Below are 57,671 nucleotides of genomic sequence, written 5' to 3' on the forward strand. Positions count from 1 at the left end.
CTCCCTGGTGAAATTAGCGCTGTGGAACCACCCGATCCCATCCCGAACTCGGAAGTGAAACGCAGCTGCGCCGATGGTAGTGTGGCTCAAGCCATGCGAGAGTAGGTCATCGCCAGGGGCTTTACCCCCAAACCCCCGCTGCTCACGCAGCGGGGGTTTGCTTTTGTGCGCCATCTAAAATCCTTCGGCCCGGCCCGGCCCGGCCACGCCGGAATCCGTGAAACCCACCTTCGGAAAACCACCCGGTAACGCATGGGCCCGCGGCGGAAGGGGAAACAACGGCGCCTAGGGCCGCCGGTGTCGTAAAGCGTGACGCCGCCTGACGGCGCCGTTGGCGTTTTCCACCCCTCAAGTCAGCGTTGCTGCGGGCGTTGCCCGGCGGTAAACCGCCCTGCGCGTGGGCAAGGTTGGGTGCGGTGATGCGTACCGCCTCGTCGTGACCGCACGCTCCAGCAGCTGCATGCCTCCCTCGCGCTGACGCGCTACGTGTCGAGCCCTCGAATCTGCAGGAGGGCACTGCGACGGCCGCCCTGCAGGCGCGGGACAGACAGAAAGGCCAGCAGCCACGCGGGCCTGGCTGCTGCACCGGAACCGATCCGCCCAGGCGAGGGCGTGGAGCAGGTGCAGCCTCAAGCTGATCGTCGCCCACCGACATACGACAACGGCGCCAAAAGGCGCCGTTGCTTCCATCACTACCGCCAGAACGCGAAGATCACACCCGGCCGAATACCAGCGTCGCGTTCGTGCCCCCAAAACCAAAACGGTTCGACATCACCCTCTGCAACCGCGCTTCCTGCGTCGAACGCAGGATCGGAAAACCCTCCGCGCGCGGGTCCAGCGTGGTGATGTTCGCTGAGCCGGCCATGAAACCGTTGCGCATCACCGGCCGTGCAGGTGCACGACCGATGCGGATCAGTCGTTGGCCGTGCGCCGGCCTTGCATCATGCGATCGCGGTCGGCCTTGAACGGGTTGCCTTCGTACCAGTTGGGCCAACTGTCGCCACCCGCCAGTTCGCGGCCGACGCCGTACAGGAGTTCGAGGTCCTGCAGGGCGCCGTCGAGCCTCCAGCTGGCAGCGTCGTACTCGTCGCGCGGACTGTGGTAACGCTCGCGGGCATAGGCTTCGGCGGCTTTCCTGCCGGCCTCGACCCCGCCATCCAGAAGGTCCACCCCGCCGCCAGCGTAGAGCGCCGGAACGCCGGCCTTGGCGAAGTTGAAATGATCCGAGCGGAAATAGAAGCCGCTCTGCACCGCCGACTCCGCGTGCAGGGTCCGCTTCTGCGCCGCCGCCAGGGGCTTGAGGATGTCCTCGAGCTCCGAGCTGCCATAGCCGGTGACGGTCATGTCGCGGGCGCGGCCATTGACCGACATCGCGTCGATGTTGATCACGCCGGCGATCTTGTCCAGCGGGAAGGTGGGATGGCTGACGTAATACTGCGAGCCGAGCAGGCCGGACTCCTCCAGCGTCACCGCAAGGAACACCACCGAGCGCTCCGGCGCCGGCTGCTGGTGGACCATCGCGTCGGCGATCTCGAGGATGCCGGCTACGCCGGTGGCGTTGTCCACGGCACCGTTGTAGATGTCGTCGCCGGCCTGCGCGTCGTGTGCCTGGTCCGCCTGCCTGCCCAGGTGGTCCCAATGCGCCATGTAAAGCACGGCCTCGTCGGCGCGCCTGCTGCCGGGCAGGACGCCCACGACATTGCGCGACTTCTTCTCCGCGATGCTGCTCTTCAGGTCCAGCGACAGCGTGGTACGCAGCGGTACCGGCTTGAAGCCGCGCCTGCCGGCATCGCGATAGGCCTTGTCCAGGTCGAGCCCGGCATCGGCGAACAGCTGCCGTGCCGCTTCCGCACTCAGCCAGCCCTGCGCCTGCAGGCGTGGCTCCTTGTCTTCGGCAGCCGGCAGGTCGTACTGCGCGCCCCCCCAGGAGCTGCGCACCACGTCCCAGCCGTATGCCGCGCCCGCGGTGTCATGCACGATCAGCGCCGCGGTGGCGCCCTTGCGCGCGGCTTCCTCGAACTTGTAGGTCCAGCGCCCGTAATAGGTCATGCGCTTGCCCTCGAACAGGCGCGCATTGCCCGCGTGGAAGCCGGGGTCATTGACCAACATCACCACGGTCTTGCCCTTCCAGTCCTGGCCGGCATAGTCGTTCCAGTCCTGCTCCGGCGCATCCACCCCGTAGCCGACGAACACCATGTCGCTGGCGTCGATCCGCACTTCCGGCTGGCCGCTGCGGGTGCCGACCACCATGTCGCTGCCGAAGGCGAGCGTGCGCCGGGCGTCGCCATGCACGAGTGTGAGCACGGTTGCGGGATCGGCGATGGTCTCGGTCATCGGCACTTCCTGGAACCAGCTGTCGCCGTTGCCCGGTTGCAGGCCGATGCGCTGCATCTGGTCGCGGATGTAGTCGACGGTCAGCTGTTCGCCGCGGCTGCCTGGCGCGCGTCCTTCGAACGCATCCGATGCCAGCGTCTTCACCAGTTCGGCGAAGTCCGCGGCGTTGATGCCGGTGGAGAATGCATGTCCCGGCGCGGGAGCGGGCACCGGCGCCTGCGGCGGCGTGGCCTCTTGCCGGCACGCGGCCAGCGCCGCGCCCGCGGCGAGGCACAACAGGAATCTGCGGGGCATGGAACCGGGCTCCGGATGAAAGGGGAAGCCCGATTCTAGGCAAGCCTGCCGCGAAGCGCTCAATCCTTCGGCGCGGCCTCGCTGTCGAAGCGCCGCACGGTGGCGCCGCTGACCGGGCCGATGGAGGCGCTGTCGTGCACGTACAGCGTCACTTCGCGCTCGAAGTTGAGCGGGCCGTCGACCTTCGCGTTGGGGCCGATGATCACCCGCGGCTTGCGTGGGGGCGTCAGTGATAGGCTGAACGACGGCTTGGTCACGCGGATGCCGCCCTTCACATGCGAGCCGATGCCGACGGTGATGTCGCCGTTCACCGTTTCGATGTTGCGCCCGACCTCGGTCCCGACCAGGCCGATGCCACCGTTGACGGTTTCCACGCCGCCGCCGATGCGTCCGCCCTGGTCGATGAAGATGCCACCGTTGACGGTTTCCACGTCGCCGGAGAGGACCAGCCCGCGTCCGGCACGCACCGCGCCGTTCACCGTCTCCAGACTGCGCGCCTGCACGTTGTCGTCGGCATTGATGCTGCCGTTGACGGTTTCCACGCTGCGTGCCTGCACGCCCTTGGCGAGGTGGATGCTGCCATTGACGGTGTCCAGGTCGCGGTAGGCGGTGCCGGAGTCGGTACGGATGCTTCCGTTCACCTTGCTGATGTCGTCGGACGCCATCGCCAGTGGGCTGGCCAGGCCCAGGGCCAGCAGAAGAAGGAATCGGTTCATCGCGGGTCTCCGTCGGGATTTCCTGTGGGCGAGCCGGGATGGCACCATGGCTGGATACAATCCGCATCTGCCTGAAGTCACTGGAATGCCCTTGCGACCCTCCCGCCGCCCGCCCGCCCGCTTCCCGGCACCGCCGGCCTGGGCCGCCGGCTGCCTGCTGGGGCTGTCGCTGCTGGTGCCGTCCGCGCCGGCGCAGAACACCCCGCGCGATGCGGAAAAGAAGCTGCAGCAGGTACGCGGCGAACTCAAGAACGTGGCCCAGGAGCGGCAGCGCCTGCAGGCCGAGCGGGAAGCGGCGTCGCGGCGGCTGCGCGAGGCCGACCAGAAGGTGGCCCGCAGCGGCCGGGCGGTGGCCGACACCGAGGCGGCGATGCGCCGCGAACAGCAGGCACTGGCCGGGCTGCAGCAACGCCGCGCCACGCTTGAAGCCAACCTGTCGCGGCAGCGCGAGCAGCTTGCCGCGCTGCTGCGCGGCGCCTACCGGCTGGGCAACCATGCCCCGCTGAAGTTGCTGCTGTCGCAGGACCGCGTGGCTGACGCCAATCGCGAACTGGCCTACCACCGTTACCTGCAGCGCGAGCGGGCGCGGACCATCGCCTCGCTGGCCGGCGATCTCCAGGCGCTTTCAGCGAACGAACAGGAGATCCTGGCGCGCAGCCGCGAGCTGGAGCAGGCACGCGCGCAGCAGCGCGAGCAGGCTGCCGCGCTGGCCGAGGACCGGCGCAGGCGCGCGCAGCTGGCGGCCGAGCTGGACCAGCGCTACCAGGACCGCAGCGAGCGGGAGAAGGTGCTGGGCAAGGACGCGCGGGCACTCGAGCAGCTGCTCTCCAGCCTGCGCGCGGCGGCCGCACGCGCCGAGGCCGAGCGCAAGGCGGCCGCGCGCCGTGCCGCCGCCGAGCAGTCGCGCCAGGCGGCCACCGGGACGGCGCGGCCCACCCCCGGCAAGGTGCCGCCGCGGGTCACCGCGAATGCGCCGGCACCGAAGGTCGGCGGGCTGGGCTGGCCGTTGTCCGGCAACCTGCTGGCCCGCTACGGCGGGCGCCTGCCGGATGGCCGCACCAGCAGCGGGGTGTTGATCGGTGCCCCGCCCGGCACCACGGTGACCGCGGTCGCCGACGGCACGGTGGTCTTCTCCGACTGGATGACCGGCTACGGCATGATCCTGATCGTCGACCACGGCAATGGCTACATGAGCCTGTATGCCCATAACGACACCCTGCTGCGCGATTCGGGCGCGCGGGTGCGCCGCGGCGAGGCGGTGGCACGGGTCGGCAACTCCGGTGGCCAGGGCGTGACGGCGCTTTACTTCGAGCTGCGCCGCAACGGCCAGCCGGTGGACCCGGGTACCTGGCTGCAGCGCCAGTGAGCGGCGGCTGAGCGGGCGCCCCCGGCGGCGGCCGCGTTCAACGTGAATTCCACCGGCGTTCGCGCATAATCGGTCCGACGCGCATGGTGCGCATCCGTTTTCATGGAGTGGTTCATGCGTGTAGCCGGCCTTGCTGCTGCCCTGCTGTTCGCACTGTCGCCGGCCGTCGGCCTGGCGCAGGGCGCCCCGGACAAGACGCCCAAGGCGGACGACCCCGATGCCCAGGAGTCGGTCACCTCGCGGGTGCCGCTGGACGAGATCCGCCGCTTCGTCGCGGTATACAACGCGGTGCGCGCCGCCTACGTGGACCCCGTGGACGACAAGAAGCTGATGCAGTCGGCGGTGCGCGGCCTGCTGCTGGACCTGGATCCGCACAGCACCTATTTCGACAAGGAAGACGCGCAGGCCTTCGATGAGCAGGCCACGGGCGCCTACGAGGGCATCGGCGTCGAGCTGTTGCAGCAGGACGGTGCGCTCAAGGTGGTGTCGCCGATCGACGAAACGCCCGCCGCGCGGGCCGGGTTGCGCGCCGGCGACCTGATCGTGGCCATCGACGGCAAGCCGATCAGTGCGTTCGAGGCGATGGAACCGCTGCGCGGTCCCGCCGGCAGCAAGGTCGTGCTGACCATCGAGCGCGGCGAGGAAAAGCCGTTCGACGTGACCGTCACCCGCGAGACCATCCGCGTCACCAGCGTGCGCAGCCGGATGCTCGAGCCGGGCTATGGCTATGTGCGCATCAGCACCTTCCAGGCCGATACCGGCGCCGACTTCCAGAAGCACCTCGCGCAACTGCAGTCGCAGGCCGGCGGCAAGCTGAAGGGCCTGGTGCTGGACCTGCGCAGCAATCCGGGCGGCCTGCTCACCGCGGCGGTGCAGGTTGCCGACGACCTGCTGGAGAAGGGAGGGATCGTCAGCACGCGCGGCCGCATCTCGGTCAGCGATGCCCGGTTCGAGGCCACGCCCGGCGACCTGATGAAGGGCGCGCCGGTGGTAGTGCTGGTGGATGCCGGTTCGGCGAGTGCTTCGGAAGTGCTGGCCGGTGCGCTGCACGACAACCAGCGTGCGCGCATCGTCGGCAGCCGCACGTTCGGCAAGGGCTCGGTGCAGACCGTGCTGCCGCTGGACAACGGCGACTCGGTAAAGCTCACCACCGCGCGTTACTACACGCCCAGTGGACGTTCGATCCAGGCCACCGGCATCGTACCGGACGTGGAACTGACCCCGGATCCGGGCACCACGGACAAGGACGTGCCGGCTGCCATCGCCGACTTCAGCGAGGCCAAGCTGCCGGGTCACCTGCGTGGCGACGACGAGACCAGCGGCGTCGCCACCGGCGTCGTGTTGCCGGGCGAAGGGCCGGTGCGCTCGGCCCTGCGTGAGCTCAAGCGACCGGGCTCGCTCGCTGCCCGGCCCGCGGCCGCGGCACGGCCGGATGTCCCGGCGAAGCCGCAGGCAGCGCCTGCGCCGGCGGGCGTCAACGTGCCTGCCAGGCCGGAGGCGGCCGACGGCGGCAAATAGCGCGCGCTTCCCGCGCGCCGGGGGGCCTGCGTGTCAATCGCCGGTGCGCGCCGCGGCAAGCCCGACAATGGGAAGGTAGCAGCGGCGCGCGGCCGGGCGTGCTGCACGCGTGCAGCCAATTCCGCGGCGATGATCCCGCAGCCGGTGCTCAGCGCGGCTTGGCGGGCATCGGGAACGGGGTGACCACCTTCTCGCCGGTGGCCGCATCGCGGATGGCCGACTGGCCCTTCTTTTCCACTTCCTCGATGCGCACGATGCTCTGCATCGGCAGGTGCAGCACCTTGGTGTCGGCGAACTCCTCACGCAGGCGCTCTTCGGTGGGATCGACCACCAGCCCGTCGTGCAGGTCGAACACCAGCTCGGCGATTTCGTTGAATCCCCACAGGTGGCTGCTGCCCACGCGCCGGGCATACAGCTCGTAGACCTTGCCGTGATTGAGGAACGTGATCTTGTACAGGGGCTTGCTGCTCATGGCGCGATTATAGGGAGCGCGCGGAGCCGGCGGCTGCTAGAACCCGTGGCGCTTGCGCAGCCGCCGGGCGATGGCCGCGCGCACGTACAGCCCGTAGACAATGCCGAACAGGAAGCCGGACAGATGCGCGGACCAGGCCACCATGCCGAAGCTGGGGCCGATGTAGGCGAAGACGATCTGCAATGCCGCCCACACGCCGATCAACAGATACGCCGGTGCGCGGACGAACTCCAGGAACAGCCCCAGCGGCAGCACCACGCCCAGCCGCGCGCCGGGGAACAGCGCCAGGTAGGCCCCCAGCAGTGCCGATACCGCGCCGCTGGCGCCGATGATGATCTGGTCGGGCGATCCCATGGCGTACAGCGCCGCCAGGTTGGCCGCGGCACCGCCCAGCAGGAACAGCAACAACAGCCGCCACGGCCCCAGCACCCGCTCGGCCGGCAGCCCGAAGATCAGCAGGAACACCAGGTTGCCCAGCAGGTGCGACCAGTCCGCGTGCAGGAACAGCGCGGTGAACAGGCGCAGCACGCTGCCGTCGCGCAGTGCGGCCCACCAGTCCTGGGGATTGCCCAGGCCGGTGGACAGCGCGCCCCAGTCCATCCACAGCGAACGCCGGGCCTCGTCCGGCCGCGAGATCGACCAGAGAAAGGCCAGCCAGATCGCCGCGAACAGCAGCGGCACCGCCCAGCGGAGTCCGGGTTTGTCGCGGGAGGGAATGGAAACGAACATGGACGCGGAAGCCTACCCCGTGCGGGGCCGGACAGGGTGATGGAGCCGAAGGAAATGAATGCGGGGGCGTTATTGTTTAGTTAACAAGCTTGATGGATACTGCATACGGCGTCGTATGTCGGGAGGGGAATCCGGCGCACCGCAGGGCCGTTCGACGGCACCGGGTGCAGGCGCACAACGAATCACCTTTGGCCTACGGAGAGAGCTTCCAACATGCATACCGCTTCCACCCTCGCACGCGTCACCGCCCTGGCCGTCGGCATTGCCGGTGCCCTGGCTTTCAGCCACGCCGACGCCGCCGCGTTCCAGCTCAAGGAGAACAGCGCCAAGGGCCTGGGCCGCGCCTTCGCCGGTTCCAGCTCCGCCTGGGGCGATGCTTCGGTGATCGCCACCAACCCGGCTTCGATGCGCCTGCTCGACGGCCGCCAGTTCCAGGCCGATCTGAGCGCGATCAGCTTCTCGGCCAAGATGGAAGACGTCTACAGCGCCCGCAACGCCGGCCCGACCGGCGCTGGCAAGGGCACCCCGATCTCCGGCGGCAACGGCGGTGACGCCGGCATGATCGCCCCGGTTCCGGCCGCGTACTTCCACGTGCCGTTCGGCGAGAACGACAACATGCACTTCGGTCTGTCGCTGACCGCGCCGTTCGGTTTCAAGACCGAATACGACCGCGACTGGGTGGGCCGCTACCACGGCACCAAGACCGACCTGAAGGCGGTCGACCTGGGCGCGGCGTTCTCCTATGACGTCAACCCGTACGTGTCCTTCGGCGCCAGCGTGTTCGTCGAGCACCTGACCATCGAGCTGGCCAATGCCGTGGACTTCGGCGCCGTGGCCTACAGCTCCAGCAAGGGCGCCAGCGCCGCGCTGGGCCTGGTGCCGGGCAGCGCCGATGGCTACGCCACCGTCGAAGGCAACAACAATGCCGTCGGCTACGTGATCGGCGGTACCTTCAGCCCGACCGAGAACACCAACATCGCGCTGAGCTATCGCTCCAAGGTCGAGCACAAGATCACCGGCGGCAAGGCCCGCTTCGATGTCCCGGGCAAGGTCGACGCGGTGCTGGGCCTGGCGGCCAAGGGCCTGTTCGTCGACACCAGCGGCAAGGCCACGGTGACCCTGCCGGCCTCGGCCACCCTGAGCGTGACCCACAAGGTCAACGACCGCTGGACGGTGATGGGCGACGTGTCGCGCACCGCCTGGGCCACCGCGTTCGACAAGGTGACCGTGGACTTCGCGTCGAACCAGCCGGACAACGTGCTGGTGTTCGGCTACAAGGACACCACCTTCGGTTCGATCGGTACCGAGTACAAGCTGTCCGACACCATCACCCTGCGTGGCGGCGTGGCCTATGACGAGACCCCGACCACCTACGGCCACCGCGACGTGCGCGTGCCGGACGTGACCCGCAAGTGGCTGTCGTTCGGCCTGGGCTGGACCCCGAAGGAGAACACCGAGTTCAACTTCGGCTACACCCACCTGTTCACCAACGACCCGGCGATCAACGCCACCAGCAGCACCGGCAACGTGCTGCAGGGCAAGTACAAGGTCGGTGGCGACATCCTGGCCGCGTCGATGAACTACAAGTTCTGATCCGGGCACGCCTGGTACGACTGACCGGAGGGCCCCGCGCAAGCGGGGCCCTTCGCTTTCGTGGGCGGCGCATTGCCGCGCGTACCGTCGCCCCGCGGCGCACGACGGGCGACAATGCGGCATGAACCTGTCCGACCCCGCCTTCCAGCTGGAGCTGGCCGCCAACATCGCCGTCGCCGGTTCGATCCTGCTGGCCGGCCGCAACAACGTACACACATGGTGGCTGGGCATTGTCGGTTGCGCGCTGTTCGCGCTGGTGTTCCAGCGGTCGCACCTGTACGCGGACATGGTGCTGCAGTTCTTCTTCGTCGCGATCAGCGTGCTGGGCTGGTGGCAGTGGCTGCGCGGCGACCACGGCGCGCCGCTGCCGATCACCTCGTTGCGACCGCGCGCGTGGGCCTGGCTGGTACCGCTGGCGCTGCTGGCCACGTTCGGCTACGGCTGGATGCTGACCCGTCTGACCAACGCCTATGCACCGTATGTCGACTCTGCCGTGCTGGTGCTGAGCGTGATCGCGCAGCTGCTGATGATGCGGCGCAAGCTGGAGTCGTGGTGGCTGTGGCTGCTGGTGAACAGCATCGCGGTACCGCTGTATTACAGCCGCGGCCTGCACCTGACCTCGATCCTGTATGTCGGCTTCTGGATCAACGCGCTGGTGGCGCTGCGCCATTGGCGGCATCTGATGCGCGATGAGGCAAAGGCGGCCCATGCCGCTGCCTGAGCGGGCCGAGCGTGGCCTGGTGGTGGGCAAGTTCTGCCCGCTGCACCTCGGCCATGAACGACTGATCAACTTTGCCTCCACGCGCTGCCAGCAGTTGCTGGTGATCGGCTGGTCGCAGCCGGGCTTTGCCGGCTACAGCGCTGCGCGTCGCGAGCGCTGGCTGCGTGCGCGCTTCCCCCTGGCGACGGTGGTGGTACTGGATGATGCGCGGCTGGCAGCCTTGTGTGCCGAACACGGGCTGCCGCCGCGCGTGTTGCCGCAGGACAGCGACAGCGAGCAGGTGCAGCGCATGTTTACCGCCTGGCTGTGCCAGCACCTGTTTGATGGTCCGGTGCAGGCGGTATTCACCGGCGAGGACTACGGCGATGGCTTTGCCGACACGCTGGCGGCCTGCTTCAACGCGCCGGTGCGTCATGAACGGCTGGAGCGTACGCGTGATGTCGGACAGGCCAGCGGCACGCAGCTGCGTGCCGATCCACATGCACATCGGCACAGCCTTTCCGCCGAGGTATATGCGGCCTACGTGCAGCGCGTGGCGTTCATTGGTGGCGAGTCCACCGGGAAGACCACGCTGGCGCGCATGATGGCCGAGCATATGCAGACCGCCTGGGTGCCGGAATATGGCCGCACGTTATGGGAGCGGCAGGGAGGAGAACTGAAGCCGGAGGATCTGCTTCGCATCGCAATGACACAGCCACAACACGAAGACGAGGCCGCGCGGCGCGCGTATCGCTGGTTGTTCTGCGATACCACGCCGTGGGTGACGCTGGGCTACAGCGGTTGGATGTTTGGTGCGGCACCGGAGGCACTGCAGCAGGCTGCACTGCGGCCATATGACCTGCTGTTCCTGTGCGCGCCGGATATTCCGTTCGACCAGGACGGCACGCGGTTGGGGGAGGCATTCCGCGCGCAGCAGCATGCGTGGTACGTGCACGAGCTGCAGGCGCGGGGTGCCCAGTACGTGCTGCTGCAGGGCGACCTGGAAGCGCGCATCGCGACGGTGCGGCACGCGCTGGCCAAGCGTGCGGACAGCCGGTTCAGCGTGGCGGCATGATCGTCGCCAGGCATGGCCCGGCGCGACCGGTAGAGCACGAAAAACCCCGCCTGCGCGGGGTTTTTCGTTCACGGGGACATGCCGGCAATCAGTCGCCCAGGGTCAGCAGCGAGGCGTTGCCGCCGGCGGCAGTGGTGTTGACCGTCACCGTCTTCTCGGTGGCGAAGCGCAGCAGGTAGTGCGGGCCGCCGGCCTTCGGGCCGGTGCCGGACAGGCCCTGGCCGCCGAACGGCTGCACCCCGACCACCGCGCCGATCTGGTTGCGGTTGACGTAGACGTTGCCGACGTTGACGCGCGAGGCGATGCGCTCGACGGTCTCGTCGATGCGCGAGTGCACGCCCAGGGTCAGGCCGTAGCCGGTGGCGTTGATCTGGTCGATCACCGCGTCGAGCTGGTCGGCCTTCCAGCGGATCACGTGCAGTACCGGCCCGAAGATCTCCCGGTGCAGCTGGCCCAGGTCCTTCAGCTCGTAGGCGCGCGGGGCGAAGAAGGTGCCGTGCGCAGTGGCGTCGGACAGCGGCGCGGTGGCGATCAGGCGGGCTTCGGCATCCATGCGCACGGCGTGTTGCTCGAGGATCCGCAGCGCGTCGGCGTCGATCACCGGGCCGACGTCGGTGGACAGTTCGCCCGGGTCGCCGACCTTCAGTTCGGCCATGGCACCGGCCAGCATGCCCATCACCTTGTCGGCGATGTCGTCCTGCACGAACAGCACGCGCGCCGCCGAGCAGCGCTGGCCGGCCGAGGTGAAGGCCGAGCCGATCGCGTCCTTGACCAGTTGCTCCGGCAGCGCCGAGGAGTCGGCGATGAAGGCGTTCTGGCCGCCGGTCTCGGCGATCAGCACGCCGATGGCGGCGTCGCGCGCGGCCATCGCGCGGTTGATGGCGCGGGCGGTTTCGGTCGAGCCGGTGAACGCCACGCCGGCCACGCGCGGGTCGGCGGTGAGCGCGGCGCCGACGGTGGCGCCGTCGCCCGGCAGGAACTGCAGCACCTCGGCCGGCACGCCGGCGTCGTGCAGCAGCTTGACCGCGTAGTAACCGACCAGGTTGGTCTGCTCGGCCGGCTTGGCGATGACGCTGTTGCCGGCGGCCAGCGCGGCGCTGACCTGGCCCAGGAAGATCGCCAGCGGGAAGTTCCACGGGCTGATGCAGACGAACACGCCGCGGCCGTGCAGCTGCAGCTCGTTGCTCTCGCCGGTGGGGCTCGGCAGCGTTTCGGCGTGACCGAACTGCTCGCGCGCCTGCTTGGCGTAGTAACGCAGGAAATCCACCGCCTCGCGCACTTCGGCGACGCTGTCCGGCAGGCTCTTGCCGGCTTCCTTCACGCACAACGCCATGAACTCGGCGATGCGCGCTTCCAGCTGGTCGGCGGCATGCTCGAGGATCGCGGCACGGCTGGCGGCCGGCGTGCGGTTCCAGGCCGGCTGCGCGGCGACGGCGTTGGCCAGCGCCTGCTGCACGGTGGCGCTGTCGGCGGCCTGCCAGTGGCCGACCACGTCGCGGTGGTCGGCCGGGTTGGTCACCGCGACGCTGGCGCCGGCGGGCGTGGCGCCGGGCACCAGCGGGGCGGCCTGCCACGGCTTGACGGCGGCGTTGAGCTGCCCGGCGAGGGCACGCAGTGCGTTGTCGTTGGCGAGGTTGATGCCCATGGAGTTGTTCCTGTCGTGGTTCTGGCTGCGCAGCAGGTCGACCGGCAGCGGGATCTTGGGGTGCGGGATGGAGGCGAACGAGGACACGGCCTCGACCGGATCGCGGATCAGCTCGTCGATGGACACGTCCTCGTCGGTGATGCGGTTGACGAAGCTGGAGTTGGCGCCGTTCTCGAGCAGGCGGCGCACCAGGTAGGGCAGCAGGTCCTCGTGCGAACCGACCGGCGCGTAGACGCGGCAGGGCACGCCCAGGCGGTTGGCCGGGATCACTTCGGCGTACAGGTCGTCGCCCATGCCGTGCAGCTTCTGGTGCTCGTAGGTGCGGCCCTGCGCGATCTGCTTCACCGCGGCGATGGTGGCCGCGTTGTGGGTGGCGAACATCGGGTACAGCACGTCGCTGTGGCCGAACAGCCGCCTGGCGCAGGCCAGGTAGGACACGTCGGTGTTCTGCTTGCGGGTGAACACCGGGTAGCCGGGCAGGCCATCGATCTGCGCGCGCTTGATCTCCGCGTCCCAGTAGGCGCCCTTGACCAGCCGCACCTGCAGGCGGTGGCCAATGCGGCGGGCCAGGTCGGCCAGGTAGTCGATCGTGTACGGGGTGCGCTTCTGGTAGGCCTGCACCACGATGCCGAAGCCTTCCCAGCCCTTGAGCGAAGGATTGGTAACCACCCGTTCGATGATGTCCAGCGAAAGCTCCAGGCGATCGGCCTCCTCGGCGTCGACGGTGCAGCCGATGCCGTAGGACTTGGCCAGCTGCGCCAGCTCCAGCACGCCCGGCACCAGGTCCGCCAGCACCCGCTCGCGCTTGGCGTGCTCGTAACGCGGGTACAGCGCCGAGAGCTTGATCGAGATGCCGTGCGAACGGGTCACGTCGCCATCGGCGCTGCCGCCGCGCGCCAGGTTGTCCGTGCCGATGGCATGGATCGCGCGCCGGTAGTCTTCCAGGTAGCGCAGCGCGTCCTTCATGGTCAGCGCGCCTTCGCCGAGCATGTCGAAGGAATAGCGGTAGTTGCCGTTGTCGCCCTTGTGCGAGCGCGCCAGCGCCTCGTCGATGGTGCGGCCCATGACGAACTGGTGGCCCATGATCTTCATCGCCTGGCGCACGGCCAGGCGGATCACCGGTTCGCCGACGCGGCCGATCAGGCGCTTGAAGGCGCCGTGCACGTCGCGCTTGGTGTCGTCGGCCAGGTCGACCAGGTGGCCGGTCAGCATCAGGCCCCAGGTCGAGGCATTGACCAGCACCGAATCGGACTGGCCCATGTGCCGCTTCCAGTCGGCCTCGCCGAGCTTGTCGCGGATCAGCTTGTCGGCGGTTTCCTGGTCGGGGATGCGCAGCAGCGCCTCGGCCACGCACATCAGCAGCACGCCCTCCTCGCTGCCCAGGTCGTACTGGCGCATGAACGCCTCGATCGCGCCCTGGTTGCGGGCGCGGGCACGCACCCGGCGCACCAGGTCGGCGGCGGTGGCCTGGACCCGTGCCTGTTCGTCGGCCGGCAGGCGGGCCTGTTCCAGCAGCTCGCGCACATGGGTGGTTTCGTCTTTCAGCCAGGCATCGGTGATGGCCTGGCGCAGTGCGGCCGGTGGCGGCGGCAGTTCGGGCGAGAGCAGCGGCCGCGCCGTGGCGGCCTGGGCGGAGGGTGTTGCATTCATGGGCATGACCACGTCGGGACACGTTGGGATTCGGCCATTTTAATCCCTTGCGTCAAATTTCCCAGCCCTCGCCGGTGCCCCGTTGGGGTGGCAAAACCATTGGTGGGTGGGCGATTCGGGGAAACAGGCGGCACGGAGTCTGTTTGTGCTGAATCCGGCAAATTTTCTGCCGATGTCGCTTCAGCCGGCGGCCGATCCAGTGTGCAGTGCAGCAATCACAACAATGATGAATGAGAGCTTGCCGGGGTGATTGGGCGGGGCTACCATCGAAGCCGTTTTCCGCGGTACGGACGCGGTTGCGACATGATCGAGATGCTTCGGCAGGTTGAAGGCGACTCACGTGCGCAGCTGGTGCTGCATCCCCCACGGGCGCTCAGCGCCCGGCAGTTCGTCCTGTTGTTCGTCGCGCTGGCAGGGTTGATGGCGTTCTCCGCAGGCCTGGGTTGGCTGTCTGGAAACGTTTTCGCCCCGGTCTTCGCGCTATTGCATTGCTTCCTGGTGGGAGCTGCCCTGCGCGCGTCCTGGCGCAGCGGCGAACGCCGGGAAGAGATCCGGGTAGGACCGGACTGCGTGGAGGTGATTCCCGCAGCCGGATGTCCGCCGGTCTTCCGCGCCCACCCGTACTGGGTGCGCCTGGTGATCGAGGACGAACGGGTCGTGCTGGTCTCCAGCGGAAAGCGGGTCGAAGTGGGGAGTCTCCTCGCGCCCGCCGAACGCAGGGAACTGGCGGCGACGCTGGATGGCTTGCTCGCGGCCAGTGACGGCCGCAACCGATGACGTCAAGGGTCTAGGCAATGAAGCAAAGCAACAGGTGGGGAGTGTGGTGCAGGCAGGGTCTGGGGGTGGCGGCAATGGCGCTGGCCGCACCCATGGCATGGGCCCAGGCGGGTGATCCCAAGCCCTGGCAGCTCAACATGGGCAAGGGCGTCACCCACACCGCGCGCATGGCGTGGGACGCGCACATGGTGGCGCTGTGGGTATGCACGGTCATCGGCCTGATCGTGTTCGCCGCGATGGGCTATGCGATCGTCAAGTTCCGCAAGTCCAAGGGCGCGGTGGCGGCGCAGTTCTCGCACAACACCAAGGCCGAGATCATCTGGACCGTCATCCCGATCATCATCCTGGTGGTGATGGCATGGCCGGCCACGGCCAAGCTGATCGCCATGTACGACACCCGCGATTCCGAGATGACGGTGAAGATCACCGGCTATCAGTGGATGTGGAAGTACGAATACCTGGGCGAGGACGTGGCGTTCACCAGTCGCCTTGACCGCAAGTCCGACGAGGTGCGCCAGAGCGGCGCGGTGCCGACCCTGGCGTCCGACCCGCACTACCTGCTGGACGTGGACAACCCGCTGGTGCTGCCGGTCGATACCAAGGTTCGTTTCGTCATCACCTCCGACGACGTGGTCCACGCCTGGTGGGTGCCGGCGCTGGGCTGGAAGCAGGACGCCGTGCCGGGCTTCATCAACGAGCGCTGGACCAACATCGAGCAGGAAGGCGTGTACCGCGGCCAGTGCGCCGAACTGTGCGGCAAGGACCACGGGTTCATGCCGATCGTGGTCAAGGCTGTGTCCAAGGACGAGTTCAAGGCGTGGCTGGCCTCGCGCAAGCCCGCGCCTGCGCCGGCCGCCGAACCCGCCCCGGCCGCCGAGCCGGCGCCCGCCACCGACGCCCCGCAGCTGGAGGCCGCGCCTGCCGCGGAGCCGGCGCCCGCGGCGCCCGGCGCCTGATACCGCCGCGCGCCGGCCGCTGCCGGCGCGATGCCTGGAAACTGGATAACGAGGTATAGCTGCAATGGCGAACTCCGCAGTGGGCCACTCCGACCATCACGGCCACCAGCAAGGCTTCTTCGAGCGTTGGTTCTTTTCGACCAACCACAAGGACATCGGTACGCTGTACCTGCTTTTCAGCTTCCTGATGTTCATCATCGGCGCCTTCATGTCGGTGCTGATCCGCTGGGAGCTGATGGAGCCCGGGCTTCAGCACATGAAGCCGGAATTCTTCAACCAGATGACCACCGTGCACGCGCTGGTGATGATCTTCGGCGGGGTGATGCCGGCCTTCGTGGGCCTGGCCAACTGGATGATCCCGCTGCAGATCGGCGCGCCGGACATGGCCCTGCCGCGCATGAACAACTGGTCGTTCTGGCTGCTGCCGGTGGCGTTCACGCTGCTGCTGCTGACCCTGTTCCTGCCCGGCGGCGCGCCCGCCGGCGGCTGGACCATGTACCCGCCGCTGTCGCTGCAGGGCGGCTACAACGTCGCCTTCAGCGTGTTCGCCATCCACGTGGCCGGCATCAGTTCGATCATGGGCGCGATCAACATCATCGCTACCGTGCTCAACATGCGCGCCCCGGGCATCGACCTGCTGAAGATGCCGATCTTCTGCTGGACCTGGCTGATCACCGCGTTCCTGCTGATCGCGGTGATGCCGGTGCTGGCCGGCGCGGTGACCATGCTGCTGACCGACAAGTTCTTCGGCACCAGCTTCTTCAATGCCGCCGGCGGCGGCGACCCGGTGATGTACCAGCACATCTTCTGGTTCTTCGGGCATCCCGAGGTCTACATCATGATCCTGCCGGCGTTCGGCGTGATCAGCGAGATCATCCCCACCTTCAGCCGCAAGCCGCTGTTCGGCTACCAGGCGATGGTGTACGCCACCGCGGCCATCGCATTCCTGTCGTTCATCGTGTGGGCGCACCACATGTTCACGGTGGGCATGCCGCTGGGCGGCGAGATCTACTTCATGTTCGCCACCATGCTGATCTCGATCCCGACCGGCGTGAAGGTGTTCAACTGGGTCAGCACGATGTGGAAGGGCGCGCTGACGTTCGAGACCCCGATGCTGTTCTCCATCGCCTTCGTGGTGCTGTTCAGCATCGGCGGCTTCTCCGGCCTGATGCTGGCCATCGTGCCGGCCGACTTCCAGTACCACGACACCTATTTCGTGGTGGCGCACTTCCACTACGTGCTGGTCACCGGCGCGGTGCTGGCGCTGATCGCGGCGGTCTACTACTGGTGGCCGAAGTGGACCGGGCGCATGTACAACGAGTTCTGGGGCAAGGTGCATTTCTGGTGGACGATGGTGTTCGTCAATCTGCTGTTCTTCCCGCAGCACTTCCTCGGCCTGGCCGGTATGCCGCGCCGCATCCCCGACTACAACCCGGTGTTCGCCGACTGGAACCTGGTCAGCTCGATCGGCGCGTTCGGCATGTTCGTCACCCCGTTCCTGATGGCCGCCATCCTGCTGTCGTCGCTGCGCAGCGGCCAGCGCGCCGAAGCGCGCGCCTGGGAAAGCGCCAAGGGCCTGGAGTGGACCGTGCCGTCGCCGGCGCCGGCGCATACCTTCACCGTGCCGCCGGTGATCCGGCCGGGTGACCTGGCCCACGACGACGTGACCCATTGAGGCGCGCGACGATGAGCCGTCCCGACTGGCAACCCGATGAGCTGGCCCTGCGCCGCCGCCGTTCGCGGCGCACGGCGCTGGTGGTGGGCGTGATCGCGGTACTGATCTACGCCGGCTTCATCCTGTCCGGGGTACTCGCGCATTGACCACGCCCGCGCCCCGGCCCGAACGCAATGCCGGCATCGTCCGGCTGCTCGGCGTGGCGCTGGGCGTGTTCGTGCTGACCTTCTCGCTGGTGCCGCTGTACCGCATCGCCTGCGAGAAGGTGTTCGGCGTGCGCCTTGAGCGTGGCGCCAGCCAGGCCGCCGCGTCCGCATCCGCCACCGGCAGGCGCCTGGTGCGGGTGGAGTTCGACGGCGGGGTCAATTCCAAGCTGCCGTGGGCTTTCCATCCGGAAAAGCTGACCATGGACGTGGTGCCGGGCGAGCTGAACGAGGCGCTGTACTTCGCCCGCAACGACAGCGACCACGCGCTGGTCGGCAGCGCCGTGCCCTCGGTGGCACCGGCCCGCGCGTCGGGCTATTTCAACAAGACCGAGTGCTTCTGTTTCACCGCGCAGACCCTGCAGGCCGGCGAGCAGCGCGAGATGCCGGTACGTTTCATCGTCGATCCGGACCTGCCCGCAGACGTCCGCACGATCACCCTGTCCTACACCTTCTTCAAGAATGACGCGCTGACGGCGCAGCTGGCGCCGGCTTCGGCCGGCGGCTCGTCGCACGCGGCCCCCTGACCACGGATCCGGAAGCAAGCCATGGCCCATAACACGCCTGATGCCAACGTCTACTTCGTGCCGAGCCAGAGTCGCTGGCCCTTCGTCGGCTCGATTTCCATGCTGGTGCTGATGGTCGGAGTGGCCAGCTGGCTCAACGACGCCAGCTGGGGCCGCTGGACCTTCTTCGTGGGCCTGGCGATGCTGGTGTTCACCTTGTTCCTGTGGTTCGGCGACGTCATCCGCGAGTCGGTCGGCGGCAACTACAACCGCCAGGTCGATGGCTCGTTCCGCATGGGAATGGTCTGGTTCATCTTCTCGGAAGTGATGTTCTTCGGCGCCTTCTTCGGCGCGCTGTTCTATACCCGCGTCTATGGCCTGCCCTGGCTGGGCGGCGAGGGCCACGGCGTGGCGACCAACGAAATCCTCTGGGACGGCTATTCGGCGGCTTGGCCGACCAACGGCCCCGGCGGCATCGGCGGTATGTTCCAGACCATCCCGGCGTGGGGCCTGCCGCTGGTCAATACGCTGATCCTGCTGAGCTCCGGCGCGACCCTGACCATCGCCCACCACGCGCTCAAGGCCGGCAACCGCCGGCAGCTGCTGATCTGGCTGGGCGCCACCGTGCTGCTGGGCTGCGTGTTCCTGTTCTTCCAGGCCGAGGAATACATGCATGCCTACGGCGAGCTCAACCTGACCCTGGGCTCGGGCATCTATGGCTCGACCTTCTTCATGCTCACCGGGTTCCATGGTGCGCACGTGGCGCTGGGCACGATCATGCTGATCGTGATGTGGCTGCGCTCGGCCAAGGGCCACTTCACCCGCGACAACCATTTCGGCTTCGAGGCCGCGGCGTGGTACTGGCACTTCGTCGACGTGGTGTGGCTGATGCTGTTCCTGTTCGTCTACGTGCTGTAAGCGGCAGGAAAGACAGGGAGCGGGGCATCGGACGGGATCCCGGCGCACCGCTCTCTGGTTCACTTCATGGACGCGCCCGGTGTCAGCCGCCGACGCCGTGCGGCCTGATCCAGCCGCTGTAGATGCCCAGGATCACCAGCAGGATCAGCACCACCGACAGCACGATGCGCCGGGTCAGGGCATTGACCGTGCGTTTGGTCTGGCCGCGGTCGATCATCAGGTAGTACAGCCCGGCGCCAAGATTCCAGACGATGACGATCAGGAACGCGATCACCAGCAGTGTCTTCAGCGAATCATTCATGCACGGCTCTAGGAGTGGGAAGGCGTTGCTATCTCACCCGCTCGCGGCGCCGTTGTCATGACGCGACAGCACACGGGGCTGCTGGGCTGGCTGCTGGCGTTGGCGGTGGCCGCGCTGTTCAGCGCGCTCGGCGCGTGGCAGTTGCAGCGCATGCACGACAAGCAGGCGCTGCTGGCGCAGGTGCCGCCGGAGCGCAGCCACGGGCTGGCGCTGGCGCAGGCGATGCGCGCGCCGGCCACGCTGCACTGGGTGCACGACACGCTCGAGTTCCTGCCCGCCACGGTGCTGCTGGACAACCAGCTGCGCGATGGTCGCCCCGGGCTGAAGGTGTACCAGGCCGCGCGCGCGGAAGGTGATGTGGTGCTGGTCGACCTGGGCTGGCTGCCGTTGCCGGGCGACCGCCGGTTGCCGTCCATCGTGCCGCTGCAGGGGCGGATCGAGGTGCAGGGCCTGTGGGCGCCGCCGCCGTCACCGGGCCTGGCGCTGGGGCCGGCGCTGGCGGCCACCGCGCAGCCGCGGGTGTGGCTGGCCACGCGCCTGGACATTCCCGCCGTCGCCGCGCAGCTGCAGCTGCCGGCCGCTGCGTTGCCGGGCCAGGTGCTGCGGCTGGATCCGGCCATGCCACTGGGTTACGCCCGCGACCTGGAGCTGCTGCCCAATACCCTGCCACCTTCGCGCCATCTCGGTTATGCGGTGCAGTGGTTCGCCATGGCGCTGGCGGTGCTGGTGATCGCCGGCGTGCTGCATGTCCGCCGCCGCGGGCGCTGAACGCCAAGCCATGGGAAAATGCCGCACATGAATGCCCTGACCCCGGAACAACTCGTCATCCGCAAGCGCGGCCGCCGCGTACTGCTGCTCATCTTCGCCCTGTTCTTCGGGTCGATGGCGCTGGCGGGCATCCTGCGCTTCTCCGGCTGGATGCCGCAGGTCAACCGCAACCACGGGCAGCTGTTCGACCCGGCGCTGGACCTGCGCCAGGAACGGCTGCGGCTGGCCGACGGCAGCGCCTATGCATGGAACCCGGCCGCCCGCCACTGGCGCATCGTGCTGGCGCCGGCCGCCGATTGCGCGCCGGCCTGCGTCACTTTGTCGCAGCAGCTGGACACCGTATGGCGGCTGTTCGGGCATAACGCCGATAATGTCGAGATACTGTGGCTGGGCACGCCGCCGGAACAGGTGGTGGCCTCGCCGGCGCTCAAGGTGCTGCAGGCCTCGCCGGCGTTCCGCGCGAAACTGCCGGGGGTGGACGACCCCGCCGGCATCCCGGTTTACGTGATCGATCCCAACGGCTTCGTGGTCCTGCGTTATGCGCCCGGCTTCGACCCGGGCGGCCTGCGCACCGATCTTTCCAGGCTGTTGAAACTGAAGTGAGTTCCATCCGATGAATGCCCCCGCGCGTCCGGCGCTGTACCGCAATTTCCACCGCCTGGCGTGGTTCGCCCTGATCATGACCGCGAGCACGATCATGTTCGGCTCGTTCGTGCGCCTGTCCGATGCCGGGCTCAGCTGCCCGGACTGGCCGACCTGCTACGGCCGCGTCACCTGGCCGCAGACCCAGGTGGAGGCCGCGCAGCACGTGGCCAGCGAGATCCGCCCGCTGGAAAGCCACAAGGCCTGGCGCGAGCAGGTGCACCGCTTCCTGGCCGGCCTGTTGGGCGTCGAGGTGCTGGCGCTGGCGCTGCTGGCCGCGCGCCGCCACCGCCGGGGCGTGGCCCAGGTGGTGACCGCCTCGGCGCTGGTGGCGCTGGCCATTCCCCTGTACATGCGCGGCGAACATGTCGCCTCCAGCGTGCTGGCGATCGGCGGCGAGGCCATCCTGCTGCTGGCGGCGCTGCGCTGGTCCAACATCGACCTGTCGCGCGCGGCGGTACTGACCCTGGCGGTGGTGATCTTCCAGGCGCTGCTGGGCATGTGGACGGTGACCTGGCTGCTCAAGCCCATCGTGGTCATGGGCCACCTGCTCGGCGGCATGCTGATGTTCAGCCTGCTGGTATGGATGGCGTGGAAGGCCACGCACCTGCCGATCACCCTGGTACAGGCACCGCGCCTGCGCTGGTGGCTGCGCGCCGGGTTGGCGCTGCTGGTGCTGCAGATCGCGCTGGGCGGCTGGGTCAGCGCCAACTACGCGGCGCTGGCCTGCGGCGGCGGCAGTGCGTCGCTGGACAATTTCCCGCGCTGCGTGAGCCAGTGGTGGCCGCCGCAGAACTACGCCGAAGGCTTCACCCTGTGGCGCGGCATCGGCGTGGACTACGAAGGCGGCGTGCTTGATGGCGCCTCGCGCATCGCCATCCAGATGGCGCACCGGATGATGGCCGTGGTCGTGGCCGTGTACCTGCTGGTGCTGTCGGTGCGCATGTTCCGCCTGCCGGGCATGCGCGGCTGGGCCAGCGCGCTGGGCGTGCTGGTACTGCTGCAGGTCACCCTGGGCGTGCTCAACGTCAAGCTCGCGCTGCCGCTGGCAGTGGCGGTGATGCACAACGGCGGCGCCGTGTGCCTGTTGTTCGTGCTGGTCTCGCTGCTGGCGCGGCTGCGTGCCCCGGAGTGAGCCGATGAGTACGACGTTGCGTGATTACTGGGACCTGACCAAGCCCAAGGTGGTGGCCCTGATCGTGTTCACCGCGCTGGTGGGCATGTTCCTGGCGATCCCCGGCTGGCCGACCGCCGCGCAGGCGCTGACCGGCGCGGTGGCCTTCATCGGCATCTGGCTCTCGGCGGGCGCCGCCGCGGCGATCAACCAGCTGCTGGATGCGCGCATCGACGCACAGATGGCGCGCACCTCGTGGCGGCCGCTGGTGGTGGGCAAGGTGACCCCGCGGCAGGTGCTGGTGTTCGCCGGTGCGCTGACCGCGCTGTCGATGACCATCCTGGTGCTGTGGGTGAACGTGATCACCGCGGTGCTGACCTTCGCCTCGCTGATCGGTTACGCGGTGGTCTACACCGTGTACCTGAAGCGGGCGACGTCGCAGAACATCGTCATCGGCGGCCTCGCCGGCGCGACCCCGCCACTGCTCGGCTGGGCGGCGGTGACCGGCATGCAGGGGGGCTCCGACTGGGCCTACGCCTCGCTGCTGGTGCTGATCATCTTCGTGTGGACGCCGCCGCATTTCTGGGCGCTGGCGATCTTCCGCCGCGCCGACTACGCCAAGGCCGCGGTGCCGATGCTGCCGGTCACCCATGGCGTGGCGCACACCCGCCGGCAGATCCTGTTCTATTCGGTGGTGCTGGTGGTGGTGACCCTGCTGCCGGTGGCGCTGGGCATGAGCGGGGTGTTCTATCTCGGCGGCGCTACCGTGCTGAACCTGGTGTTCCTGTGGTACGCGTGGAAGATGCAGGATCCGCCGGACGAAATGTTCAACATGCAGATGTTCGGCTACTCGGTGGTCTACCTGATGGCGCTGTTCGCCTTCCTGCTGGTGGACCACTGGCTGCTGCCCTGGCTTTGAGGCCGGGCCCGCGCCGCAGGTGCGGGGCTCGCCCCGCACGAAGCTTCGCCGGGAACGCCTCCTGCGGGGCAAGCCCCTCGGCTACGGGACGCGGCGCGCGTAGCGCTGCGCCACCACCGCGCAGACGATCAGCTGCAGCTGGTGGTAGATCATGATCGGCAGCACGATCGCGCCGAGGCTGCCGCCGGCGAACAGCACCTTGGCGATCGGCACGCCGGTGGCCAGGCTCTTCTTGGAGCCGCAGAACACGATGGGAATCTCGTCCTCGCGGCTGAACCCCAGCCGCCGCGCCAGCCAGGTGATGCCGGGCATGGCGATGGCCAGCAGCACCACCGCGACCCCCGCGGCGGCGAGCAGCGAGCCCACCGGGGTCTTGTGCCACAGCCCTTCCACCACCGATTCGCCGAACGCGCCATAGACCACCAGCAGCACCGTGCCCTGGTCGGTGTAGCGCAGCAGCGCGCGCTGCCGCTCCACCCAGCGCGCGATCCACGGCCGCAGCAGGTGCCCGGCGACGAACGGCACCAGCAGCTGCAGCATGATCGCGCCGACCGCGTGCAGCGGATCGGCCATGCCGCCCTGGCTGCCGGCCAGCAGGCCCATCAGCAGCGGGGTCAGGAACACCCCGAGGATGCTCGACAGCGAGGCCGCGCACACCGCCGCCGGGATGTTGCCGCCGGCCATCGAAGTGAACGCGATGGACGACTGCACCGTGGACGGCAGCGCGCACAGGAACAGCACGCCGACGTAGAGGTCGGGCGTCAGCGCCCATCCGGCGAGCGGCTTGAACGCCAGCCCCAGCAGCGGGAACAGCACGAACGTGCAGGCCAGGATGACCAGGTGCAGGCGCCAGTGCAGCATGCCGGCGACGATGGACTCGCGTGGCAGGCGTGCGCCATGCAGGAAGAACAGGGCGGCGATGGCCAGGTCGGTGAAGCGGTCCAGCCCGCGCGCGGCATCGCCGGTCATCGGCAGCGCGCTGGCCAGGGCCACGGTGGCGAGCAGGGCGAGGGTGAAGTTGTCCGGTCGCAGGCGCGACCACCAGCGGGTCATCGGCGGGGGTGTCCTTGTCGGTGTGGCGCGGTCACGGCCGCGCGGGGTGCTCCAGCGCCGCGCGCACGGCCGGCTCCAGCGACGTCAGGCCGGCATCGCGGCCGAACTGCAGCGCGGCTTCGGGGGAAGCGCCGTGCACGCGCGCCTGCGCCAGCGCCAGCAGCGCCCCGGCGCGGTTGCCCGAGGCACAGTGCAGCAGCGTGCTGCCGGGGTCCTGCCGCAGCAGGCGGTCCAGCGTGCGCGCGTTGGCCTCGCTGATGCCGCCGGCGCCGTCGATGGGCAGGCGCACGTAGCGCAGGCCCAGCGCCTCGGCGGCGGCGGCCTCGTCATAGCCGCGGTCCTCGTGCGGCATGCGCAGGTCGATGACACTGGTGACGCCGGCTTGCGCGGCGTCGCGCAGCTGCTGCGCGCTGGGCTGGCCGCCGGTGAACAGGCCCGGGCGTGGCTGCTTCAGTCCCTGCCCGGCGGCAGCGGTGGCGCCGGCGCAGGCCAGCAGCAGGAACAGCAGTTTCGGCAGGTGTTTATGCATCGCTTCGCTCCGTCCGCGCCTCAGCGCATCGTCGCGCGCGCCTTGAGCAGCTCGCGCAGTTCGAACTTGTCGGTCTCGTCCAGGCCCTGCTGGCGCTGCTTGGCCTGCAGCTCGTCCAGCCGCTGCTGCAGCAGCTGCTTCTCCAGCTGCACGATGGCGTCGTGCAGCTCCTGGGTCCAGCTGGCTTCGTCGCCGGGCAGGGCGACGGCGGCCAGCCGATGCAGCGCGGCCTGTTCCTCGCGGCCGTCGAAATGCTCCAGCAGCGCGCCGGTGCTGATGTCCGGGCGCTGCTGCACCAGTTCCAGCAGTTCCAGCAGCAGTTCAATGCCGGGCAGGCGCAGGCCGGCGATGGCATGGTGGCCTTCCAGGCTCAGCGCCAGCGAGGGTTGCTGCAGCAGGAGGGCAATGGCCGCGCGCACCAGGCTGCGCTTCTGCACCGGTGCGGCCGCCGCGCGGCGCACGGGCGCGGCGGCCGCACCGGCGCCGGCGGGCGCGCGGCCGATGCCGGTCAGGCGCTGCAGCTCCTGCTTCATCAGGTCGCCGAAGGCGCCGTCGGGAATCTGCGCCAGCATCGGCCTGGCGCGCTCGGCCAGGCGCGCCTTGCCGTCCAGCGTGCCCAGGTTGATCTCGCGGGTGAGCTCGTCGAAGAAGAACTGCGACAACGGCGTGGCCTGTTTCAGGCGCGCGTCGAAGGCGTCGGCGCCTTCCTTGCGCACGATGGTGTCCGGATCCTCGCCGTCGGGCAGGAACAGGAAGAACGCCTGGCGCCCGTCCTTCATCCGCGGCAGCACCGACTCCAGCGCGCGCCACGCCGCGCGGCGGCCGGCGGCGTCGCCGTCGAAGCAGAAGTACACGTCCGGCGCATTGCGGAACAGCAGCTCGGCATGGTCGGGCGTGGTCGCGGTACCCAGCGTCGCCACTGCCTGGGTGACGCCGAACTGGAACAGGCTGACCACGTCCATGTAGCCCTCGACCACGATCAGCCGCTCGATCTTCTGGTTGGCCTGGCGCACCTGCCACAACCCGTACAACTCGCGGCCCTTGTGGAACAGCGCGGTCTCGGGCGAGTTGAGGTACTTGGGGCCGTCGTCCTTCTGCATGACCCGGCCGCCGAAGGCGATGACCCGGCCGCGGCGGTCGAAGATCGGGAACATCACCCGGTCGCGGAACTTGTCATACACGTGGCCGCGGTCGTTCTTGGAGAACAGCCCGACGCGGTCGAGCAGCTTCATCCGCCGCTCGTCCTTGCCCAGTGCGTCCTTCAGCGCGCTGTAGCCGTCCGGCGCATAACCGATGCAAAAGCGTGCGCGGGTATCGGCGTCCACGCCGCGGCCATCGAGGTAGGCCAGCGCCTTGTCGCTGCCCTCCAGCTGCTTCTGGAAGAAGCGCGCGGCGGCGTCGAGCGCGGAGTACTGGTCGCGGCTGTCATCCTGCTGCTGCGGGCTGCGCGGGTGGGCGTCGCGCGGCACCTCCATGCCGGCGCGCTTGGCCAGTTCCTCCACCGCGTCGAGGAACTCGAGGCGGTCGTAGTTCATCAGGAAGCTGATCGCGGTGCCGTGCGCGCCGCAGCCGAAGCAGTGGTAGAACTGCTTGGTCGGGGACACCGTGAACGAGGCCGAACGCTCGTCGTGGAACGGGCAGCGCGCCGCGTATTCCTTGCCCTGGCGCTTGAGCGGCACGCGCGAACCCACCACTTCGACGATATCGGAGCGGGCGAGCAGGTCGTCGATGAACGCGTCGGGGATTCGGGCCATGCGGGGGACTGGAGCACCGCGGCAGGCGGTACATGGCGAAGGTGTGCGGCAAGTGTACTAGACGCCCGGCCCGGGCATGGCCGTGGCCGCGCGCGCATGCGCGCGTTCGTCGATGACCGCGGTGACCAGGGCGCCGGCGAAGAACACCACGCTGGCGTAGTACACCCAGACCAGCATGATCACCAGGGTGCCCATCGAGCCATAGGCGCTGCCGGGCGCGGCGTTGGCGATGTACAGGCCGATGCCGTAGCGGCCCAGGGTGAACAGCACCGCGGTGATGGCGCCGCCGCCGAAGGCCTGGCGCCACGCCACCGGGCGGTCGGGCAGGTAGTGGTAGAGGAACGCGAAGCCCAGGGTGTAGAGCAGCAGGGTGGACACGTAGCCCACCGCCGGCAGCAGCGACGGCAGGTGCGCGAACACCACCTGCAGCGCGGTGGTGGCGACCATCGACACGATCAGCAGGAAGCCCAGGGCCAGCACCACCCCGGCCGAGAAGATGCGCTTCTTCAGCCAGCCCAGCATCCCGTCGAAACGCTGCAGGTCGGCGCGGAAGATGCGGTTCAGGGCGGCCTGCAGCTGGGCGAACACGACGGTGGCGCCGATGAACAGCAGCAACAGGCTCCACGCGCCGGCCAGCGAGCCCAGGTCGGGCTGCGCGCTGGCGTTGGCGATCACCGTGTCGGCGACCTCGGCGACGCTATGCCCGGCCAGTGCGCCGATCTGGCCGACCAGTGCCTGCTGCGCGGGCGGGTAGAGCGAGGCCGTCAGCCACAGCAGCAATACCAGCAGGGGGGCCAGCGAAAGCAGGGTATAGAACGCCAGCGAGGCCGCCTGGGTCATCACGTCCGCTTCGGTGAAGCGGCGGACCAGGGCGGCCGGCAGGCTCTGCTGCAACCGCGCCAGGCGGTGCTTCATGTGCGGTGACAGGGGCGCCATGCCGCGCAGGATGGCATACCCGTCCGCGTAGCCGCCGTGATGGGCGGCCGCGCGGCGGCCCGCCGCTGGCGGCAGCGGCAGGCCGGGTGCGCCGGACTCAGCCGGCCAGCGCCTGCTTGACCAGCTTCGACACCAGGCCCATGTCGGCCTGGCCGGCCAGCAGCGGCTTGAGCACGCCCATCAGCTTGCCGATGTCGGCCGCGCTGCTGGCGCCGGTTTCGCTGATCGCGGCGTTGATCGCGGCCAGGATCTCGGCCTCGCCCAGCTTGGCCGGCAGGTAGCGCTCGATCACCACGATCTCGTCGCGCTCGACCTTGGCCAGGTCTTCGCGGTTGGCGGCCTCGTACTGGGTCACCGAGTCCTTGCGCTGCTTGACCATCTTGTCCAGCACCGCGATCACCGCGGCGTCGTCCAGCTCGATGCGCTCGTCCACTTCCTTCTGCTTGATCGCCGCATTGATCAGCCGGATCACGCCCAGGGAGTGCTTGTCGCCGCCCTTCATGGCGGCCTTCATGTCGTCGGTCAGTTGCTGTTTCAGGCTCATGGATCACCTCTTGCGGGATCGGAATGCGGGGGTGCGCACGGGGCGCGGGAACGCAAAAAGCCGGCTACGCTCGCGCGTGCCGGCTTCCACTCCGGTCACGGAAGGCCGAAGCCCCCGTTCAGGAGTTGCGTCCGATCAGTACAGGCGCTGACGCTTGGTGACGTCGCGCGAGGAACGACGCAGCTGGCGCTTCACGGCAGCAGCAGCCTTGCGCTTGCGTTCCTGGGTCGGCTTTTCGTAGAACTCGCGCTTGCGGGTCTCGGCCAGCACGCCGGCCTTTTCGCAGGTGCGCTTGAAGCGGCGGAGCGCAAACTCGAAAGGTTCGTTCTCGCGGACTTTGACGCTGGGCATGGAATCTCCGGGACACAGTGAGACCGGGTCACGCCCGGTGAGCCGCGCATTATAGCCGCTTTGAATCCGGGCGCAAGTGGGCCGGCAGGACGGCGCGGCGCGGGGGCGGGCGTGGCCGCGGTCCCGGCCGCCGAGACGGACCCCGGGCGGTTCGTAAACACGCGTCGGCAGGTTCACAATACCGGCATGAAAGTCCTTGGCATCGAATCCTCCTGCGACGAGACCGGCGTGGCGGTGTACGACACCGCGCTGTCCGGCGTCGGCGCCCTGCGCGCCCATGCGGTCTACAGCCAGATCGCGCTGCATGCCGAGTACGGCGGCGTGGTGCCGGAGCTGGCCAGCCGCGACCACGTGCGCAAGACCCTGCCGCTGATCCGGCAGACCCTGGACGAGGCCGGCATCGCCGTGTCCGAACTGGACGGCGTGGCCTACACCGCCGGCCCCGGGCTGGTCGGCGCGCTGCTGGTCGGCGCCGGGGTGGCGCGTTCGCTGGCCTGGGCGCTGGACGTGCCGGCCATCGGCGTGCACCACATGGAAGGCCACCTGCTGGCGCCGCTGATGGAGGACGACCCGCCGGAACCGCCGTTCGTGGCGCTGCTGGTCTCCGGCGGGCATACCCAGCTGATCGCGGTGGACGCGATCGGCAGCTATCGCCTGCTCGGCGAGACGCTGGACGACGCCGCCGGCGAAGCCTTCGACAAGACCGCCAAGCTGATGGGCCTGCCGTACCCCGGCGGGCCGCAACTGGCCAGGTTGGCCGAGATCGGCACACCGGGGCGCTTCAGGTTCGCGCGGCCGATGACCGACCGGCCGGGGCTGGACTTCAGTTTCTCCGGGCTCAAGACCCAGGTGCTGCTGGCCTGGCGCGACAGCGACCAGAGCGAGCAGACGCGCGCCGATATCGCCCGCGGCTTCGAGGACGCGGTGGTCGATACCCTGGCGATCAAGTGCGAACGCGCGCTGGAGGCGGCCGGCTGCGACGTGCTGGTGGTGGCCGGCGGGGTCGGCGCCAACAAGCGCCTGCGGGCCAAACTGCAGGATACGGCGCAGCGCCGCGGCGGTCGCGTGTGCTTCCCGCGCCCGGCGCTGTGCACCGACAACGGCGCGATGATCGCCTTCGCCGGCGCGCTGCGCCTGCAGGCCGGCCAGCACAGCCCGGCCGAGGTGAAGGTGGTGCCGCGCTGGGACATGGCGACCCTGCCACCGGTGTGACCCCGCCCCGCGTCCCGGGCCGTGCGCCCGGGCGCCCCTTCCTGCGCCGTAACGGCAGGCTCAGCGGCGGCTCGTTACCATGTCCGTTCATTCACCGCGACGGACGCAATGGACAAGGTATTCATCGAAGGGCTGGAGATCGACGCCCTGATCGGCATCTATGACTGGGAACGGCGCATCCGCCAGACCCTGGTGTTCGACCTGGAGATGGGGTTCGACAACCGCAGGCCGGCGGCGACCGACGACATTGCCGACACCCTCAATTACAAGGCGGTCAGCCGGCGCCTGCAGGACTACGTGCGTGGATCCGATTTCGGCCTGGTGGAAACCCTGGCCGAGCGCTGCGCGGCCATCGTGCTGGACGAGTTCGACGTGCGCTGGCTGCGGCTGAAGCTGAGCAAGCCGGGCGCGGTGCGCGGCGCGCGCGCGGTGGGCGTGGTCATCGAGCGCGAGCGGGGCTGAGCACGTTGCCGGCGTCCGGCCGGTAAGCGCGCGGAACGAAGTACACGGAAACACACAGGAGACGACGGATGGTGGATGCGGTGGTGGCGGTACAGTGGCTCGAGCGGTTGCAGGACACACTGGAACCCTATCCCGGGGCTTACCTGGCCTTGACGATCTTGGCCCTGCTGGTGGCCGCGGGGCTGGCCAACTGGGTCACCAAGCGCATCCTGCTGCGCGGCCTGCGCCGGCTGCTCAGCCGCCTGCCCGGCGCCGAGACCGGGCGCGGCAGCCACCTGATGCGGGTGATCGCGCGCCTTTCCAACGTGGTGCCCAGCCAGGTGATCGCCGCCGGCATCAAGGTGGTGCCGGACCTGCCGCCGGGCGTGGTGACGTTCGTCGTCGGCGCCTGCCAGGCGTGGGCGGTACTGACCGTGGCGCTGGCGGTATCGCATGCGCTGGACGCGGCCAACGACCTCTACGAGCGACGCCCGGACGCGCGCGACAAGCCGATCAAGGGCTACCTGCAGGTAGCCAAGATCGTGATCTTCGTGATCGCCGGGCTGTCCATCGTCGCCACCCTGGCCGGCGTGGACCTGCGCTACCTGGTCACCGGACTGGGCGCGGCCACCGCGGTGCTGATGCTGATCTTCCAGGACACCATCCTGTCGCTGGTGGCGAGCGTGCAGATCAGCGGCGACGGTCGCGTGCGCATCGGCGACTGGATCGAGATGCCCAGCCAGAACGCCGATGGCGACGTGATCGACATCGCCCTGCACACGGTGACGGTGCAGAACTTCGACAAGACCATCACCACCATCCCGACCAAGAAGCTGGTCACCGAATCGTTCAAGAACTGGCGCGGCATGCAGGAGGCGGGCGGGCGCCGGATCAAGCGCGCGCTGTACCTGGACCAGCACAGCGTGCAGTTCCTCGACGCGGCGGCACTGGACCGGCTGCAGCGGTTCGGCCTGCTCGACGATTACCTGGCGGGCAAGCAGGCCGAGCTGGAGCGCTGGAACACGCAGGTGGCGCAGGCGCACCCGGAAGAGGTCAACGCGCGGCGGCTGACCAACCTGGGCACCTTCCGCGCCTATGTCGAGCGCTACCTGCGCAGCCACCCGGGCATCCACCAGGACATGACCCTGCTGGTGCGGCAGCTGGCGCCGGGGCCGCAGGGCCTGCCGCTGGAGGTCTACTGCTTCACCGTCACCACCGCGTGGGGCGAGTACGAGGCGATCCAGTCCGATGTGTTCGACCACCTGCTGGCGATCCTGCCCGAGTTCGGCCTGCGCGTGTTCCAGGAATCCAGCGACGCCATGCTGATGGCGATGCGCGGCGGGCCGGCCACGGGCTAGCGTACGGCGGCCTGGCCCGGCGTCGCCGGCTTCACGGCGACACGGCTAGAATCCGCGCTCTGAAAGCGTTTCCACAAGGACCGCCGCTGGTGGCAGACCGCATCGAATCCCTCATCGCCCGCATGACCCTAGAAGAAAAGGTGGGCCAGCTGGGCGTGTTCGCCGACATGGTCCGCCCGTTCGCGCCGGACGTGAATCCCGAGGCCAACGTGCGCAACGCCGCGCAGGTGCTGGAGCAGGTGCGTGCCGGCCGCGTCGGCTGCCTGTTCAACGGCGTCGGCGCCGCGCAGGGCCGCGAGATCCAGCGCGTGGCGGTGGAGGAGAGCCGGCTCGGCATCCCGGTGGCGCTGGCCGCGGACGTGATCCACGGCATGCGCACGGTGTTCCCGATCCCCTTGGGCGAGGCCGCCAGCTTCGAACCGGCGCTGGCCGAGCGCACCGCGCGCGCCACCGCCATCGAGGCCACCGCCGCCGGCATCCACTGGACCTACGCACCGGCGGTGGACATCGCCCGCGACCAGCGCTGGGGCCGTGGCGCGGAATCGGCCGGCGAGGACGTGGTGCTGGGCTGCGCCTTCGCCGCCGCGCGCGTGCGTGGTTTCCAGGGCCCGGACCTGGCCGCCGCCGATTCGCTGCTGGCCACGCCCAAGCACTTCGCCGGGTATGGCGCGGTGGCTGCCGGCATGGAGTACGCACAGGTGGACATTTCGCCGCAGACCCTGCACGACGTGCACCTGCCGCCGTTCAAGGCCGCGCTGGCGGCCGGCGCGCGCGCGCTGATGAGCGCGTTCAACGACATCAACGGCGTGCCGGCCAGCGCCAACCGCTGGCTGCTGACCGACCTGCTGCGCGGGCAGTGGGGGTTCGACGGCGTGGTGGTGTCCGATTACACCGCCGACATGGAGCTGATCGCCCACGGCTACGCCGCCGACGAAACCGACGCCACCGCCAAGGCCTTCCTGGCCGGGCTCGACCTGAGCATGCAGAGCGGCTTCTATGCCGCGCACCTGCCGGGGCTGGTGCGCAGCGGCCAGGTGCCGATGGCGGCATTGGATGCTTCGGTGCGCCGCATCCTGCGCCTGAAGGAGGCCATCGGCCTGTTCGACGACCCTTACCGCTCGCTGGACCCGGCACGCGAGGCCGATACCTCGCACCTCGCCGCGCATGACGCGCTGGCGCGCGACGCGGCGCGGCGTTCGATCGTGCTGCTGAAGAACGACGGCGCTGCGCTGCCGCTGCGCCGGGCCGGGCAGAGGATCGCGCTGATCGGGCCGTTCGCCCGCGACCGCGACAACATCGAAGGCTGCTGGACCCTGTTCGGCGACAAGGCGCGCTACGTGACGCTGGAAGCCGGCATGCGCGCGGCGCTGGACGACGACGCGCTGCTGGAGGTGGTGCCCGGCTGCGCGCTGGAAGACGCGGTCGAAGGCGGCATCGAGGCGGCGGTGGCCGCGGCGCGGCGCGCCGACGTGGTGGTGCTGGCGCTGGGCGAACCGCAGCGCTACAGCGGCGAGGCGCAGTCGCGGGTGGAGATCGTGCTGCCGGCGGTGCAACAGGCACTGGCCGAAGCGGTCGCCGCGACCGGCACGCCGGTCGTGGTGCTGCTGCGCAACGGCCGCGCGCTGGCGCTGCAGGGCGCGGTGCGCGACGCCCGGGCCATCGCGGTGACCTGGTTCCTCGGCACCCAGACCGGCCACGCCGTGGCCGACGTGCTGTTCGGTGCCTACAGCCCGTCGGGCCGGCTGCCGGTGAGTTTCCCGCAGCATTCCGGGCAGCAGCCCTACTTCTACAACCACCCGCGCACGGGCCGCCCGGAGCTGCCGGAGATGTCCGAGTTCAAGGCGCGCTGGCGCGAGATCCCGAATGCGCCGCTGTACGCCTTCGGCCATGGCCTGGGCTACACCACGTTCGCCTACGGCGCGCCGCGCCTGAGCGCGCCGCAGCTGGACTGGGACGGCGAGCTGGTCGTCACCACCACCGTCACCAACACCGGCACCGTGGCCGCCGAGGAAGTGGTGCAGCTGTACGTGCACGACCGCGTCGCCAGCCGCGTGCGCCCGGTGCGCGAACTCAAGGCGTTCGAGAAGACCCTGCTGGCGCCGGGCGAGGCGAAGGACGTGGTGTTCCGGCTCGACCGTGGGCAGCTGGCCTTCACCAACAGCGAAGGCGTGTTCACCGCCGAGCCGGGCCTGTTCGACCTGTGGGTGTGCGCGTCGTCGGCCGATGGCGAACCGGTGCGGTTCGAACTGCTGGCGCCCTGACCGCCTGCCCCGCCCCGCCTGTCGGGCCGGGATGACGACCGGCATCTTGAAGCGGGCAGCGGGCGTGCGATGCTGTCGCCGCGCCCACGGAGACCCGCCATGCCCGCACCGATGCCCACCTACCTGCCGTGGCTGATGACTGCCGGTTTCGGCTGGATGTACTACCGCCGGCTCCGCCGCCACTTCGGCTGGCAGCCCTGGCAGCCGCGCCGCACCCTGGCGCGCATCGTGATCCTGGCGCTGGTGGCGGCGATGCTCGGGCTGGCGGCGGCCTTCGTGCCGCACGTGGCCGCCGGCATGGCCGTGGGCGCGCTGGCCGGCATCGCGTTGGGATGGTTTGCGCTGAAACACACGCGCTTCGACGCGCGCGAAGGCCGGCCCGGCTATACGCCCAATCCGTGGATCGGCGGCGCCCTGTCGCTGCTGCTGGTCGCGCGCCTGGCCTGGCGCTGGCAGGATGGCGCCTTCAGCCAGGGCATGGCGCCCGGCGCCGCCAACGCCAGCCCGCTGACCCTGGGCCTGGCTGCCGCCCTGGTCTGCTACGGCTTGACGCAGGCCATCGGCCTGCACCTGCGCCTGCGCTACAAACCGTAGCGCAGGCCCGCTGCGCGAGGGGCGTCAACGGCACGCCCTCCCGCGTACGACAGCGGCGGCTACGTGCGCGGCGTCAGCTTGAGCAGGCGCGCGTTGCTGCCGTCCTCCAGCAGCCACAGCGCGCCATCGGGGCCCTGCGTCACCGCGCGGATGCGCGCGCCCATGTCGAAGCGTTCGGCCTCGCGCGCGCTGTCGCCGTCGAAGGCGATGCGCACCAGCGACTGCGACGACAGCCCGCCGATGAAGCCATTGCCGCGCCACTGCGGGAACTGCGCACCGTCGTAGATGATCAGGCTGGACGGGGAAATGACCGGCGTCCAGCTGACCTTCGGCGCGACGAACTCCGGCCGGGTGTGGTGGTCGGGAATGTCGCGGCCGTCGTAATGGTCGCCGTTGGAGACCAGCGGGTAGCCGTAGTTGCCGCCGCGCCGGATCAGGTTGAGCTCGTCGCCGCCCTTCGGGCCCATCTCGTTTTCCCACAACCGCCCGCGCGCGTCGAACGCCAGCCCGAGGACGTTGCGGTGGCCGAGCGACCACACCTGGTTGGCCGGCGAACCCTGCGCGGCGAACGGGTTGTCGGCTGGCACGCTGCCGTCGTCGTTGAGGCGGATGATCTTGCCGAGGTTGCCGCCCATGTCCTGCGCGGGGTCGAACTTCTGCCGTTCGCTGGAACTGATCCACAGCTTGCCATCGGGCCCGAACAGCAGGCGGTGCCCGTAGTGGCCATTGCCGCTCACCTTCGGCGTCTGCCGCCAGATCACCTGCGGCTCGACCAGGCGGCCGCCGCCCTGCGCGTCGAGCACCAGTTTCGCGCGCGCCACCGCGGCGCCGCGGGTGTCGTTCGCGCCGGGCTCGGCGTAGCTGTAGTAGACCAGCCCGTTGCGGGCGAACTGCGGGTGCAGGGCGACATCGCCGAAGCCCCCCTGGCCGGCATGCGCCACCCGCGGCACCCCGGCGATCTCATGGCGGCGGCCGCTGGCCGGGTCGAAATGCACCAGCCTGCCCGCCTTCTCGGTGACCAGCAGGCTGCGGTCGGGCAGGAACGCCATCGCCCACGGACTGTCGAAGCGGGCCACCTCGGTGGCGGTGAACGGCCATTGCGCCGGCTTGACCGCGGCCTGCGCGGCCGGGTCCGCGGCACAGGCGGTGGTGGACAGGACGGGCGTAAGCGCAAGGGCCAGGCTGAGCAGCAGGGGGCGGGGCATGGTGAACTCCAGGGCGGCAAGCGGTGGAACCGCACACCTTATGCGAAGCCGGCGCGCGAGGCACGCCGGCATGCACGATCGTGCGCGCCCGCCCGCCGCGCGGATCAGGCGTCGTCGGCCGGCGCCATTCGCCTGGCGACGATCGAGGTGGCGGTCATGTCGCCGGTGGTGTTGCCGATGGTGCAGAACACGTCGGGGATCGTATCCACCGCCAGCAGCACGCCCAGCGGTTCCACCGGCAGGCCCATGCTCTGCGTGACCGGCATGTTGTTGGTCATGAAGTTGGCCTGGCCCGGCAGCCCGGTGGAGCCCATGCTGATCGCCGCGGCCAGCAGCACCGCCACCGCATACTGCGAGAACGTGATGTCGATGCCGTACAGCCAGGCGATGAAGCTGGCCACGGCGATGTACTGTGCCGGGCTGGTGACCCGGAACAGCGACACCGCCATCGGCAGTACCAGCGAGGTCAGCGCGGTGGGGTAGCCCAGCCGGTTGCGCGCGCTGTCGATCATCGCCGGCAGCGAGGCCAGCGACGACTGGGTGCTGCCGGCGATGACCTGCACCGGCACCAGCGCGGCGGCGAAGCGGCGCAGGCCCTCGCGCGCGGCCAGCACCGCCACCACGTACAACAGCAGCGTGATCAGGATGTAGACCACGCACATCAGCAGGATGTAGTAGCCGAGGATGCCGAGCACGCTCATCCCGACCTCGGCGCAGACCACCAGCACCAGCGCGAACACGCCCAGCGGCGCGGCCCACAGCACCCAGCGCACGATGGTGATCATGGTGTCGCCGATGATCTTGATGATCTCCAGGATGCGGTCGCGGCGCTCGGCGTCCTGCCGGCTCAGCGCGAAGCCGAAGAACATCGCGAACACCACCAGCGGCAGCATCGCGTTGGCCGACGCCACCGCCAGCACGTTGCTGGGAATCAGCGACGAGATCCATTGCGCGGCGCTCGGCGCCTTGGACAGCGTCTCCGGCGCGTGCAGCGCGGCACGGAAGGTCTGCATGGTGGCGCTGTCGTGCGGCACCAGGCCCAGCAGCGCCGGGGTCACCACCGCCGAGAAGCTCGCCGCGGCGACCAGCAGCACGATGAACACCAGGATCGCGTTGCGCGCGGTACGCCCGGAGGCGGCGGCGTTGCTGGCGGTGTTGACGCCGACGATCACCAGCGCGGTGACCAGCGGCACCACCGTCATCTGCAGCGCATTGAGCCACAGCCGGCCGATGGGCCGGGCAAACTCGGCGACCTGCAGTGCCAGCGCCGGGTCGTGGTGGGTCAGTGACAGCCCGACCACCGCGCCGACCAGCAGCGAGATCAGCACTTTGACGGGAGCGGAGAGCCGGAAACGTTGGGTCGTTGGGGTCATGGAGGGCCGGATTGCGGAAGGAGGGAAACAGGGCACGGGGCGGGCCCGTGCCACGAGCGAGGCGTTACTGCCGGGCGCGCCTCATGCCTCAGGGCGATGCCTGAGGCGACCGGTTCGTCCATCCATGGCGTGGCAGGTACCGCCTGCCGCGGGAATACGGGAGCGCCCGGGCATGGCGCCGGTCAATGCCCGGCCTTGGCCGCAGGCGCCGGCAGGCCCCAGTGTTGCTGCAGGCGCCGGTACTCGGCTTCGGGCAGCAGCACGAACAGCGGATGCGCGGCCGGGTCCAGCCAGCCGAGCAGGGCGGACATGTGCTCCGGTTCCATCGCGGTGCAGCCGGCCGTCGCCTCGCCGTGCTGCCGCCACAGGTGGGCGAAGATGCAGCTGCCGCGTCCGGGCTCGGCCTTCGGGTTGTGCTCGATCACGAAGCCCTCGCGGTAGCGGCGGTCGCCCTGGTTGTGCAGGTCCAGCCGCATCGGCTCGGTGGAACCCTCCACCGCGTCGCTGCCCACCACCTCGGCATCGACGATGCGGTTGTACAACGGGGAATCGGGCACGTCCATGCAATAGCTGGTGGCCAGCATCGGCTGGTAGGACAGCGCGCTGTCCATCCGCGGCGCGTAGCCGAAGGCCTCGCCGATGCCGAACACGCCGGCCGGGCTGCGGCCGTCGCCCTCGCGCTTCTGCGGGCCGTCCGCCTGCGCCGGGTGCCGGCCAAGGCCCCAGGCACTGCCGTTGCGGCCCAGCGACACCTCGAATCCGGCGCCATGCGGCGTCCAGCCCTGCGCGGTGCGTTCGTAGGCCTGCAGGCGGCCGGCAGGGCTGTCCCACGATGGCGTGGTGACCACTACCAGCTGGCGCGCATCGTGCACCGGCGCAGCGGGCGTCGCGGCGCCGGCAGCAGTGGCCACGGCCATCGCCGCGAGCGACGGCAGCAGGCAGCGGGCGAAGGAACGGAACAGGGAAGGCATGGCGACGGCTCCGGCAATCAGTTGTCGATCAACTGCTGGATGCGCTCCTGGTTCAACGCCAGCTGGCGCTGGCGGTCGGAGTTGGCATGGCACAGCAGCACGAACACGAAATCCAGCAGGTACTGCAATGAACAACGGTACAGCAGCTGCGCCACCGGCGGCTGCGGATCCTGCGCGCAGATCGCCAGCGAGGCATCGGCATGCGCGCGCAGCGGGTTGGCGGTGTGGCGGGTGATCGACACCACCTTGCCGCCCATCTCCTGGAACTGGCGCGAGAGCTGCCACAGCTGCGGCAGCTTGCCGAACTCGGAGAACACCAGCAGCACATCGCCCGGGCGTGCGGCCGACAGGTTGGCGGTCATCAGGATCGGGTCGGCATGCTGCACGGTGAGGATGCCCAGCAGCGCCAGGCGCATGGCGAACTCGCGGGCATATAGGCCGTCGTCACCCAGGCCGTAGACGAACACCTTGGGCGCGGCGTCGATCAGCGCGATCACCGCTTCGACCTCTTCCTGCGGATTGGCGACGCGGGTCTCCTCCTCGGCCGCGGCCTTGCTGCGGCGCAGGCCCTCGGCTACCTGCAGGTACCCGTGCGGATCGTTCTCCGGCGGCCATTCGGTGACGTTGCCGTTGCCGTTGCTGGCCAGGGCCACCGCCGCGCCGACCGAGTACTTCAGGTCCGGGTAGCCCTTGAACCCGAGCTTCTGGCTGAACTTGACCACGCTCGACTGGCTGATGCCCAGCGCGTTGGCCAGCTGCTGCGACGAGTAGTCGCGCAGCAGGTGCGCGTTGTCCAGGATGAAGTCGGCGATACGCCGTTCGATCGCCGACATCTGTTCGCGTTCGGAGCGGATTTTTACCAGGGGTGGCATGGGTGGGCCGTCGGCTGCGATGGGGTGACTCTAAAAGGATTTTGCGGAGCCGGTAAGGCTTGGCATCCAGCCGGGACGTTACGTTGGCAAGGCAGCCGGGGGAAGATCGGCTGTTGCTCTTGTAGTTGCATGTGCTTTTGACTTCCCGGGTCCCCTTCCGCAGCGACGGAGCCGGCGGACAAGACCCCGTAGGGGCGACGTGCAGGGATGCACGTCGTTTTTCGACGAGACAGGGATGTCTCGTCGAAAAATCCCGCCGGCGGAGTGGACCCGGCCCGCGTAGCGGGCTGGGCGCAGAGGCAGGGGCGTGCTTTCTCTTGGTTACTTCTCTTTGCACGAGCAAAGAGAAGTAACTCGCTCCTGCGAAGCAGGGGCGAAAGCTCTGCTTCATGCCTTGGCTGCTTCGCGCTTTGGCTGTTGCTTCTTTCCAGAGCAAAAACCCAAGCAACGGCTGAAGCAGGATCAAGGGCTTTCGCCCCCCTCCGGGGAGCGAGCCACCTTTCTTTGCTCGTGCAAAGAAACGTGACCCAAAGAAACACGGGCCGGGACGCGATCCGTCGGGCTGCGCCCGCCGGTCCCCTGCGCTCCTCGCGTACCAAGGGAACGGCGCACAACTCGCTTCGCTCAGACACGTGCGCCTCTTCGCCCCTCGGCCCGCTGTGGTGCTCGGCCCGCTCTACGGCCGGGGAGATCAAAAGCCGAAGAGCAAAATCACGGACAACGGCAACGGCAACGGCAACGGCAACGGCAACGGCAGAAGCGACGGCAGAAGCGACGGCAGAAGCGACGGCAGAAGCATTCCCCACTGCTTCCTGCGATGCGGCCCACCCGCGAGGGAGTGCGACAGCAACAAGGTCGGTTGCCGTCGCCATGCCGGTCATGCCTTCAGCATCTCCAGCCCGCGCACCTCGGTGATGCCCAGCCCCGGCGCATCGGTGATGCTGATCTCCGATTCGTTGAAGATTACCCCGCCATTGACCGGGTTGAACAGGCTCAGCGACGGCCCGTCCAGGTCCACCTTGGTGATCGCCCCCGACTTGGCCACCGCCAGGTGCACCGCCGCGGCCACGCTGATGCTCGATTCGAGCATGCAGCCGATCATGCACGGGATGCCGTACAGCGAGGCGATGTCGGCGACCTTGATCGCGTTGGAGATGCCGCCGGTCTTCATCAGCTTGATGTTGATGATGTCGGCCGCGCGCTGCTGGATCAGGTCGAACACCTGGTGCGGGCCGAACACGCTCTCGTCGGCCATCACCGGGGTATTGACCCGCTCGGTGACGTACTTCATGCCGTCGATGTCGGCCGCCTTGACCGGCTGCTCCAGCAGCTCCAGCACCACGCCGGCGTTTTCCAGCGCGCTCATGGCATACACCGCCTGCTTGGCGGTCCAGCCCTGGTTGGCGTCCAGCCGCAGCAGGGCACGGCCCTCGACCGCGGCGTGGATCGCCTTGACCCGCTCGATGTCCAGGCCGATGTCCTTGCCGACCTTGATCTTCAGCGACTCGAAGCCGCGCTCGATCGCCGACAGCGAGTCGGCCACCATCTTGTCGATGTAGTCCACGCTGATGGTGATGTCGGTGGTGATCACCGGGTCGCCGCCGCCGAGCATCTGGTACAGCGGCGCGCCGTGCAGCTGCGCCCACAGGTCGTAGATGGCGATCTCCACCGCGGCCTTGGCGCTGGTGTTGCGTTCCAGCGAGGACTGCACCAGCCCGCAGATGCGGTTGAGGTTGGCGATGTCCTCGCCGATCAGGCGCGGCTTGATGAAATTGTTGATGGCTTCGATGATCGAGCCATGGGTGTCGCCGGTGATCACCGCGGTGGCCGGCGCCTCGCCGTAGCCGGTGTGGCCGGTATCGGTGCGCACCAGCACCACGATGTCCTCGACCGATTCGACGGTGCGCAGCGCGGTCTTGAACGGGGTTTTCAGGGGCACGCGCAGCATGCCCAGTTCGATATCGATGATCTTCATTTGGTGGTATGCGGGCGGATGCGCTGGATGTTGGTGATGCGGTCGACGTAGCTGGCGGTATCGCTGGCCATCATCGGCTGCAGCGGCGTCACCGAGACGCCATTGAGGTGGGCCTGGACCCGCTTGCCATCGGCACCGAACCAGCTGCCGCCGGAGGTATCGTGGATCATCCAGGCCATGCCGTCGGCATGGCCGATGGTCATCATCACATGCCCGGGGATGTAGACCAGGTCGCCGACCTGCAGCGCGTCCACCGCGGCGTCGCGCCGCGCCTTGCCGTCCTTCTCGCCGAGTGCGATGCGGTCCAGCGCCGGGCTCACCGCCTGCGCGCTGGTATTGCGCGGCAGCAGCACGCCGAAACTGCGGTAGACCTCGGAGACGAAGCCGCTGCAGTCGCGGGTGTCGTAGGAGTGGCCCCAGCCGTAGCGCTCGCCCAGGAACTTGAAGGCCTGGGTGAGCAGGTTGCGCGGGGTCAGCGCCAGGTAGTCGTCGCTGCTGTCCTGCGAACGCGGCAACAGCGCCGGGGCGAAGCCCAGGCGGCCGTCGGCGTCGCGCACCGGCAGCTGGATGACGTGCGCGGCATGGCCCTGCTGGCCGTTGACCGGTTGCTGTGCGGGCCAGTCGGCCAGCACCGGTACGCGCACGCCCATGTCCAGCTGCAGGCGCGAGACGCGCGGTTCTTCCGGGGTGTACGTGGTGGTGGCGGTGGCGCCGGTGATCACCCGGTACGGGCCGCTGGCGCCGTAGCCGAACACCTGGGCGGCGTCACCGATGCCGACGAAGCGCTTCTCCACCCATGCGACATAGCGCTCGCTGGCGACGAACAGCCATTGGCCATCGGCGCTCTCATGCAGCACCGCCACGGCATCGCCGGGGAACAGCGCCGATTCCTGGAAGCGGTCGATGTCGGTGTCGCCGCTGCTGGAGAACACGCGCAGCCCGGTGGGGAACGCGCGCAGCGCGGCGCGGTGCACGGCCAGGCCGTACTGCAGCGGGCGGGTTTCGCCGATCCGGTCCAGCGCCAGGTTGTCGCTGATCGCGCGCAGCTGCGCGGCGTCGACCGGCTTGCCCTGCACGTCGTACAGCGTGCGGGTCGGCGGGCGTGAAATCGCCTCGATCTGCGCGCGCACGAATTCGCGCGTCAAGTTCGTCGGCAGTGCGCGCAGATCGTGGATCGACGCGTCAAGCTGGCGCATGCGCGCGTTCTGCGCCGCGATCCCGGCGCGGTCGAGGATCACCCGGTCCGGATCGGACAACTGCGCGATCCAGTGCGCGGCCGACAGGTATTCCTCGCGCAGGCCGATGACGCCGGCATGGTCCTGCGGCGAAGCGGTGGCTGCGCCGAGCGCGAAGGCCGGCGCCGCGCACAGCGGTGCGGCGAGCAACAGGGACCAGCACGCCCAGGCGAGGCGCCGGCGGCGGGGATGGACGGGGGTGGCGGTCATGAGGACTCCCTCTGGGTGCATTGGAATACTTATTCCTTTCTTCCTTGAAATCAAGAATAAATTATTGACCCGTTGTCGCACGCGTGTTACACAACCGTTATCCCGCGTACCCGTGGAAGTGTTGCCGTGGATCCAGCGTTGCGCCAAGTCCCAGTCGCTTTCAGGCCTGCCCGGTACCGGCTCATGGCAGGCCTGCTGCTGTGCCTGGTGTCCGCCATGGCGGGCGCCGTGGACACGCCCGGGCAGCTGGCCGCGCGCGTGGACCGCGGTGATTTTGCCGGTGCGCAGGCGCAGATCGACGCTGCACTGCAGCAGCCGGCACTGGACGCCAGCCAGCGTGACGCCTACCTGTTCCAGCGCGAGCGCATGCGCCGCATGCGACTGGATTTCAGCCTGGACCGCGAACACGCGATGGCCGCCGTGCGCCGCATCATTCCCGACCTGCGCGAGGACGAGTTCCGTGCCTGGGACGAGGCCGGGCTGATCGAACACCTGGACATCGATGGCCAGCGCCGCTGGTTCAACCGCGCACCGTCCAACCTGTTCCGGGTCAGTGCCGCGGCGGCAGCACGGCGCTCGCCGGCGATCAGGCCGCCCGCACCGGGCCCGTTCGAGGTGGTCACGCCGCATCACCTGGAGGTGCTCGAGCGCGCGCAGGCCGATGCCGCCAGCAGCGTCGCGCCGCGGCGGGTACGGGTCACCCAGTCGCTCACGGTCAAGGCCGATGCGGTACCGGCCGGCGAGACCATCCGCGCCTGGATCCCGTACCCGCGGGCCATTCCCGGGCAGCAGCAGGACATCCGCCTGCTGGGCAGCGTGCCGGACGGGGCGCAGGTCGCGCCGGAAGCCACGCTGCAGCGCACCGCCTACCTCGAACGCAAGGCCGTGGCCGGCACGCCGACCGCGTTCTCGGTGAGCTATGAGGTCACCGTGTACGCGCGCCATTTCGCCATCGACCCGGCCAGGGTGCAGCCGACGCCGGACGACCCGGCGCTGGCACCGTACCTGGCCGAGCGTGCGCCGCACATCGTGTTCACCCCGGCGCTGCGCGAGTTCTCGCGGCGCGTGGTGGGCAGTGAAACCAACCCCTACCGCGTCGCGCGCAGGTTGTTCGACGCGGTCGACCGCATTCCCTGGGGTGGCGCGCGCGAGTACTCGACCATCGGCAACATCAGCGACCACGCGCTGCATGCTACCCACGCCGACTGCGGGCAGCAGACACTGTTGTTGATGAGCCTGCTGCGCCTGAATGGCATACCCGCGCGCTGGCAGTCGGGCATGGTGTACTCGGACAACGCCACCGGCTACAGCAACCTGCACGACTGGGGCGCGCTGTACCTGGCGCCCTATGGCTGGGTGCCGATGGACGTCACCACCGGCGCGCTCGACAGCCCGGTGCCGGCGGTACGTGATTTCTATTTCGGCGGGCTGGATGCCTACCGCATCGCGTTCAACGACGACTACGCGCAGGCGCTGGTACCGGCCAAGCAGCACTTCCGCTCCGAAACCGTGGACTCGCAGCGCGGCGAGGCCGAATGGGCGGGCGGCAATCTCTATTTCGACCAATGGAACTACGACTTCCAGTGGCAGGTCCTGCCACCGCCGGAGGGCTGAAGTTCCGTGACACCGCTGTAATACACAACACTGCAGGAGAGAGCAGGGGATGAACAGGAAAATGCTGAAAAAGGCGGCGCTCAGCGTCGCGCTGGGTGCGTGCCTCGGGGCGCTCGCACCGACCGTCATGGCGCAGAGTGCCACCGGCGCCATCGCCGGCCGCGCCAACGCCGGCGACCAGATCACCATCACCAACACCGCCACCGGGCTGACCCGCACGGTCACCGCCGGTGGCGACGGCAGCTACCGCCTGAGCCAGCTGCCGGTGGGCGACTACAGCCTGACCGTCAAGCGCGACGGCCAGGCCGACAAGGAGCCGCTGGCGGTCAACGTCTCGCTGGGCGGCACCACCAACGTCAACCTCGGTGGCAGCGACACCGGCCCGGTGATGTTGGATTCGGTGCAGGTGGTCGGCTCGCGCATCGTCAACCGGGTGGACGTGTACTCGACCGAGTCTTCGTTCAACATCAGCCGCGAAGAACTTGCGCGCATGCCGGTGGCCCAGGACCTGTCGTCGGTCGCCCTGCTTGCTCCGGGCGTGATCGGCGGCAACTCGTCGTTCGGCGGCATCTCCTTCGGCGGTTCGTCGGTGGCCGAGAACTCGGTCTTCATCAATGGCCTCAATGTCACCGATTTCTACAAGCGGCAAAGCTTCTCGGCGGCGCCGTTCGCATTCTTCGAGCAGTTCCAGATCAAGACCGGCGGCTACTCCGCCGAGTTCGGCCGGTCCACCGGCGGCGTGATCAATGCGGTCAGCCGCTCGGGAAGCAACGAGTTCAAGGGTGGCGTGACGATGACATTCGAGCCGGCAGCCTGGCGCTCGAAGGCCGAGGATCATTACTACGCCGATGGCCGCGTCAACGTCCTGTCCAGCCACAACACCCGCAGCTTCACCAAGGCCAACGTTTGGGCCTCAGGCCCGATCGTAAAGGACAAGCTGTTCCTGTTCGCCATGTACGAGCAGCGCGACAACAAGTCCGGCAGCACCAGCTCGTCCGGCAACAGCTGGACCCAGAGCACGTCGGACAACGGCTTCTGGGGTACCAAGCTGGACTGGAACATCACCGACAATCACCTGCTGGAGGCGATGGCCTTCTCAGACGAGGGCGACAGCGACGCCGCGATCTACACCTACGATTTCGCCAGCTCGAAGCGCGGCACGGGCCAACCCAGCCAATCCCGCGCTTCCAGCGGCGGTACCAGCGGCTCGGTGACCTATACCGGACATTTCGCCGACAACTTCACCGCCAAGGCGATGTACGGCATCAACCGCAGCAGCAGCTACAACAAGTCCCCCGCGGATGCCCTGTGCGACTTCGTGACCTACGAGAACTCCAGCTACGGCGCGGTCTACCGGGCCATGGGCAGCCCGGTGCTGGGTTGCCACCCGGGTGGAACCATCGTCAATCATGAGGACGAGCGCATCGCCAAGCGCCTGGACTTCGAGTGGATGCTCGGAGATCACCAGCTGCGTTTTGGCTGGGATCACGAATTGATGACCACCGATCGCAAGACGGTCTATCCGGGCCCGACCCGCAAGTACTACACCGCCTATGGCACCAAACCGGGCAACCTGCTCGACAACGGCTCGGTCGTTCCCGCAGGCGTGAACGCGATCCTGCGCGCACGCGAGCGCGCCGACGGCGGCGTGTTCGACATCAAGGCCAGCGCCTTCTACCTGGAGGACAACTGGAACGTCACGCCGTCGCTGATGCTGAATCTCGGCGTGCGCGTGGACAACTTCGAGAACATGACCACGGTGGGGACCACCTTCACCAAGCAGGACAACCTGTTCTCGCCGCGCCTCGGATTCTCCTGGGACATGAAGGGCGATGGCAGCACGAAGCTGTTCGGCAACCTCGGCCGCTATTACATGCCGATCCCCAGCATCCTCAGCTACAACTTCGCCGGCGGCCTGCTAGACGAGTACACCTACTACGCGCTGGACGGCTGGCGCCCGGAAACCAACCCGGTCACCGGCGCGCCGTACATGGCGCCGATCATCGGCGCGCAGATCGGCCCGGTGGACAAGTCGCAGAACATCGTCGTGCAGGACCTGCGACAAAGCGTGGATCGCGACCTCGACGCGGTCTATCAGGACGAGGCGATCCTCGGCTTCCAGAGCATGATCAACCAGGCCTGGTCGTGGGGCGTCACCGGCACTTACCGGCGCATGCCCAATGCGATGGACGACATGCTCATCAATGCGCTGTGTGGAAAGCGCCACAGCAACCTGTGGCCGATCGCCAACCCGGGCGACAAGCTGACCCTGTGGGGCACCAAGGCCATGGGCTGCGCGCAGGATGGCTGGGTGACGATCGATACTTCCAAGGAAGGCTACATGACGGCGGGCAGCAACCGCATCATCGGTTACTCCAAGCCCAAGCGTACCTACAAGTCGATGGAATTCCAGATCGACCGGGCATGGGATGACAAGTGGGCGTTCAATGCCTCCTATCTGTGGTCCAAGTCCTCGGGCAACCATGAGGGTCCGGTCAACTCGGATACCAACTATGGCGACACCGGCATGGTCCAGCACTGGGATCACCCGGCCAACAACCAGCGCTACGGCGACTTGTTCAACGATCACCGCCACCAGATCAAACTGCGGGGCAGCTTCAAGCTCAACGACATGTGGTCCTTCGGCGCCACCTTCACCGCATTGTCCGGCGGCCCGATCACCGCGTTCGGCGTGACGTGGCCGGATGAGGACCGTGCCGTGGCCAGCTACACCAGCACCGGCAGTGGCGGTGGTACCGGCTGGTTGTGCGTGGAAAAATGTAGTGGCAGCGATCCGGTAACCGGTGTTCCCTATACCTATAAGGACCGCGTGTACAAGTATTCCGGCCGCGGCGATTTTGGCCGTATGCCGTGGATCTATAACCTCGGTGCCAATGTCGTCTGGACGCTGCCGGTGGAAGGCATCGACCTGAAGGCCACACTGTCGGTCTACAACGTGCTCAACCAGCAGGAAGTGATCAACGTGGCGGCACGCTATGAAGGGCAGCCTGGCGTTATGCGCGACACGTTCGGCACCGGCACGCGCTGGCAGTCCCCGCGCTACGCGCAGCTGGTCGTGACCTGGAACTTCTGACCGGGCCGCGGCGCACCATGATGGATTTGCGGTACTGAGTTCCTCCTCTGGCGGCCCCTGCATGGGGGCCGCCATCTTTTTTTTGGAGCAATGCCTTGGATCAGGGATTCACACGAGATGGCCTGTGCGGTCTGCCGGAGGCGTTCCGGCAGGCCGATCTGGTGGAGCTGGCGGCCCGCGAGGGCACCCCGCTGTATGTCTACGCCGCGCCGGCCATCCGCCAGCGGGTACGGGCGCTGCGCGAGGCGCTGTCCGGGCTGGACGCGGGTATCCGTTACGCGGTCAAGGCCAACGGTAACGGCGCGGTGCTGCGCCTGCTGGCCGAAGAGGGCGCGGGCGCGGACATCGTGTCCGGTGGCGAGCTCGAACGCGCGCTGCGCGCCGGCATCGCCGCGGGCGATATCGTGTTCTCCGGCGTGGGCAAGTCCGACGCCGAGATCGCGCTGGCACTGGACGTGGGCATCGGCCGCTTCAACATCGAGTCCCGCGCCGAGCTCGACGCGATCCAGCGCATCGCCGCCGCGCGTGGCGTCACCGCGGTCGCGTCGGTGCGGATCAACCCCGACGTGGACGCGAAGACCCACGCCAAGATTTCCACCGGCAAGGCCGAGAACAAGTTCGGCGTGTCCATCGCCGAGGCGCGCGCGTGGTTCGACGCGAAGGCGCAATGGCCCGACGTGCGCCTGGACGGGCTGCACATGCATATCGGTTCGCAGCTGCTCAGCCTGGACCCGGTGCGCGAGGCGCTGGCACGCATGGCCGCGTTCTGGAAGGAACTGGCCGCGGCCGGGCACGCCATCGCCAGCATCGACGTCGGTGGCGGGCTGGGCGTGCGCTACCGCGAAGGCGAGCAGGCGCCGGATGCGCGCGCGTATGCCGATGCGATCCGCCAGGCACTGGCCGGCTTCGGCGGGCGCATCCTGGTCGAGCCGGGGCGCTGGCTGGTGGCCGAGGCCGGCATCGTGCTGACCCGCGTGCTGCTGGAAAAGCACGGCCAGGCACGCCGCTTCCTGGTGCTGGACGCGGCGATGAACGACCTGCTGCGCCCCAGCCTGTACGACGCGTGGCATGACATCGTGCCGGTGGGCGCCGCGGCCGGGCGCGAGGCCGCGACCTATGACGTGGTGGGACCGGTGTGCGAGACCGGCGACACCTTCGCCACCGCGCGCGCGTTGCCGCGCTGCGAGGCCGGCGACCTGGTGGCGATCCTCGGCGCCGGGGCCTACGGTGCATCGATGGGGTCCACCTACAACTCGCGGCCGCTGCCGGCCGAGGTGTTGCTGGACGGCGACCGCTACGCGGTGGTGCGCCGCCGCCAGCGCCTGGATGAAATGCTGTCCGGCGAACAGCCGGCCAGTGACTGGAGGCGGACATGACCCATCGGAAAACCCGTGCTGCCCCGGCGCCGGTCTGCGGACGTGGGCCGGCCCGTGGGCTGCCGCGGCTGCTGGTTGCGCTGCTGCTGCTCGTGCTGCTGAGCGCCTGCGCGCACCGCAATCCGCTGGCCAGGTGGGAACGTTCGCCGAACTTCGACGCGCGGCGCCCGGTGGTGGTGGTGCTGCACTACACCGCCGGCAAGACCGCCGAGGGCAGCCTGCGCACGCTGCGGACCGCCAACAGCAACGGCCCGGTCAGCGCGCACTACCTGCTGGGCAAGGACGGCACGCTGTACCAGCTGGTGGACGAGCGCAAGCGTGCCTGGCATGCCGGCGATGGCCGCTGGGGCACCATCACCGACCTCAACTCGGCGTCGATCGGCATCGAGATCGACAACGACGGCTACAGCCCGTATCCGGACGTGCAGATCGAAAAGCTGATCGTGCTGCTCGACGACGTGACCCGGCGCCTGGGCATCCCGCGCCAGCAGGTCATCGGCCACGAGGACATGGCGCCCGGGCGCAAGATCGACCCGGGCCCGCTGTTCCCCTGGAAGCGCCTGCACGAGGCCGGCTTCGGCATCTGGCCCGACCCGGCCGCCGGCGATCCGCCGCCGGCGTTCGACGCCTGGCTGGCGATGGCCGCCATCGGCTACCCGCTGGACGACCGCGCCAACGCCCTGCAGTCCTTCCGCCATCACTTCCGTGGCATGCGCGGCGAGGGCGCCGAACTGGATGCCGAAGACCGGCGCATCCTCTACGGCCTGAGCCGGTCGCTGCTGCAGGCCCGGGCGCCGTCGGCGCCGGCCACGGCCGACACGCCGTAGCGGCAAGGAGCGCGCCGATGAAACCGATCCTGCTGTGCCTCGCCCTGCTGCCGGGCATCGCCCACGCCACCGCACCCGCCGCCGATGCCGATGCCGCGTTCTACGACACGGCGGTGCAGCAGGCCTTCGAGCATTACCGCCTGCCGGGCCTGGCCGTGGGCGTGATCGAGGACGGCAAGGTGGTGCACGTCGCCACCCGCGGCGAGCTGGTCGCCGGCGAGGGACGGCGTGTCGATGGCAACACGCTGTTCAAGATCGCCTCCAACACCAAGGCGATGACCGCGGCGGTGCTGGCGCGGCTGGTGCAGGCCGGGCGCCTGCGCTGGGACGATCCGGTGACCAGGTACCTGCCCGCGTTCCGCATGTACGACCCGTGGGTGACGCGCAACATGCAGGTCCGCGACCTGTTGATCCACAACAGCGGCCTGGGGCTGGGCGCCGGCGACCTGATGCTGTGGCCGGAGCCCAACCACTTCAGCCGCCAGGACATCATCGCCGGGCTGGCGCACCTCAAGCCGGCCGGCAGCTTCCGCGCCGACTACGCCTACGACAACCTGCTCTACGTGGTGGCCGGCGAGGTGGCCGCGGCAGCCGCCGGCAAGCCATACGCGGCACTGGTGCGGCAGGAGATCTTCGGGCCGCTGGGCATGGACCGCTGCCAGGTCGGCGAATGGTCGCCGGCGAAGGCGGGCAATGTCGCCCAGCCGCATTACCGCCAGGACGGGCGCAACGTGGTGGTGGGGCGCGATGGCGACGTCGCTGCCGACTTCCCGTCGATGGCCGCCGGTGGCGTGCGCTGCAGCCTGGATGACATGCTGCGCTGGATGCAGGCGCTGCTCGATCCGGCGCGGGTACCGGGCTGGCTCGACGCCACCCAGCGCCGCGCGCTGTGGACCGCGCACATGCCGATGCCCATCGGCCAGCGCCTGCGCGACTGGGACAACACCCACTTCCTGGCCTACGGCTACGGCTGGCGCCTGTCGGACATGGACGGGCAATGGAAGGTGGCGCATACCGGCACGTTGTCGGGCATGTACTCGTCGCTGGCACTGCTGCCGGACCGGCGCAGCGGCGTGGTGATCCTGATCAATGGCGAGGGCGAGGACGCGCGCACCGCGCTGATGCAGGCGCTGCTCAAGCGCCAGACCGCGCCAGCCGCCGGCCATGATGTGCTGCACTACGCCGGGCTGCTGGAACGCGAGCGGACCCAGCGCCGCGCGGCCGGCCACGTGCGCCCGGTGCTGGCGCCGGCAGCCGCGGTCGCCGCGGGGGAGTTCGGCGCCGATGCCGGGGTGTGGGCCGACCCCTGGTTCGGACAGGTCACGCTGTGCCCGGTGGGTACCGGCATCACCTTCGCCGCGGCGAAATCGCCGGCCCTGCGCGGCCGGGTCATGCGCTCGGCCGGACGCCCATGGGTGCAGTGGCAGGGGCTGGGCGAAGACGCCGAGGCCTGGCTGGTGTTCTCCGGCGAGGGCGCGCAGCGCACCCTGCACATGCGCGCCATCGATCCGGACATCGACTTCAGCTACGACTACCAGGATCTGGAATTCCGCCGCGTGGGCGATTGCCCGTGAAGGCGTGGGCGACGGGCCGCCGGCCCGCGCCCGGTTCCCTCGATCCGCCACGCGCGCTTGCGTGATGCCGCGCGGGGTTGTGCGGCGCATCACGAAAATATTTTATTTCCATAACCTTGGGGTATGGGGAATAGTTTATTGACCGCCGGATTCAGCCCGTGTTAAACAGCTGTGAAACGGGGTCTGGGCGGGAGTGCATGCGCCCGCCGCTTCACCGCCCGGGACTGCACGACGCAGCGTCCGGGTGGCAGCCCCGGTGCTGGACAGGTCTGCGGTCGGGGCCTGGCATGTTGCAGGCCGGCAGACAAGGACGCTCCCCGGTGTGGTGCAACCATGGAAGGAGAGACGCGGCCCCCGCAGCGGTGGCCGTGGATCCCATTGCCCCGGCGGAATCGTGCCGCCCCCCTTGAGGATCGATGGATGGTCGTCGTACCCCCGCCAGCCCGGATGAGCAAGGGCGCCGGCATCGCTCCTGCAGCACCCACGTTACGCGCCCTTTTCTGGAGAGAGAGCATGTCCGCAACCGCACGTCCCCCCCGCATGCACCACCTGAGCGCCGCACTGTTGCTGGCGCTCGGCAGCCCGCTGGCCGCGTTCGCGCAGGCGCAGCCCGCGGCTTCCCCGGCGTCGCCGGAGGCGCGCACGCTCGACAAGATCGAAGTCACCGGCTCGCGCATCAAGCGCACCGACGTCGAAGCGGCGATGCCCGTCACCATCATCCAGAAAGCCGAGATCGAGGCCCAGGGCATCACCTCGGCCGAACAGCTGCTGCAGCAGCTGAACATCGCCAGCAGCGGCCCGGACAGCCTGGCCGCCAACAGCGGCGTCGCGCCCCCGGGCACCCGCGGCAACAACGGCGTGTCCGGCGCCAACCTGCGCGGGCAGGGCGCCGACGCGACCCTGGTGCTGCTCAACGGCCGCCGCGTCGCCGCGCACGGCCTGGCGGGCCAGGTGGTCGACCTGAACTCGATCCCGTTCGCCGCGATCGAACGCGTGGAAGTGCTGCGCGACGGCGCGTCCGCCGTGTACGGCACCGACGCCATCGGCGGCGTGATCAACTTCATCACCCGCAACAACTACCAGGGCATCACCCTCACCGCCGGCGCCGACGTGACCGAAGAGGGTGGCGGCAACATCTTCCACGGCAGCCTGCTGGGTGGCTGGGGCGACCTGGACAACGACCGCTGGAACGTCTGGGCCGCGGTCAACGTGAAGCAGAACAAGATCCTGCGCGGCAACCAGCGCGATTTCGTCAACAGTTTCCAGGCCGACCGCGGCCTGTCGCCGGATACCCGCGGCACGCCGTTCGCCAACATCGTCACCGGCACCGGCAGCATGATCGGCGGCGGTCTGAAGGACCCGGTCACCGGCCTCACCAAGACCACCATCAACACGCTGCGCCTGCCTGGCGGCGCCGGCTGCGTGAACGGCGGCGACATGATGGGCGACTACGGCGACAAGATCTGGGCCAGCCCCGGCGCCAGCTTCGGCTGCGCCTGGGACTATGGCCGCGCGCGCACCATCCAGCAGCCGGTGGACACGGTGCAGGGCATTGGCCGCGCCACCTTCAAGGTCGGCGACAACCATGAGTTCTTCGCCGAGTTCATGGGCTCCAAGGTGACCTCCAAGCGCCAGTTCGAAGCGCAGCAGATCACCACCAGCATCAACGCCAGCGCCACCCAGCTCGACGCCTACGAGCTCAACGCCAACACCAAGGCGACCTACGACGCCATCTACAACCAGCTGCACGACTATTTCGGCAACCAGGCCAACCTGGTCTACGGCAGCCCCATCGCCTACCGCTGGCGCTGCGAAGTCTGCGGCCCGCGCCAGATCGAGACCACCACCAAGGCCTACCGCGCGCTGCTGGGCATGACCGGCAGCCTCGGCAGCTGGGACTACAACATCGGCCTGTCGCGCGCGCAGAGCAAGGCCGAGTCGGTGACCGCCGGCGGCTACTACTACACCCCGCAGCTGAAGGCGGCGCTGAAGAATGGCGTGCTCAACCCGTTCCTGATGCCGGGCCAGAGCCAGTCCCAGGCCGCGTATGACGCGCTGGCCGCGGCCGACGCCAGCGGCCTGCAGATCTACGAAGGCACCTCGACCACGACCACCTTCGACGCCAGCTTCAGCGGCAGCCTCGGCTTCCGCCTGTGGAGCGACAACGACGTGCAGGCGGCGGCGGGCGTGGACGTGCGCCGCGAGGAGTACGAGTTTGGCGGCCCGGCCGAATGGGTGGCGGGCAATGCCTACGTGTTCGGTGTTCCCGGCGATGCCTCCAACTACATGTCGCCCAAGCAGCGCAACGTCAAGGCGGTGTTCGCCGAGGTCAACCTGCCGGTGGTCGACAGCCTGGAAGTCAACCTGGCCGTGCGCCACGACCGTTACGACGGCTTCGGTGGCACCACCAACCCGAAGTATTCGTTCAAGTGGCAGCCGATGGACTGGCTGGTGTTCCGCGGCTCCTACAGCACCGGCTTCAAGGTGCCCGATTTCGCCAAGCTGTTCCGCGGCATCACCGAGAGCCAGTACACCGGCCTTGACCTGGCCGACCCGGCGACCTGCCCCAAGGGCCAGTACAACCCGGACGTGCCCAATTGCAGCGAGCAGATCCGCCCGGACATCATCACCGGCGGCAATCCGAACCTGAAGCCGGAAGAGGCCGAACAGCGCAGCATCGGCTTCGTGATCGCGCCCAACGGCAACTTCAACGTCAGCGTCGACTGGTGGGAGATCGAGCGCACCAACACGATCCGCAGCGGCTTCAACCTGTCGACGATGACTGCCAACTACCCGCTGTACGCGTCGAACTTCATCCGCGATTCGGCCGGCAAGATCATCGCCATCGACCAGCGCTACATCAACACCGGCGGCACCCTGACCCGTGGCATCGAGCTGGACTCCAACGTGCGCGGCGACCTGGCCGGCGGTACCTGGAACGTCCACCTCAACGGCAACTACCTGGATACGTTCAGGACCAAGACCTTCGACAGCCTGCCCTACAGCGACAACCTGGTCGGCGAGTACGAGCGCTACTACAACCTGCCGATCCGCTGGAAGCACACCGTCAGCGCCGGCTGGGCGCGGGGCGACTGGGCGCACACGCTGACCCAGGTCTACCGTGGCGGCTACAAGGACTGGAAGCCGGGCGGCATCGTCAACGGCTACAACCCGCCGGCGTGGGACGGCAACGTCGATGCCTACATCACCTACAACTACAGCCTGACCTGGACCGGCATGGAGAACCTGAAGGCGACGTTCGGCATCCGCAACCTGCTCAACACCGATCCGCCGTTCACCGTCCGCTACCTGGACGATGGCGACGGCGCCGGCTGGGAAGCGCGCGTGGCCGACCCGCGCGGCCGTTCGTTCAACCTGCTGCTGGAGTACCGCTTCCAGTGACATGCCCACGGGCCCGGTTGCCGGGCCCCTTTCGCCGCCGCCCGGCAACCGGCGGCGGCGAAGGCGCTTTCTTCGTGTTGTCGGCAGGCCGCGCGCCGGTCCTGCCCTGATCCACGCACCACCGTCGTGCAAGCGAGGCGTTGATGAAGATGTCCACCAAGCTGTTGCTGCCAGCCGCGCTGCTGGCCCTGCTCACCGCCTGCGGCCACGCGCCGCCGCGCAACCCGCTGGCAGGCTGGGTGCCTTCGCCGAACCAGGACGTGCGCCGGCCGAACCTGATCGTCATCCACTTCACCGAACAGGATTCGGTGCAGCAGAGCCTGGATACGCTGCGCGGCCGCAACAGTGGCGGCCCGGTCAGCGCGCACTACCTGATCGGTGCCGACGGCACCCGCTACCAGCTGGTCAGCGACGAGCGCCGCGCCTGGCATGCCGGTGCCGGCAGCTGGGGCCCGTTCACCGACCTCAACTCCGCCTCGATCGGCATCGAGCTGGACAACGACGGCAGGTCGCCGTTCGCCGAGGCGCAGGTGCAGAGCCTGCTGGTGCTGCTGGAGGACCTGTGCACGCGCCTGCGCATCCCGCGCAGCCAGATCATCGGCCACCAGGACCTGGCGCCGACGCGCAAGCCCGACCCGGGCCCGCTGTTCCCGTGGAAGCGCCTGGCCGATGCCGGCTTCGGCCGCTGGCCCGCCGCCGATGCGCCGCCGGCGCCGGCCGGCTTCGACCCATGGACCGCGCTGCGCCTGATCGGCTACCCGCTGGACGACCGCGCCGCCACCGTGCGCGCGTTCCGCAACCATTTCCGCGGCCAGGGTGGCAGCGAACTGGACGCCGAGGACCTGCGCATCCTGCATGCGCTGGCCGCGGGCAACCTGGCCGCCCCGGCCGCCAACCCCTGAGGCGGCCGCATGACCCGACCGAACCGTGCCTCCTTCCCCCGTACCGGACGCATTGCCATGACGTTCGCCCTGAGCCTGGCGGCGATCAGCCCGGCCGCGCTTGCCGCCGATGCCGGCGAGCGGCTGGGGCTGCCGCCGTCACCGGCCTCCACCGGGTTCGTGCAGCAGCGCACCCAGTTCCAGCTGCATACGCTGCTGACCGAACAACGCCATCCCCGGACCTGGAACCTGAGTGAAGTCGCCGCGCACGACCCGGCGCAGGCGCTGGCGCAGCTGTTCTCGGTGGACGAGGACGTGGCCCGCGCCTTCGCCGCGCTGGCCGACGATCCGCAGCGCATGGCCAAGCTGCACGCCGCCTCGAGCGCGGTACAGCGCGCGCTGCGCGACGGCCATCGCATCTACTTCTACGGCACCGGCTCGACCGGGCGCCTGGCCGAGACCCTGGAAAGCGGCGTGTGGCGGCCGTTCTGGAAGCGCCTGCAGGCCGACCCGGCGTGGCCGCGCATCGCCGCCCGGCTGCCGGCCGGGCTGGGCGAGCGCGTGCGTGGCGAGATCACCGGTGGCGACCGCGCGCTGATCAGCTCGCTGGAAGGCTTCGAGGACCTGCAGCTGATCGGCGCGCTGCAGATGCGCGACGACGGCATCGGCGCCGACGACGTGGTGTTCGCGGTGACCGAAGGCGGCGAGACGTCGGCGGTGATCGGCACCGCGCTGGCCGCCGCCGACCAGCGCGGTGCGGGTACCGACCGGGTCTGGTTCGTCTACAACAACCCGGACGAGGTGCTGCGCCCGTTCGAGCGCAGCCGGCGCGTGCTCGATGACGCGCGCATCCACAAGATCGCCCTGCCCACCGGGCCGCAGGCCATCACCGGGTCCACCCGCATGCAGGCCACCACCACCAGCCTGTACGCGCTGGGGCTGGTGCTGGAAGACGCGCTGCGCGCGCTGCTGCTGCCGCAACTGGACGCCGCCGATGCGCGGCGCCTGGGGCTGGATGCCCGCGACACCATCGAAAGCCGCCTGCGCGGCTTCGCCGGCCTGCAGCGCCGCGTGGCCGCCAGTGCCCCGCAGCTGGCGCAATGGACCGCGCGCGAGGCGCAGGCCTATGCCGACGGCCGCCACGCCACCTACCTGGCCGGGCAGGCGCTGATGCCGGTGTTCGTGGACGTGACCGAACGCGCGCCGACCTTCCGGCTGGCGCCGCTGGACCGCACCGACACCACGCCGCCGGCGTCGTGGATCCGCGTGTGGGCGCCGGTGGCGACACCGCAGGCGGCCTGGGACGCACTGCTGCACCGCCCGTTCCACGGGCTGGATGCGGCGCAGTACCGCCCGCAGTTCGAGCAGAACGTGGACGATCCGGCGCTGCGCGCCACCGCGCTGCGCAGCCTGGAACGCGCCGGCGCCGAGCAGCAGGCGCTGTACGACCTGTCCTGGTCGCCGGGCAACCGCGAGCGGCTGCCGCCGCAGGCGGGCGACCTCGGCGTGCTGCTGCGTTACGCCGGCGAGCCGGTGGACGCACTGGCCCGGCAATGGTGGCAGGCGTTCGCCGATGCCGGCGCCGGCCGGCTCACCGTCACCGTGGGCCATGGCGCCGGCACCGGCGATGATTCCCGCGCGCTGGACGGCGCGGCGCCGGGCGTCGCGCTGGACCTGCCGCGCAGCAACGACCCGCTCGGCCTGGACCGCACGCTGGCGCTGAAGATGCTGCTCAACGCGCATTCGACCGCGGTGATGGCGCGGCTCGGGCGCACCGTGGGCAACACCATGACCGCGGTGCAGCCGGGCAACCTCAAGCTGATCGGCCGCGCCACCTACCTGATCCAGTCGCACGTCAACGCCGTGCTCGACGGCCAGCGCTGGCGCGCGCGGCACGGCAACACCGCGCCGCTGAGCTATGCCGAGGCCAACCGCGTGCTGTTCGAGGCGATCGACCAGCGCGCGCGCCTGGCCGAAGCGGCGCAGCTGCCCGAGGTGGAACTGGCGATCGTCGCCGTGCTCGAGCGCCTGGACAGCGGCAAGCCGCTGGATTGGGCCGGTGCCGCGCAGCTGCTGCGTGCCAAGGGCCTGAACGGCTACCTGCGCGGGCGCGCCTGAGCCATGGCCAGAGCCATTGCGATGAATGTCCGGTGTTGGATCGCGTTGCCTGCGTTGGCCGCCTGCGCCGCGGCGCAGGCGGCGGTACCGGTGGTGTCACCGGCGGCCACCCCGGCGCAGGCCGGCATGCTGGATGTCGCCACCCTGGCGCCCGGGTTCTCGCTGGACATGCGCTATGCCGGCAGCGACAACTTCACCGGCCGCCCGGTGCCCGGATACGACGCACCGCGCTGCTACCTGCTCGCCCCGGTCGCGCAGGCGCTGGCGCGCGTGCAGCGCACGCTGCAGGCGCAGGGCCACGCACTACGCCTGTACGACTGCTACCGCCCGGTGCGCTCGGTGCAGTCGTTCGTCGCCTGGGCGCACGACCCGGGTGACCAGCAGGCCAAGGCCCGCTATTACCCGAACATCGACAAGAGCCGGTTGCTGGACGGCTACATCGCCGAGCATTCCGGGCACAGCCGCGGCGCCACCGTCGACCTGGGCCTGCTCGACTGCCGCCAGGGCGGCTGCGTGGAGCTGGACATGGGCACCGGCTTCGACCGGTTCGATCCGCTGGCGCATACCGACAGCCCCGGGATCACCGCGCAGCAGCGCCACAACCGGCGCCTGCTGCTTGACGCAATGGCGGCCCAGGGCTTCGCCAACTACCCGATGGAGTGGTGGCACTACACCTTCCGCCCCGAGCCGACGCCCGATACCGCCTACGATTTCCCGGTGCGCTAGCACCACCGGCGCCGCGTCCGGCGGCGCTGCCGGCGTGTCGGCACCTGATGGCGTGGCCAGCAAAGCCGCAGCGCGGCAACCGGCGCACCTGCAGGCCGTGTGCCGCCGGCTACACTGCGGCGTCCCCGTTGCCATGACCGACCCCCGATGAACCTGGAACTCCACTACGGCCTGCTGGGCTCGCTGGAAGCAGCCCTGATCGCGCTGGCGGTCGGCTTCGTGGTGTTTTCCCTGTGGTGGCAGGTGTGCCGCCGCAGCGGCCTGTCGGCGGGCCATGCGATCGCCTGGCCGTGCCTGGCCGCGGTTGCGATCGG

48 protein-coding genes, 1 rRNA gene and 1 pseudogene (1 of these 50 running past the window's edge) are annotated in these 57,671 nt (G+C 69.1%); 31 read left to right on the forward strand and 19 right to left on the reverse strand.

The genetic code is table 11. From position 1 onward, the window contains the following. Positions 1-3: 3 nt before the first annotated feature. Positions 4-118, forward strand: a 5S ribosomal RNA gene (rrf, locus tag MKP15_RS11625). Between the two features lie 594 nt (positions 119-712). On the opposite strand, the pseudogene MKP15_RS11630 reads toward rrf, so the two are convergent. The 3 genes and pseudogenes from MKP15_RS11630 to MKP15_RS11640 form a co-directional block, all read right to left on the reverse strand. Next, positions 713-883 (reverse strand): annotated as a pseudogene (locus MKP15_RS11630) (beta-ketoacyl-ACP synthase I); the annotation flags it as partial. A gap of 29 nt (positions 884-912) precedes the next feature. After that, entirely contained in the window at positions 913-2,628 is a 1,716-nt protein-coding gene (locus tag MKP15_RS11635) for a M28 family metallopeptidase (protein WP_240212806.1), read from the reverse strand. A gap of 59 nt (positions 2,629-2,687) precedes the next feature. Next, on the reverse strand, positions 2,688-3,344 hold the full coding sequence (locus MKP15_RS11640) for a hypothetical protein (RefSeq protein ID WP_240212807.1): 657 nt from the start codon (positions 3,342-3,344) through the stop codon (positions 2,688-2,690). Positions 3,345-3,429: 85 nt separating this feature from the next. Here MKP15_RS11640 and MKP15_RS11645 point away from each other — a divergent pair, with 85 nt between their 5' ends. Together MKP15_RS11645 and MKP15_RS11650 are read left to right on the forward strand one after the other, a co-directional pair. After that, positions 3,430-4,710 (forward strand): peptidoglycan DD-metalloendopeptidase family protein, encoded by a 1,281-nt coding sequence (locus tag MKP15_RS11645; protein ID WP_240212808.1) that lies wholly within the window; start codon positions 3,430-3,432, stop codon positions 4,708-4,710. A gap of 114 nt (positions 4,711-4,824) precedes the next feature. Continuing rightward, positions 4,825-6,228 (forward strand): S41 family peptidase, encoded by a 1,404-nt coding sequence (locus MKP15_RS11650; protein WP_240212809.1) that lies wholly within the window; start codon positions 4,825-4,827, stop codon positions 6,226-6,228. Positions 6,229-6,376: 148 nt separating this feature from the next. Here MKP15_RS11650 and MKP15_RS11655 read toward each other — a convergent pair whose 3' ends face one another. Then, positions 6,377-6,700, reverse strand: a complete 324-nt coding sequence (locus MKP15_RS11655) for a DUF1820 family protein (RefSeq protein WP_104937766.1) — start codon at positions 6,698-6,700, stop codon at positions 6,377-6,379. A gap of 36 nt (positions 6,701-6,736) precedes the next feature. Continuing rightward, a complete protein-coding gene (locus MKP15_RS11660) occupies positions 6,737-7,429 on the reverse strand; it encodes a rhomboid family intramembrane serine protease (RefSeq protein WP_104937767.1) in 693 nt (230 codons plus the stop codon). Positions 7,430-7,642: 213 nt separating this feature from the next. Here MKP15_RS11660 and MKP15_RS11665 point away from each other — a divergent pair, with 213 nt between their 5' ends. From MKP15_RS11665 to MKP15_RS11675, 3 genes are all read left to right on the forward strand, one after another. Beyond that, positions 7,643-9,022 (forward strand): outer membrane protein transport protein, encoded by a 1,380-nt coding sequence (locus MKP15_RS11665; protein ID WP_104937768.1) that lies wholly within the window; start codon positions 7,643-7,645, stop codon positions 9,020-9,022. A 121-nt stretch (positions 9,023-9,143) separates the two neighbouring features. Then, a complete protein-coding gene (pnuC, locus tag MKP15_RS11670) occupies positions 9,144-9,743 on the forward strand; it encodes a nicotinamide riboside transporter PnuC (protein ID WP_240212810.1) in 600 nt (199 codons plus the stop codon). Beyond that, positions 9,730-10,797: an AAA family ATPase gene (locus MKP15_RS11675; RefSeq protein ID WP_240212811.1), complete on the forward strand. Its 1,068-nt coding sequence runs from the start codon at positions 9,730-9,732 to the stop codon at positions 10,795-10,797. Before pnuC ends, MKP15_RS11675 begins: the two co-directional genes overlap by 14 nt. A gap of 88 nt (positions 10,798-10,885) precedes the next feature. Here the strand turns inward: MKP15_RS11675 and putA are convergent, their stop codons facing one another. Continuing rightward, positions 10,886-14,092, reverse strand: a complete 3,207-nt coding sequence (putA, locus tag MKP15_RS11680) for a bifunctional proline dehydrogenase/L-glutamate gamma-semialdehyde dehydrogenase PutA (protein WP_240212812.1) — start codon at positions 14,090-14,092, stop codon at positions 10,886-10,888. A 303-nt stretch (positions 14,093-14,395) separates the two neighbouring features. Here putA and MKP15_RS11685 point away from each other — a divergent pair, with 303 nt between their 5' ends. From MKP15_RS11685 to MKP15_RS11705, 6 genes are all read left to right on the forward strand, one after another. After that, on the forward strand, positions 14,396-14,869 hold the full coding sequence (locus tag MKP15_RS11685) for a DUF2244 domain-containing protein (RefSeq protein WP_161615605.1): 474 nt from the start codon (positions 14,396-14,398) through the stop codon (positions 14,867-14,869). Positions 14,870-14,886: 17 nt separating this feature from the next. Further along, positions 14,887-15,825 (forward strand): cytochrome c oxidase subunit II, encoded by a 939-nt coding sequence (gene coxB, locus MKP15_RS11690; protein WP_240212813.1) that lies wholly within the window; start codon positions 14,887-14,889, stop codon positions 15,823-15,825. A gap of 64 nt (positions 15,826-15,889) precedes the next feature. After that, the gene (ctaD, locus tag MKP15_RS11695; RefSeq protein ID WP_104937773.1) at positions 15,890-17,500 is read left to right on the forward strand and encodes a cytochrome c oxidase subunit I; all 1,611 of its coding nucleotides are present in this window, start codon (positions 15,890-15,892) and stop codon (positions 17,498-17,500) included. 11 nt (positions 17,501-17,511) lie between these two features. Then, the gene (locus tag MKP15_RS16995) at positions 17,512-17,646 is read left to right on the forward strand and encodes a hypothetical protein (RefSeq protein WP_256363883.1); all 135 of its coding nucleotides are present in this window, start codon (positions 17,512-17,514) and stop codon (positions 17,644-17,646) included. After that, entirely contained in the window at positions 17,643-18,230 is a 588-nt protein-coding gene (locus MKP15_RS11700) for a cytochrome c oxidase assembly protein (RefSeq protein WP_161613967.1), read from the forward strand. The genes MKP15_RS16995 and MKP15_RS11700 overlap by 4 nt, the downstream gene beginning before the upstream one ends. A gap of 21 nt (positions 18,231-18,251) precedes the next feature. Beyond that, positions 18,252-19,127, forward strand: a complete 876-nt coding sequence (locus MKP15_RS11705; protein WP_161613968.1) for a cytochrome c oxidase subunit 3 — start codon at positions 18,252-18,254, stop codon at positions 19,125-19,127. Between the two features lie 82 nt (positions 19,128-19,209). Here the strand turns inward: MKP15_RS11705 and MKP15_RS11710 are convergent, their stop codons facing one another. Continuing rightward, complete coding sequence (locus MKP15_RS11710; RefSeq protein WP_104937776.1) at positions 19,210-19,428, reverse strand: twin transmembrane helix small protein; 219 nt, start codon at positions 19,426-19,428, stop codon at positions 19,210-19,212. A 57-nt stretch (positions 19,429-19,485) separates the two neighbouring features. Between MKP15_RS11710 and MKP15_RS11715 the strand changes: the two genes are divergently transcribed. The 4 genes from MKP15_RS11715 to cyoE are packed head-to-tail and all read left to right on the forward strand — an operon-like array spanning position 19,486 to position 22,871. Next, the gene (locus tag MKP15_RS11715) at positions 19,486-20,196 is read left to right on the forward strand and encodes an SURF1 family protein (protein WP_240212814.1); all 711 of its coding nucleotides are present in this window, start codon (positions 19,486-19,488) and stop codon (positions 20,194-20,196) included. Between the two features lie 18 nt (positions 20,197-20,214). Then, complete coding sequence (locus MKP15_RS11720; protein WP_104937778.1) at positions 20,215-20,799, forward strand: hypothetical protein; 585 nt, start codon at positions 20,215-20,217, stop codon at positions 20,797-20,799. A gap of 10 nt (positions 20,800-20,809) precedes the next feature. Further along, positions 20,810-21,973 (forward strand): COX15/CtaA family protein, encoded by a 1,164-nt coding sequence (locus tag MKP15_RS11725; RefSeq protein ID WP_161613970.1) that lies wholly within the window; start codon positions 20,810-20,812, stop codon positions 21,971-21,973. Positions 21,974-21,977: 4 nt separating this feature from the next. Then, the gene (gene cyoE, locus MKP15_RS11730) at positions 21,978-22,871 is read left to right on the forward strand and encodes a heme o synthase (protein ID WP_104937780.1); all 894 of its coding nucleotides are present in this window, start codon (positions 21,978-21,980) and stop codon (positions 22,869-22,871) included. An 81-nt stretch (positions 22,872-22,952) separates the two neighbouring features. On the opposite strand, the gene MKP15_RS11735 is transcribed toward cyoE, so the two are convergent. From MKP15_RS11735 to rpsU, 6 genes are all read right to left on the reverse strand, one after another. Beyond that, entirely contained in the window at positions 22,953-23,924 is a 972-nt protein-coding gene (locus tag MKP15_RS11735; RefSeq protein WP_240212815.1) for a bile acid:sodium symporter family protein, read from the reverse strand. Positions 23,925-23,955: 31 nt separating this feature from the next. Beyond that, the gene (locus tag MKP15_RS11740; protein WP_104937782.1) at positions 23,956-24,453 is read right to left on the reverse strand and encodes a sulfur transferase domain-containing protein; all 498 of its coding nucleotides are present in this window, start codon (positions 24,451-24,453) and stop codon (positions 23,956-23,958) included. A 20-nt stretch (positions 24,454-24,473) separates the two neighbouring features. Further along, a complete protein-coding gene (gene dnaG, locus MKP15_RS11745) occupies positions 24,474-26,207 on the reverse strand; it encodes a DNA primase (RefSeq protein ID WP_240212816.1) in 1,734 nt (577 codons plus the stop codon). A gap of 57 nt (positions 26,208-26,264) precedes the next feature. Continuing rightward, positions 26,265-27,143: a YihY/virulence factor BrkB family protein gene (locus MKP15_RS11750; protein ID WP_104937784.1), complete on the reverse strand. Its 879-nt coding sequence runs from the start codon at positions 27,141-27,143 to the stop codon at positions 26,265-26,267. Positions 27,144-27,240: 97 nt separating this feature from the next. After that, positions 27,241-27,687, reverse strand: a complete 447-nt coding sequence (locus MKP15_RS11755; protein ID WP_054661407.1) for a GatB/YqeY domain-containing protein — start codon at positions 27,685-27,687, stop codon at positions 27,241-27,243. A 135-nt stretch (positions 27,688-27,822) separates the two neighbouring features. Next, a complete protein-coding gene (rpsU, locus tag MKP15_RS11760; protein WP_002808376.1) occupies positions 27,823-28,038 on the reverse strand; it encodes a 30S ribosomal protein S21 in 216 nt (71 codons plus the stop codon). Positions 28,039-28,224: 186 nt separating this feature from the next. Here rpsU and tsaD point away from each other — a divergent pair, with 186 nt between their 5' ends. The 5 genes from tsaD (at position 28,225) to MKP15_RS11785 (ending at position 33,904) form a co-directional block, all read left to right on the forward strand. Then, positions 28,225-29,250 (forward strand): tRNA (adenosine(37)-N6)-threonylcarbamoyltransferase complex transferase subunit TsaD, encoded by a 1,026-nt coding sequence (tsaD, locus tag MKP15_RS11765; protein WP_161613974.1) that lies wholly within the window; start codon positions 28,225-28,227, stop codon positions 29,248-29,250. 108 nt (positions 29,251-29,358) lie between these two features. Then, positions 29,359-29,712 (forward strand): dihydroneopterin aldolase, encoded by a 354-nt coding sequence (folB, locus tag MKP15_RS11770; protein WP_104937787.1) that lies wholly within the window; start codon positions 29,359-29,361, stop codon positions 29,710-29,712. A gap of 68 nt (positions 29,713-29,780) precedes the next feature. Continuing rightward, a complete protein-coding gene (locus tag MKP15_RS11775; protein ID WP_161613975.1) occupies positions 29,781-31,049 on the forward strand; it encodes a mechanosensitive ion channel family protein in 1,269 nt (422 codons plus the stop codon). Positions 31,050-31,135: 86 nt separating this feature from the next. Further along, positions 31,136-33,310 (forward strand): glycoside hydrolase family 3 N-terminal domain-containing protein, encoded by a 2,175-nt coding sequence (locus MKP15_RS11780; RefSeq protein ID WP_240212966.1) that lies wholly within the window; start codon positions 31,136-31,138, stop codon positions 33,308-33,310. Positions 33,311-33,409: 99 nt separating this feature from the next. Beyond that, positions 33,410-33,904 carry a hypothetical protein gene (locus tag MKP15_RS11785; protein WP_104937789.1) on the forward strand — a complete coding sequence of 165 codons (495 nt, stop codon included), beginning with the start codon at positions 33,410-33,412 and terminating at the stop codon, positions 33,902-33,904. A gap of 59 nt (positions 33,905-33,963) precedes the next feature. On the opposite strand, the gene MKP15_RS11790 is transcribed toward MKP15_RS11785, so the two are convergent. The 6 genes from MKP15_RS11790 to MKP15_RS11815 form a co-directional block, all read right to left on the reverse strand. Then, positions 33,964-35,109: a PQQ-dependent sugar dehydrogenase gene (locus MKP15_RS11790; RefSeq protein WP_240212817.1), complete on the reverse strand. Its 1,146-nt coding sequence runs from the start codon at positions 35,107-35,109 to the stop codon at positions 33,964-33,966. A gap of 104 nt (positions 35,110-35,213) precedes the next feature. Continuing rightward, the gene (locus MKP15_RS11795; protein ID WP_240212818.1) at positions 35,214-36,482 is read right to left on the reverse strand and encodes a dicarboxylate/amino acid:cation symporter; all 1,269 of its coding nucleotides are present in this window, start codon (positions 36,480-36,482) and stop codon (positions 35,214-35,216) included. A gap of 182 nt (positions 36,483-36,664) precedes the next feature. After that, the gene (locus MKP15_RS11800) at positions 36,665-37,399 is read right to left on the reverse strand and encodes a L,D-transpeptidase family protein (RefSeq protein WP_240212967.1); all 735 of its coding nucleotides are present in this window, start codon (positions 37,397-37,399) and stop codon (positions 36,665-36,667) included. A 71-nt stretch (positions 37,400-37,470) separates the two neighbouring features. After that, complete coding sequence (locus MKP15_RS11805) at positions 37,471-38,325, reverse strand: MurR/RpiR family transcriptional regulator (protein ID WP_161613979.1); 855 nt, start codon at positions 38,323-38,325, stop codon at positions 37,471-37,473. 877 nt (positions 38,326-39,202) lie between these two features. Next, complete coding sequence (locus MKP15_RS11810) at positions 39,203-40,300, reverse strand: dipeptide epimerase (protein WP_240212819.1); 1,098 nt, start codon at positions 40,298-40,300, stop codon at positions 39,203-39,205. Then, positions 40,297-41,745, reverse strand: a complete 1,449-nt coding sequence (locus MKP15_RS11815; RefSeq protein ID WP_240212820.1) for an SH3 domain-containing protein — start codon at positions 41,743-41,745, stop codon at positions 40,297-40,299. Before MKP15_RS11815 ends, MKP15_RS11810 begins: the two co-directional genes overlap by 4 nt. A 183-nt stretch (positions 41,746-41,928) precedes the next feature. On the opposite strand from MKP15_RS11815, the gene MKP15_RS11820 reads away from it, so the two are divergent. From MKP15_RS11820 to MKP15_RS11865, 10 genes are all read left to right on the forward strand, one after another. Continuing rightward, the gene (locus MKP15_RS11820) at positions 41,929-43,359 is read left to right on the forward strand and encodes a transglutaminase domain-containing protein (protein ID WP_240212821.1); all 1,431 of its coding nucleotides are present in this window, start codon (positions 41,929-41,931) and stop codon (positions 43,357-43,359) included. A gap of 49 nt (positions 43,360-43,408) precedes the next feature. Then, a complete protein-coding gene (locus tag MKP15_RS11825) occupies positions 43,409-46,453 on the forward strand; it encodes a TonB-dependent receptor (protein WP_240212822.1) in 3,045 nt (1,014 codons plus the stop codon). 95 nt (positions 46,454-46,548) lie between these two features. Further along, positions 46,549-47,829, forward strand: coding sequence for a diaminopimelate decarboxylase (gene lysA, locus MKP15_RS11830; protein WP_240212823.1), 1,281 nt, complete (start codon positions 46,549-46,551; stop codon positions 47,827-47,829). After that, positions 47,826-48,656 (forward strand): N-acetylmuramoyl-L-alanine amidase, encoded by an 831-nt coding sequence (locus MKP15_RS11835; RefSeq protein WP_240212824.1) that lies wholly within the window; start codon positions 47,826-47,828, stop codon positions 48,654-48,656. Before lysA ends, MKP15_RS11835 begins: the two co-directional genes overlap by 4 nt. Before the next feature lie 17 nt (positions 48,657-48,673). After that, on the forward strand, positions 48,674-50,230 hold the full coding sequence (locus tag MKP15_RS11840; protein ID WP_240212825.1) for a serine hydrolase domain-containing protein: 1,557 nt from the start codon (positions 48,674-48,676) through the stop codon (positions 50,228-50,230). 513 nt (positions 50,231-50,743) lie between these two features. Further along, positions 50,744-53,632, forward strand: a complete 2,889-nt coding sequence (locus tag MKP15_RS11845) for a TonB-dependent receptor (RefSeq protein WP_161613989.1) — start codon at positions 50,744-50,746, stop codon at positions 53,630-53,632. 143 nt (positions 53,633-53,775) lie between these two features. Then, positions 53,776-54,534, forward strand: a complete 759-nt coding sequence (locus MKP15_RS11850; protein WP_240212826.1) for an N-acetylmuramoyl-L-alanine amidase — start codon at positions 53,776-53,778, stop codon at positions 54,532-54,534. 57 nt (positions 54,535-54,591) lie between these two features. After that, positions 54,592-56,631 carry a hypothetical protein gene (locus tag MKP15_RS11855; protein ID WP_240212827.1) on the forward strand — a complete coding sequence of 680 codons (2,040 nt, stop codon included), beginning with the start codon at positions 54,592-54,594 and terminating at the stop codon, positions 56,629-56,631. A gap of 21 nt (positions 56,632-56,652) precedes the next feature. Further along, positions 56,653-57,357 carry a M15 family metallopeptidase gene (locus tag MKP15_RS11860; RefSeq protein WP_240212828.1) on the forward strand — a complete coding sequence of 235 codons (705 nt, stop codon included), beginning with the start codon at positions 56,653-56,655 and terminating at the stop codon, positions 57,355-57,357. A gap of 147 nt (positions 57,358-57,504) precedes the next feature. Then, positions 57,505-57,671 carry the 5' end (the start) of a hypothetical protein gene (locus MKP15_RS11865; RefSeq protein WP_240212829.1) on the forward strand. The gene runs 214 nt beyond the window's last position, so the window shows 167 of its 381 coding nt (coding positions 1-167); it begins with the start codon at positions 57,505-57,507; the stop codon falls past the right edge of the window.

The sequence above is a fragment of the Stenotrophomonas sp. Y6 genome, from assembly GCF_022436665.1.
Taxonomy (GTDB): Bacteria; Pseudomonadota; Gammaproteobacteria; order Xanthomonadales; family Xanthomonadaceae; genus Stenotrophomonas; species Stenotrophomonas acidaminiphila_A.

Coding starts and splice junctions, on each gene's coding strand:
- MKP15_RS11720 (WP_104937778.1), top strand. CDS start 20,215: ATGCCGCACATGAATGCCCTGACCCCGGAACAACTCGTCATCCGCAAG.
- MKP15_RS11825 (WP_240212822.1), top strand. CDS start 43,409: ATGAACAGGAAAATGCTGAAAAAGGCGGCGCTCAGCGTCGCGCTGGGT.
- MKP15_RS11805 (WP_161613979.1), bottom strand. CDS start 38,325: ATGCCACCCCTGGTAAAAATCCGCTCCGAACGCGAACAGATGTCGGCG.
- MKP15_RS11645 (WP_240212808.1), top strand. CDS start 3,430: ATGCCCTTGCGACCCTCCCGCCGCCCGCCCGCCCGCTTCCCGGCACCG.
- cyoE (WP_104937780.1), top strand. CDS start 21,978: ATGAGTACGACGTTGCGTGATTACTGGGACCTGACCAAGCCCAAGGTG.
- MKP15_RS11725 (WP_161613970.1), top strand. CDS start 20,810: ATGAATGCCCCCGCGCGTCCGGCGCTGTACCGCAATTTCCACCGCCTG.
- MKP15_RS11710 (WP_104937776.1), bottom strand. CDS start 19,428: ATGAATGATTCGCTGAAGACACTGCTGGTGATCGCGTTCCTGATCGTC.
- pnuC (WP_240212810.1), top strand. CDS start 9,144: ATGAACCTGTCCGACCCCGCCTTCCAGCTGGAGCTGGCCGCCAACATC.
- MKP15_RS11820 (WP_240212821.1), top strand. CDS start 41,929: ATGGCAGGCCTGCTGCTGTGCCTGGTGTCCGCCATGGCGGGCGCCGTG.
- coxB (WP_240212813.1), top strand. CDS start 14,887: ATGAAGCAAAGCAACAGGTGGGGAGTGTGGTGCAGGCAGGGTCTGGGG.
- MKP15_RS16995 (WP_256363883.1), top strand. CDS start 17,512: ATGAGCCGTCCCGACTGGCAACCCGATGAGCTGGCCCTGCGCCGCCGC.
- MKP15_RS11650 (WP_240212809.1), top strand. CDS start 4,825: ATGCGTGTAGCCGGCCTTGCTGCTGCCCTGCTGTTCGCACTGTCGCCG.
- MKP15_RS11850 (WP_240212826.1), top strand. CDS start 53,776: ATGAAGATGTCCACCAAGCTGTTGCTGCCAGCCGCGCTGCTGGCCCTG.
- MKP15_RS11750 (WP_104937784.1), bottom strand. CDS start 27,143: ATGGCGCCCCTGTCACCGCACATGAAGCACCGCCTGGCGCGGTTGCAG.
- MKP15_RS11810 (WP_240212819.1), bottom strand. CDS start 40,300: ATGAAGATCATCGATATCGAACTGGGCATGCTGCGCGTGCCCCTGAAA.
- MKP15_RS11755 (WP_054661407.1), bottom strand. CDS start 27,687: ATGAGCCTGAAACAGCAACTGACCGACGACATGAAGGCCGCCATGAAG.
- MKP15_RS11800 (WP_240212967.1), bottom strand. CDS start 37,399: ATGGCCGTGGCCACTGCTGCCGGCGCCGCGACGCCCGCTGCGCCGGTG.
- MKP15_RS11835 (WP_240212824.1), top strand. CDS start 47,826: ATGACCCATCGGAAAACCCGTGCTGCCCCGGCGCCGGTCTGCGGACGT.
- MKP15_RS11705 (WP_161613968.1), top strand. CDS start 18,252: ATGGCCCATAACACGCCTGATGCCAACGTCTACTTCGTGCCGAGCCAG.
- MKP15_RS11785 (WP_104937789.1), top strand. CDS start 33,410: ATGCCCGCACCGATGCCCACCTACCTGCCGTGGCTGATGACTGCCGGT.
- dnaG (WP_240212816.1), bottom strand. CDS start 26,207: ATGGCCCGAATCCCCGACGCGTTCATCGACGACCTGCTCGCCCGCTCC.
- MKP15_RS11685 (WP_161615605.1), top strand. CDS start 14,396: ATGATCGAGATGCTTCGGCAGGTTGAAGGCGACTCACGTGCGCAGCTG.
- folB (WP_104937787.1), top strand. CDS start 29,359: ATGGACAAGGTATTCATCGAAGGGCTGGAGATCGACGCCCTGATCGGC.
- MKP15_RS11675 (WP_240212811.1), top strand. CDS start 9,730: ATGCCGCTGCCTGAGCGGGCCGAGCGTGGCCTGGTGGTGGGCAAGTTC.
- MKP15_RS11790 (WP_240212817.1), bottom strand. CDS start 35,109: ATGCCCCGCCCCCTGCTGCTCAGCCTGGCCCTTGCGCTTACGCCCGTC.
- MKP15_RS11845 (WP_161613989.1), top strand. CDS start 50,744: ATGTCCGCAACCGCACGTCCCCCCCGCATGCACCACCTGAGCGCCGCA.
- MKP15_RS11740 (WP_104937782.1), bottom strand. CDS start 24,453: ATGCATAAACACCTGCCGAAACTGCTGTTCCTGCTGCTGGCCTGCGCC.
- tsaD (WP_161613974.1), top strand. CDS start 28,225: ATGAAAGTCCTTGGCATCGAATCCTCCTGCGACGAGACCGGCGTGGCG.
- MKP15_RS11735 (WP_240212815.1), bottom strand. CDS start 23,924: ATGACCCGCTGGTGGTCGCGCCTGCGACCGGACAACTTCACCCTCGCC.
- MKP15_RS11855 (WP_240212827.1), top strand. CDS start 54,592: ATGACGTTCGCCCTGAGCCTGGCGGCGATCAGCCCGGCCGCGCTTGCC.
- MKP15_RS11815 (WP_240212820.1), bottom strand. CDS start 41,745: ATGACCGCCACCCCCGTCCATCCCCGCCGCCGGCGCCTCGCCTGGGCG.
- MKP15_RS11655 (WP_104937766.1), bottom strand. CDS start 6,700: ATGAGCAGCAAGCCCCTGTACAAGATCACGTTCCTCAATCACGGCAAG.
- MKP15_RS11640 (WP_240212807.1), bottom strand. CDS start 3,344: ATGAACCGATTCCTTCTTCTGCTGGCCCTGGGCCTGGCCAGCCCACTG.
- MKP15_RS11795 (WP_240212818.1), bottom strand. CDS start 36,482: ATGACCCCAACGACCCAACGTTTCCGGCTCTCCGCTCCCGTCAAAGTG.
- MKP15_RS11665 (WP_104937768.1), top strand. CDS start 7,643: ATGCATACCGCTTCCACCCTCGCACGCGTCACCGCCCTGGCCGTCGGC.
- MKP15_RS11715 (WP_240212814.1), top strand. CDS start 19,486: ATGACGCGACAGCACACGGGGCTGCTGGGCTGGCTGCTGGCGTTGGCG.
- MKP15_RS11635 (WP_240212806.1), bottom strand. CDS start 2,628: ATGCCCCGCAGATTCCTGTTGTGCCTCGCCGCGGGCGCGGCGCTGGCC.
- MKP15_RS11775 (WP_161613975.1), top strand. CDS start 29,781: ATGGTGGATGCGGTGGTGGCGGTACAGTGGCTCGAGCGGTTGCAGGAC.
- MKP15_RS11840 (WP_240212825.1), top strand. CDS start 48,674: ATGAAACCGATCCTGCTGTGCCTCGCCCTGCTGCCGGGCATCGCCCAC.
- rpsU (WP_002808376.1), bottom strand. CDS start 28,038: ATGCCCAGCGTCAAAGTCCGCGAGAACGAACCTTTCGAGTTTGCGCTC.
- ctaD (WP_104937773.1), top strand. CDS start 15,890: ATGGCGAACTCCGCAGTGGGCCACTCCGACCATCACGGCCACCAGCAA.
- MKP15_RS11660 (WP_104937767.1), bottom strand. CDS start 7,429: ATGTTCGTTTCCATTCCCTCCCGCGACAAACCCGGACTCCGCTGGGCG.
- putA (WP_240212812.1), bottom strand. CDS start 14,092: ATGAATGCAACACCCTCCGCCCAGGCCGCCACGGCGCGGCCGCTGCTC.
- MKP15_RS11860 (WP_240212828.1), top strand. CDS start 56,653: ATGAATGTCCGGTGTTGGATCGCGTTGCCTGCGTTGGCCGCCTGCGCC.